Origin of the sequence: Isoalcanivorax pacificus W11-5, assembly GCF_000299335.2 — a bacterium.
Classification (GTDB): Bacteria; Pseudomonadota; Gammaproteobacteria; order Pseudomonadales; family Alcanivoracaceae; genus Isoalcanivorax; species Isoalcanivorax pacificus.
Genome location: NZ_CP004387.1, coordinates 1,891,757 through 1,949,427, shown reverse-complemented (window position 1 = coordinate 1,949,427; position 57,671 = coordinate 1,891,757). Strand labels below are relative to the sequence as shown.

At 61.9% G+C, this 57,671-nt stretch carries 50 protein-coding genes (2 of these 50 running past the window's edge); 18 read left to right on the top strand and 32 right to left on the bottom strand.

Annotated features, from left to right (window positions below):
• Positions 1 to 1,600, top strand: partial view of a bifunctional protein-serine/threonine kinase/phosphatase gene (locus S7S_RS08770; protein WP_035204849.1) — the 3' portion only. The gene continues 140 nt to the left of window position 1, outside the view; the window shows 1,600 of its 1,740 coding nt (coding positions 141-1,740); the start codon falls outside the window, past its left edge; its stop codon occupies positions 1,598 to 1,600.
• Between the two features lie 66 nt (positions 1,601 to 1,666).
• Here S7S_RS08770 and S7S_RS08765 read toward each other — a convergent pair whose 3' ends face one another.
• From S7S_RS08765 to S7S_RS08750, 4 genes are all read right to left on the bottom strand, one after another.
• A complete protein-coding gene (locus tag S7S_RS08765) occupies positions 1,667 to 2,971 on the bottom strand; it encodes a nitrate regulatory protein (protein ID WP_008737564.1) in 1,305 nt (434 codons plus the stop codon).
• A 102-nt stretch (positions 2,972 to 3,073) separates the two neighbouring features.
• Positions 3,074 to 4,012 carry an oxygen-dependent tRNA uridine(34) hydroxylase TrhO gene (gene trhO / locus S7S_RS08760; RefSeq protein ID WP_008737562.1) on the bottom strand — a complete coding sequence of 313 codons (939 nt, stop codon included), beginning with the start codon at positions 4,010 to 4,012 and terminating at the stop codon, positions 3,074 to 3,076.
• A 41-nt stretch (positions 4,013 to 4,053) separates the two neighbouring features.
• The gene (locus S7S_RS08755) at positions 4,054 to 4,371 is read right to left on the bottom strand and encodes a BolA family protein (RefSeq protein WP_008737560.1); all 318 of its coding nucleotides are present in this window, start codon (positions 4,369 to 4,371) and stop codon (positions 4,054 to 4,056) included.
• A 27-nt stretch (positions 4,372 to 4,398) separates the two neighbouring features.
• Entirely contained in the window at positions 4,399 to 5,946 is a 1,548-nt protein-coding gene (locus S7S_RS08750) for a carboxylesterase/lipase family protein (RefSeq protein WP_008737557.1), read from the bottom strand.
• A 185-nt stretch (positions 5,947 to 6,131) separates the two neighbouring features.
• Here S7S_RS08750 and S7S_RS08745 point away from each other — a divergent pair, with 185 nt between their 5' ends.
• A complete protein-coding gene (locus tag S7S_RS08745) occupies positions 6,132 to 6,506 on the top strand; it encodes a hypothetical protein (RefSeq protein WP_008737556.1) in 375 nt (124 codons plus the stop codon).
• Between the two features lie 149 nt (positions 6,507 to 6,655).
• Positions 6,656 to 7,720, top strand: a complete 1,065-nt coding sequence (locus S7S_RS08740) for an AraC family transcriptional regulator (RefSeq protein WP_008737555.1) — start codon at positions 6,656 to 6,658, stop codon at positions 7,718 to 7,720.
• Here S7S_RS08740 and S7S_RS08735 read toward each other — a convergent pair.
• The gene (locus tag S7S_RS08735; RefSeq protein ID WP_052269231.1) at positions 7,653 to 8,798 is read right to left on the bottom strand and encodes an NAD(P)/FAD-dependent oxidoreductase; all 1,146 of its coding nucleotides are present in this window, start codon (positions 8,796 to 8,798) and stop codon (positions 7,653 to 7,655) included. The two genes, S7S_RS08740 and S7S_RS08735, sit on opposite strands and share 68 nt — an antisense overlap.
• 172 nt (positions 8,799 to 8,970) lie before the next feature.
• Between S7S_RS08735 and S7S_RS08730 the strand changes: the two genes are divergently transcribed.
• Positions 8,971 to 9,951, top strand: coding sequence for a malate dehydrogenase (locus S7S_RS08730; RefSeq protein ID WP_008737549.1), 981 nt, complete (start codon positions 8,971 to 8,973; stop codon positions 9,949 to 9,951).
• A gap of 85 nt (positions 9,952 to 10,036) precedes the next feature.
• On the opposite strand, the gene S7S_RS08725 is transcribed toward S7S_RS08730, so the two are convergent.
• The 4 genes from S7S_RS08725 to S7S_RS08710 form a co-directional block, all read right to left on the bottom strand.
• Entirely contained in the window at positions 10,037 to 13,165 is a 3,129-nt protein-coding gene (locus S7S_RS08725) for an efflux RND transporter permease subunit (RefSeq protein ID WP_041025972.1), read from the bottom strand.
• A complete protein-coding gene (locus S7S_RS08720) occupies positions 13,162 to 14,643 on the bottom strand; it encodes an efflux RND transporter periplasmic adaptor subunit (RefSeq protein ID WP_008737545.1) in 1,482 nt (493 codons plus the stop codon). Before S7S_RS08720 ends, S7S_RS08725 begins: the two co-directional genes overlap by 4 nt.
• On the bottom strand, positions 14,633 to 15,928 hold the full coding sequence (locus tag S7S_RS08715; protein ID WP_008737542.1) for a TolC family protein: 1,296 nt from the start codon (positions 15,926 to 15,928) through the stop codon (positions 14,633 to 14,635). The genes S7S_RS08720 and S7S_RS08715 overlap by 11 nt, the downstream gene beginning before the upstream one ends.
• A gap of 69 nt (positions 15,929 to 15,997) precedes the next feature.
• Complete coding sequence (locus S7S_RS08710; protein ID WP_144401626.1) at positions 15,998 to 16,267, bottom strand: hypothetical protein; 270 nt, start codon at positions 16,265 to 16,267, stop codon at positions 15,998 to 16,000.
• Positions 16,268 to 16,602: 335 nt separating this feature from the next.
• Between S7S_RS08710 and S7S_RS08705 the strand changes: the two genes are divergently transcribed.
• Positions 16,603 to 17,148 carry a DUF805 domain-containing protein gene (locus S7S_RS08705; RefSeq protein ID WP_008737538.1) on the top strand — a complete coding sequence of 182 codons (546 nt, stop codon included), beginning with the start codon at positions 16,603 to 16,605 and terminating at the stop codon, positions 17,146 to 17,148.
• 66 nt (positions 17,149 to 17,214) lie between these two features.
• Here S7S_RS08705 and rraA read toward each other — a convergent pair whose 3' ends face one another.
• The 3 genes from rraA to S7S_RS08690 are packed head-to-tail and all read right to left on the bottom strand — an operon-like array spanning position 17,215 to position 20,714.
• Positions 17,215 to 17,697 (bottom strand): ribonuclease E activity regulator RraA, encoded by a 483-nt coding sequence (rraA, locus tag S7S_RS08700; protein ID WP_008737536.1) that lies wholly within the window; start codon positions 17,695 to 17,697, stop codon positions 17,215 to 17,217.
• Between the two features lie 54 nt (positions 17,698 to 17,751).
• Positions 17,752 to 18,420, bottom strand: coding sequence for an NAD(P)H-binding protein (locus S7S_RS08695; protein ID WP_008737533.1), 669 nt, complete (start codon positions 18,418 to 18,420; stop codon positions 17,752 to 17,754).
• A complete protein-coding gene (locus S7S_RS08690) occupies positions 18,417 to 20,714 on the bottom strand; it encodes a response regulator (RefSeq protein ID WP_008737531.1) in 2,298 nt (765 codons plus the stop codon). The genes S7S_RS08695 and S7S_RS08690 overlap by 4 nt, the downstream gene beginning before the upstream one ends.
• Before the next feature lie 242 nt (positions 20,715 to 20,956).
• On the opposite strand from S7S_RS08690, the gene S7S_RS08685 reads away from it, so the two are divergent.
• The 7 genes from S7S_RS08685 to S7S_RS08655 all read left to right on the top strand — a co-directional run bounded on the left by S7S_RS08685 (position 20,957) and on the right by S7S_RS08655 (position 30,351).
• On the top strand, positions 20,957 to 21,382 hold the full coding sequence (locus S7S_RS08685; protein ID WP_008737530.1) for a MerR family transcriptional regulator: 426 nt from the start codon (positions 20,957 to 20,959) through the stop codon (positions 21,380 to 21,382).
• Between the two features lie 24 nt (positions 21,383 to 21,406).
• The gene (locus S7S_RS08680) at positions 21,407 to 22,573 is read left to right on the top strand and encodes an isovaleryl-CoA dehydrogenase (protein ID WP_008737528.1); all 1,167 of its coding nucleotides are present in this window, start codon (positions 21,407 to 21,409) and stop codon (positions 22,571 to 22,573) included.
• Positions 22,574 to 22,590: 17 nt separating this feature from the next.
• Positions 22,591 to 24,198 (top strand): carboxyl transferase domain-containing protein, encoded by a 1,608-nt coding sequence (locus tag S7S_RS08675; protein ID WP_041025971.1) that lies wholly within the window; start codon positions 22,591 to 22,593, stop codon positions 24,196 to 24,198.
• Between the two features lie 12 nt (positions 24,199 to 24,210).
• Positions 24,211 to 24,987 (top strand): enoyl-CoA hydratase-related protein, encoded by a 777-nt coding sequence (locus tag S7S_RS08670; RefSeq protein WP_008737525.1) that lies wholly within the window; start codon positions 24,211 to 24,213, stop codon positions 24,985 to 24,987.
• An 18-nt stretch (positions 24,988 to 25,005) separates the two neighbouring features.
• A complete protein-coding gene (locus S7S_RS08665) occupies positions 25,006 to 26,982 on the top strand; it encodes an acetyl/propionyl/methylcrotonyl-CoA carboxylase subunit alpha (RefSeq protein WP_008737523.1) in 1,977 nt (658 codons plus the stop codon).
• Positions 26,979 to 28,925 (top strand): acetoacetate--CoA ligase, encoded by a 1,947-nt coding sequence (locus tag S7S_RS08660; RefSeq protein ID WP_008737521.1) that lies wholly within the window; start codon positions 26,979 to 26,981, stop codon positions 28,923 to 28,925. Before S7S_RS08665 ends, S7S_RS08660 begins: the two co-directional genes overlap by 4 nt.
• Before the next feature lie 139 nt (positions 28,926 to 29,064).
• The gene (locus tag S7S_RS08655) at positions 29,065 to 30,351 is read left to right on the top strand and encodes a hypothetical protein (protein WP_008737517.1); all 1,287 of its coding nucleotides are present in this window, start codon (positions 29,065 to 29,067) and stop codon (positions 30,349 to 30,351) included.
• Positions 30,352 to 30,387: 36 nt separating this feature from the next.
• On the opposite strand, the gene S7S_RS08650 is transcribed toward S7S_RS08655, so the two are convergent.
• The 8 genes from S7S_RS08650 to S7S_RS19250 form a co-directional block, all read right to left on the bottom strand.
• The gene (locus tag S7S_RS08650; protein WP_008737516.1) at positions 30,388 to 31,995 is read right to left on the bottom strand and encodes a GMC family oxidoreductase; all 1,608 of its coding nucleotides are present in this window, start codon (positions 31,993 to 31,995) and stop codon (positions 30,388 to 30,390) included.
• Between the two features lie 14 nt (positions 31,996 to 32,009).
• Positions 32,010 to 32,609, bottom strand: a complete 600-nt coding sequence (locus S7S_RS08645; RefSeq protein WP_144401625.1) for a transcriptional initiation protein Tat — start codon at positions 32,607 to 32,609, stop codon at positions 32,010 to 32,012.
• Positions 32,610 to 32,725: 116 nt separating this feature from the next.
• A complete protein-coding gene (locus S7S_RS08640) occupies positions 32,726 to 34,264 on the bottom strand; it encodes a GMC family oxidoreductase (RefSeq protein WP_008737514.1) in 1,539 nt (512 codons plus the stop codon).
• Positions 34,261 to 34,911, bottom strand: a complete 651-nt coding sequence (locus S7S_RS08635) for a hypothetical protein (protein WP_238582954.1) — start codon at positions 34,909 to 34,911, stop codon at positions 34,261 to 34,263. Before S7S_RS08635 ends, S7S_RS08640 begins: the two co-directional genes overlap by 4 nt.
• Positions 34,912 to 35,123: 212 nt before the next feature.
• The gene (locus S7S_RS08630; RefSeq protein ID WP_008737512.1) at positions 35,124 to 36,044 is read right to left on the bottom strand and encodes an SPFH domain-containing protein; all 921 of its coding nucleotides are present in this window, start codon (positions 36,042 to 36,044) and stop codon (positions 35,124 to 35,126) included.
• A 75-nt stretch (positions 36,045 to 36,119) separates the two neighbouring features.
• Positions 36,120 to 36,578, bottom strand: coding sequence for an NfeD family protein (locus S7S_RS08625; RefSeq protein WP_008737510.1), 459 nt, complete (start codon positions 36,576 to 36,578; stop codon positions 36,120 to 36,122).
• A gap of 254 nt (positions 36,579 to 36,832) precedes the next feature.
• Positions 36,833 to 37,204, bottom strand: a complete 372-nt coding sequence (locus tag S7S_RS19580) for a hypothetical protein (protein WP_144401624.1) — start codon at positions 37,202 to 37,204, stop codon at positions 36,833 to 36,835.
• Positions 37,205 to 37,393: 189 nt separating this feature from the next.
• On the bottom strand, positions 37,394 to 39,772 hold the full coding sequence (locus S7S_RS19250; RefSeq protein ID WP_035204841.1) for a 3'-5' exonuclease: 2,379 nt from the start codon (positions 39,770 to 39,772) through the stop codon (positions 37,394 to 37,396).
• Positions 39,773 to 39,909: 137 nt separating this feature from the next.
• Here S7S_RS19250 and tnpA point away from each other — a divergent pair, with 137 nt between their 5' ends.
• From tnpA to tnpC, 3 genes are all read left to right on the top strand, one after another.
• Positions 39,910 to 40,248: an IS66-like element accessory protein TnpA gene (gene tnpA, locus S7S_RS08615; RefSeq protein ID WP_082027590.1), complete on the top strand. Its 339-nt coding sequence runs from the start codon at positions 39,910 to 39,912 to the stop codon at positions 40,246 to 40,248.
• Positions 40,245 to 40,580: an IS66 family insertion sequence element accessory protein TnpB gene (gene tnpB / locus S7S_RS08610; protein ID WP_041025834.1), complete on the top strand. Its 336-nt coding sequence runs from the start codon at positions 40,245 to 40,247 to the stop codon at positions 40,578 to 40,580. Before tnpA ends, tnpB begins: the two co-directional genes overlap by 4 nt.
• Before the next feature lie 83 nt (positions 40,581 to 40,663).
• Positions 40,664 to 42,244, top strand: a complete 1,581-nt coding sequence (tnpC, locus tag S7S_RS08605; protein WP_041025833.1) for an IS66 family transposase — start codon at positions 40,664 to 40,666, stop codon at positions 42,242 to 42,244.
• Positions 42,245 to 42,850: 606 nt separating this feature from the next.
• On the opposite strand, the gene S7S_RS08600 is transcribed toward tnpC, so the two are convergent.
• From S7S_RS08600 to S7S_RS08585, 4 genes are all read right to left on the bottom strand, one after another.
• On the bottom strand, positions 42,851 to 43,426 hold the full coding sequence (locus S7S_RS08600) for a poly-gamma-glutamate hydrolase family protein (RefSeq protein WP_008736062.1): 576 nt from the start codon (positions 43,424 to 43,426) through the stop codon (positions 42,851 to 42,853).
• A gap of 78 nt (positions 43,427 to 43,504) precedes the next feature.
• Positions 43,505 to 45,088, bottom strand: a complete 1,584-nt coding sequence (locus S7S_RS08595) for an RNA-directed DNA polymerase (protein WP_144401623.1) — start codon at positions 45,086 to 45,088, stop codon at positions 43,505 to 43,507.
• 661 nt (positions 45,089 to 45,749) lie between these two features.
• Positions 45,750 to 46,679: an electron transfer flavoprotein subunit alpha/FixB family protein gene (locus S7S_RS08590; RefSeq protein WP_008736058.1), complete on the bottom strand. Its 930-nt coding sequence runs from the start codon at positions 46,677 to 46,679 to the stop codon at positions 45,750 to 45,752.
• A complete protein-coding gene (locus tag S7S_RS08585) occupies positions 46,679 to 47,428 on the bottom strand; it encodes an electron transfer flavoprotein subunit beta/FixA family protein (protein WP_008736056.1) in 750 nt (249 codons plus the stop codon). The genes S7S_RS08590 and S7S_RS08585 overlap by 1 nt, the downstream gene beginning before the upstream one ends.
• Positions 47,429 to 47,857: 429 nt before the next feature.
• Here S7S_RS08585 and S7S_RS08580 point away from each other — a divergent pair, with 429 nt between their 5' ends.
• A complete protein-coding gene (locus tag S7S_RS08580; RefSeq protein ID WP_008736054.1) occupies positions 47,858 to 49,510 on the top strand; it encodes an electron transfer flavoprotein-ubiquinone oxidoreductase in 1,653 nt (550 codons plus the stop codon).
• Between the two features lie 185 nt (positions 49,511 to 49,695).
• Here the strand turns inward: S7S_RS08580 and S7S_RS08575 are convergent, their stop codons facing one another.
• From S7S_RS08575 to S7S_RS08560, 4 genes are all read right to left on the bottom strand, one after another.
• On the bottom strand, positions 49,696 to 49,992 hold the full coding sequence (locus tag S7S_RS08575) for a HigA family addiction module antitoxin (protein ID WP_008736053.1): 297 nt from the start codon (positions 49,990 to 49,992) through the stop codon (positions 49,696 to 49,698).
• 14 nt (positions 49,993 to 50,006) lie between these two features.
• Positions 50,007 to 50,285 (bottom strand): type II toxin-antitoxin system RelE/ParE family toxin, encoded by a 279-nt coding sequence (locus S7S_RS08570; RefSeq protein ID WP_035204193.1) that lies wholly within the window; start codon positions 50,283 to 50,285, stop codon positions 50,007 to 50,009.
• A 299-nt stretch (positions 50,286 to 50,584) separates the two neighbouring features.
• On the bottom strand, positions 50,585 to 52,129 hold the full coding sequence (locus S7S_RS08565; protein WP_008736049.1) for a bifunctional GNAT family N-acetyltransferase/carbon-nitrogen hydrolase family protein: 1,545 nt from the start codon (positions 52,127 to 52,129) through the stop codon (positions 50,585 to 50,587).
• A 15-nt stretch (positions 52,130 to 52,144) separates the two neighbouring features.
• Positions 52,145 to 52,519, bottom strand: a complete 375-nt coding sequence (locus tag S7S_RS08560; protein WP_008736048.1) for a hypothetical protein — start codon at positions 52,517 to 52,519, stop codon at positions 52,145 to 52,147.
• 29 nt (positions 52,520 to 52,548) lie between these two features.
• Here S7S_RS08560 and cobB point away from each other — a divergent pair, with 29 nt between their 5' ends.
• Both cobB and S7S_RS08550 read left to right on the top strand, forming a co-directional pair.
• The gene (gene cobB, locus S7S_RS08555) at positions 52,549 to 53,271 is read left to right on the top strand and encodes a Sir2 family NAD+-dependent deacetylase (RefSeq protein WP_008736045.1); all 723 of its coding nucleotides are present in this window, start codon (positions 52,549 to 52,551) and stop codon (positions 53,269 to 53,271) included.
• An 84-nt stretch (positions 53,272 to 53,355) separates the two neighbouring features.
• On the top strand, positions 53,356 to 54,429 hold the full coding sequence (locus S7S_RS08550; RefSeq protein ID WP_008736043.1) for a 3-deoxy-7-phosphoheptulonate synthase: 1,074 nt from the start codon (positions 53,356 to 53,358) through the stop codon (positions 54,427 to 54,429).
• A 36-nt stretch (positions 54,430 to 54,465) separates the two neighbouring features.
• Here S7S_RS08550 and S7S_RS08545 read toward each other — a convergent pair whose 3' ends face one another.
• From S7S_RS08545 to S7S_RS08530, 4 genes are all read right to left on the bottom strand, one after another.
• A complete protein-coding gene (locus tag S7S_RS08545) occupies positions 54,466 to 55,338 on the bottom strand; it encodes a thioredoxin domain-containing protein (protein ID WP_008736041.1) in 873 nt (290 codons plus the stop codon).
• Between the two features lie 104 nt (positions 55,339 to 55,442).
• Positions 55,443 to 56,447: an alpha/beta hydrolase gene (locus tag S7S_RS08540; protein WP_008736039.1), complete on the bottom strand. Its 1,005-nt coding sequence runs from the start codon at positions 56,445 to 56,447 to the stop codon at positions 55,443 to 55,445.
• 36 nt (positions 56,448 to 56,483) lie between these two features.
• Positions 56,484 to 57,050 (bottom strand): DUF1285 domain-containing protein, encoded by a 567-nt coding sequence (locus S7S_RS08535; protein ID WP_008736036.1) that lies wholly within the window; start codon positions 57,048 to 57,050, stop codon positions 56,484 to 56,486.
• Positions 57,047 to 57,671 carry the 3' portion of a TetR/AcrR family transcriptional regulator gene (locus S7S_RS08530; RefSeq protein WP_008736034.1) on the bottom strand. The gene runs 8 nt beyond the window's last position, so only the last 625 of its 633 coding nucleotides appear in the window; the start codon falls outside the window, past its right edge — the gene reads right to left on this strand; it ends in the stop codon at positions 57,047 to 57,049. The genes S7S_RS08535 and S7S_RS08530 overlap by 4 nt, the downstream gene beginning before the upstream one ends.

Genomic DNA, 57,671 nt, shown 5'->3' with positions numbered 1-57,671 from the left:
GCTCGCAGATGGCATTGGCAGCAGCAGCGTCAGCCACATTGCCAGCGACTGTGCCGTGCGGGGTTTCCTGTCGGATTATTTCAGTACGCCGGACACCTGGTCAGTCAAGCAGTCCGCGTCGCGCGTACTGATGGCGATTAACGCGTGGCTGTATGCGCAGACACGCCAGAGCCAGTTCCGCTACGACATGGACCGGGGCTACGTCTGCACGCTCAGCGCGCTCGTGCTGCGCGGCAGCCAGGCCAGTGTGTTTCATGCCGGCGATTCACGCATTTACCGCTGGCGCGATGGCGAGCTGGAGCAACTCACCACCGATCACCGGCTCTGGGTGTCGCGCGAGCAGCATTACCTGAGCCGGGCGCTGGGCATCCAGCCCCATCTGGAACTGGATTACCTGCATTGCACACTGGCGGCAGGCGATCTGTTTCTGTTGGTGACCGACGGTGTGTACGAATACCTCGGACATGCCGAAATAACTGAACTGCTGCGTACAGCCACAGCGCTGGATGACACCGCGAAGCACATCGCCGATCAGGCACTGGCACACGGCAGCGACGACAACGTGACCGTACAACTGCTGCGCGTCGAAACGCTGCCGCCCCACGATGCGGAGACACAACTTGGCCAGGCCAGGGCATTGCCCTGCCCGCCCGCGCTGGCACCGCGCACGGCATTCGAAGGCTATTCGATACTGCGCGAACTGCACCAGGGGCACCGCAGCCAGGTGTACCTGGCGCGGGATGACGCTCACCAGCAGACGGTGGTCATCAAGGTGCCGTCCACCGAGGCACGCGATGATCCGGCCTGGCTGCAACGCTTTGTCATGGAGGAATGGATCGCCCGCCGTCTGGATCATCCCCATGTACTGCGTGCCGTGCCGCCGACACGGCCGCGCCGCTACTGCTACACGGTAACCGAATATATCGACGGGCAGACATTGCGCCAGTGGCTGCATGATCACCCCGCAGCGGCGCTGAGCAGCGTGCGCGATATCGTCCGGCAGATCGCCAGCGGCCTGCGTGCGTTTCACCGGCTGGAAATGTTTCACCAGGACCTGCGCCCGGACAATATTCTGATCGACCGCAGCGGCACCGTGACACTGATCGATTTCGGTGCCACCCGTATCGCCGGCCTGCAGGACCAGCTACCGCACGCCCTGCGCGACAGCCTGCTCGGTACGGCCCCCTACACTGCCCCGGAATGTTTTCGTGGCCACGACAGCCACGAGGGTTCCGACCTGTTTTCGCTCGGCGTCATGGCCTACCAGCTACTCACCGGCCAGCTCCCTTATGGCACGGCGGTCGCCGCTGCCAGTCTCAGTGGTCGGCAGCATCGGCTGCGCTACCGCCCGCTGACGCAGTATCGCCAGGACCTGCCACCCTGGCTCGATGGCCCGCTGCGCAAGGCGGTGCACCCCGATCCCAACCAGCGTTATGCGGCGCTGTCGGAATTCCTGTTTGATCTGGAGCATCCCAATCCCGCCCTGCACGCCGGCACCGCCGCCCCGCTGCTGGAACGCAACCCGCTGCGGTTCTGGCAATTACTGTCGTTGGTGTTGGCGCTGGTGCTGGCAACGGTGCTGGTGTGGCATCCGGGTTAGGTGGGCAACTGGATCACAACCCAAAGCCACCCGAGCTCATTACGGCCAGTGTGATCCCCAAAGACCTTATTCCCACACGTCCTGCATGCTGACCACTGCGCGCGCCACATCCACCAGCCGCCGGCTCTGGTTCATCGCCATCTGCCGCAGCAGGCGGTACGCCTGTTCCTCGGTCAGCTTGCGGTGTTTCATCAGCAGGACTTTCGCCCGCTCCATCAGCTTGCGTTCCTCCAGTGCCGTGCGCGCCGCGTTCAGTTCATCATACATGGCCTGCAAACGCTGCGATTGCAACTGCACCAGCTCGATAATCGAGCGGCCCAGCCGCGGGCTGACGCCTTCGCTGTGGTAACTGTCCGGCTCACCGGTCGCGCCCTGTGTGCCGCAAAAGACGATGTAGGAATCCCTCGGCTCCGCTTCCTCCGCCAGCACGGATTCAATCAGTGACTGATGGCGGGCCAGCCCGTCACGGGCTTCCGCCAGCTTGCCAGCGCACTGGCTGTGCAGGCGTGATTCAAGATAATCCTCAACGCTTTTCATTGCGTCGATGCGCTCGGTCGTCAATTCGAACCAGCGATCACTGAGTGATTCATCCACCCGGGACTGATCACGCTGCGCCGCCGTGCACGCCAGCCGGCGCAGCCGTTCCAGTTCCGCTACGGCGGGGGCGCCCTGCACGCCACGCCACAACGCCAGCGCCTGTTCATCGGCAAAACTTTCGAATATCTGGAAGCAGCGCTCCTGCGCTTCGAGCAGATGCAGCAGCCGTTCGCTGAGCACATTGTCCAGTTCGCCCCGCGCAAACCCGGCACACCCGGCAGCACGCTCCTGCCCGGCCAGTTCCTTGCCCTGCATGAAATTGAACATCGCCACCAGGGTGCGCGAAATGGCCGGGTCTGCGGCGTTCTCTGCGGCTTCGAAGACCACCGCCAGCAACCCGCGCACCAGTTCGCTGTAGCAGCGCACGGCTTCTTCCGGCGTCAGTTTCTGCGCGCGCACCTGCTCTCGCACCTGGGGCAGTTCCGACAGGGTATGTACGCAATACGCCAACCGGCTGAACAGGCGGCTGGCGCCGATCATGCCGCCGGCGTGATCCAGTGTTGCCAGGGCCGCATCGAAGCGGGCCTGCTGTGCATCCACGTCGGCGCTGAGCGCCAGCAGCCGGTCAGCGTGGCGACGTCCGTGGGCGCCAAGATACAGGTTCGAGGCACCCCGTTCGCGTTGCAGGGCGTGGACCAGATTGCTGATCGCCACGACCAGGCGCCCCATGCCCAGAAACGCTTCCAGGCTGAGCATTTCGCTTTGTCGCGATGCGATCAGAAAATCCGTGGCACTGGGCGGCCGATGGCGGTCCCCCGGGGGAATCCTGTGCATGTCCTGGCATCCTCTGAGCGGTGTATGCCCGGAATCATGCAAGGAACAAGCCAGCGCCGGCACCATGATGGTGCCGGCAAAACACAGCGATGACGTGCGGGATCAGTCACTCAGTGGGCGGGGCTGGCGCGGGTCCGCACCACGATGGCGCAGGCCGCGACGGCGGGCCAGCTCGATCTGCTTCTGCCGTTCCGCGAAGCGTGCTTTCTGCTCGTCGGTCAGGCTGTCAAAGCATTTCGGGCAGGATACGCCCGGCTGGTACTGCGGTGATGCCTTCTCCTCGTCGGAGATCGGACGGCGGCAGGCGTGGCACTGGTCGTAATGGCCCGGTTGCAGGTCGTGGTCGACGGTGACGCGCTCGTCGAACACAAAACACTCGCCTTGCCACAGCGACGCGTCCTTCGGCACTTCTTCGAGGTATTTGAGAATACCGCCCTTGAGGTGATACACCTCCTCAAAACCCTGCTCTTTCAGAAACGCGGTGGATTTTTCACAACGGATGCCGCCGGTGCAGAACATGGCCACCTTGCGGTGCCGGGACGGGTCCAGGTTTTCGCGCACATAATCCGGAAACTCACGAAAACTGGTGGTGTGCGGATTCACTGCGCCCTTGAAGGTGCCGACTTCGTATTCGTAATCATTGCGGGTGTCGATCAGCAGCACGTCCGGATCGCTGATCAGCGCGTTCCAGTCTTCCGGCTGCACATAGGTGCCGACCACATGACGCGGGTCGATCCCTTCCACGCCCATGGTGACGATTTCCCGTTTCAGCTTCACCTTGGTACGCAGAAACGGATGCGCGGCGTGCAGGGATTCCTTGTGCTCCAGATCGGCAAACCGTGCGTCCGCGCGCAGCCAGTCCAGCAACGCATCCACCGCCTGCCGGGTGCCGGAGACAGTGCCGTTGATGCCTTCATCGGCCAGCAACAGGGTGCCGCGCACGTCCAGCCGCTGCATCGTTTCCAGTAATGGCGCCTGCAGGGATTCCACCTCCGTCAGGCGGACAAACTTGTACAGCGCGGCAACGACAATCTGGTTCATGGTGCAATGATCTCTGCTTCACTTACGGACAATGCAATCACTCAGCCGGCCTGGCTGCCGCCGCGACAATTCGGCGACGCCTCGGCCTGCTCCCCCCGCTCGGCCCACTCCGCCGGGGTAAAGGTATGCAGCGCCAGCGCATGCACCGGCCCGGCCAGCTCCTCGGCGACCAGGGCATAGATGCGCTGGTGACGCTGCACCAGCCGCAGGCCCTCGAAGGCGCCGGACACGACCACCATGCGGAAGTGTGACTCGGTAGCCGGTCCACTGTGCATGTGGCTTTCGTTTTCCAGCGACAAGTGTGCCACGGGCAACCCGTCGCGCACCTTGCGCTCGATCAATGTGGCAATACTGCTCATAGTGGCCTCCGTCAGCGGGCGCCTATTCTACGCGCCATCGCCGCCGGTTGCAGGTGTCGGGATGATATCCGCCCACAACGCGGCGCGGGCCGGGTCCAGCAACGGGCCGCTGCCCGCCTCACGGCCAAAGTGATGGGCTTCACCAGCCTCGCCCCAGGCATCCCAGCCCGGCGAGCCGCCCCGGGCAAAGTTGCCCCAGCACTGCTGTACGCGCTGCGACAGCGCGGCGGCTTCCTCGCCGCCGCCGGTGAACAATTCCCCCACCGGGGTATCGGTGATCCCGAACACGAACGGCACATCCACCACATGGCAGGCGCCGAGCGGCACGCCGAAAATGCTGACCTCCCAGGTGAATTCGTAGCCCCAGGCTTCGCCGCCTGCGGCGTGGTGCGCATCCAGCAGGCGCTGGGTCGGCACGCGGAACAGGCGGTCGGATTCCATGCTGCTGAACCAGTCCAGGTGACTGCGAGCGGGGTCTGGCGTCACCGCCTCGCGGTAGATTTCAAACGCACGCTCGCCATGCTGTGGCAGCGCGCGGCGGAAACGGCTGAGGATGGCGTCGTCGTCCAGTGCGCGCAGCGCGTCGATGGTCTGCCCGCCGTTGAACGGCGCGGCGTACTGGAACAGGTGGTATTCGTCCCGGCAGGTGCCGGCCAGCAACGCCCGGTCGCGCGCGCAGCCTGCGGCAATCGCCTCGATCGGGCTGCGGGGCAACAGGTCGCCGTCCACCACCGGCATGAACACCATGCCGTACTGTGGCGTGGTGTCGCGCAGGCCACGCTGCACGGCGGTTTTCAGCGCCGCGCGCTGGGCCCGCACAATGGCGCGGGGTTCAGCGGCCAGCAGGCGTTCGGCCATGTCTCCGTCGCCCGGCAGCGCCTCGCACATCAGCGCTGTTACGCGGGCCGCTTCGGCGGGCATCAGCACCATGTCTGCGGCACCGGACTGCACAATCGCGCGCTGAAACAGACCGTCTGCGGCCGGCGTGGCCAGCAGCGTCGCCACGGAGAAGCCACCGGCGGATTCACCGAATACCGTCACCTGCGACGGGTCGCCGCCGAAGGCCCCGGCGTTGCGCTGCACCCACTCCAGTGCCGCTACCTGATCGCGCAGGCCAAGGTTGCTGTCACTCTCCAGCGACGGCGCGATATCGCGGAACCAGCCATAGCCCCAGACACCCAGACGATAGGCCGCATTGACCACGATCACCCGCTGGCTCGCCGCCAGCCGCGCGCCGTGATACAGCAATTGCGAGGGCGAGCCGGCCACATAACCGCCGCCGTGCAGCCACACCATCACCGGGAACGGGCCATCGCCCTCCGGCACCCAGACATTCAGTGCCAGGCAATCATCACCGATGGCCTCCACGCCCATGACCGGGTTCTTTTCCTGCCAGGCCGGCAGCGCCGTGCGGTCGCAGGCACGCTCTCCGCCCCAGCCGGGCACCGGTTGTGGCGCGCGGAAGCGCAGCGCCCCCACCGGCGGGGCGGCAAACGGAATGCCACGGTATTCGGTCACGCCGTCGTCACGGCGCAAGCCGGTGATTCGGCCGCTGTCGAGTTGCACTGCTGTCATGCTCTGCCCTCTCGGGACCATCGGTCCCCGAAATCTGATAGGTGTTTAATTGTCGGACAACGGTGCCCGGACGCCGGTCCAGGGCCCGTTAGACTGCCCCCGTTTGCGGGCCCGATCACCCGGCGCCTGCCAGATGGCACCGGCGACGGACGCCTGACACAAGCACATGCCAAAGGAGCGCAATAATGCCTGAGACCAACAAGGAAAGCCTTGACCAGATCAACGCCCGTGTAGAGCGTGCCCGCGAAGAACTGAAGGACGCACTGGCGCAGGCGCGCAAGGCCGTCCGTGGCGTCGTCACCCGGGTCACCGACCGTGGCACCGAACTGTTCAACGAGCTGGTAAAAACCGGCGAATCACTGCAACAGGAACGCGCCAAGGCGCAGAAAGCCGCGCAGAAGAAAGCCACCGAGGCACAGGACCTGCTGACCAGCCTGCGCCAGCGTACCGCCAGCCTGTTCGGCCTGCCGACCCAGGATGACATCGCCGCGCTGGACAAGAAACTGAACAGCCTGACCCGCAAGGTCCGCAAGATCGAGAAAGCCACTGGCGCTGCCTGAACCGCGCTGTCCGTGCCGGGCCCCACGGGGCCCGGTGGCGGTCTGACCAGATCGCTCACCCCTGCCCTGTACACGCCATTGACTCCCCCGCACCACTGCCGTTGACTTGAGCCTCCCGCAACCCGCTGCAATGTCAGGTGGTGTGCACGATGTATTCCGACGCTGTCCATTCCGGTTCCCACAGCAAGGCCCCGGCGATCCGCCCCGAGCGCCTGACCGTGGCCGGCCACTGGCTGGAGTTTCTGCTCGATGCCGCCCACCAGGCCGGCGTGGATCTGGACGACGAGCTGGCCCGCCAGGGGATCACCCGCGAACAACTCGCCGCGCCGCACAGCCGCGCGCCGCTGCATGTCGAGCAGGCGCTCTTGCAGGCCGCACTGACGCGCAGCAACGATCCCTGTTTCGGCCTGCACATGGGCGCCCAGGTGCGGCCACGCTTCCTCGGCGCGCTGGGCTACGCCGCCATGTCCAGCGCCACGCTGCGGCATGCCATGGCCCTGGCATTGCCTTTCCAGCGGGTCACCCACGAATTGCTGGTGCCCGAGGTGGAACGCCAACCGGGCCGGCTGACCCTGATCTGGCAATTGCAGGGGCCGCCGTCCGCCCTGGACCCGCAGCGCATGGAAATCTTCTCTGCCGCCTCGATCACCTTTGGCCGCTGGATCACCGGCGCCGTGGTGGACCCGCTGTCGGTCACGTTTCGGCATCACCCCGCCGGCGATCCGGCGGAATACGAGCGGGTGTTCCGCTGCCCGGTCACCTTCGGCGCCGCCACCGACAGCATCGTGCTGGATGACCGCGTGCTGGACCTGCCGATCCGCGACGCCGACCCGGAAGTCCACCGCATCTCGCGCACCCGCGTACAACAGGTGTTGACCCGCTTCATGGCCCGCGACAACCTGATTGGCCAGGTGCGCGCCGCGATCCAGCGCCAGCTGCTCGACGGCGCCGCGCAACTGGACAGCGTGGCCACCGCGCTGGGCATGAAACCCTGGACCCTGCGCCGGCGCCTGCGCGCCGAAGGCGCGGACTTCACCACCCTGCTGGATGACGAGCGCCGCGCACTGGCCACCGACTGGCTGCTGCACAGCAACCGGCCCGTAAGCCAGATCGCCACCGACCTGGGGTATTCCGAGCAGAGCGCGTTCAACCGCGCGTTTCGTCGCTGGTTTGACTGTACGCCGGTGAGCTGGCGCGAACAGCAGCGGCTGTAAGCCAGCGCCGCTTGCTCTGCACCAGCGTCAGGCCCGCCGCCGCACCTTCCATCAGCGGCGCTTTCAACAGGTGCGTGAGCACCCCGAAAGACAGCGGCAAGGTGCCGTAGAACAGACGCGTCAACTGACGGGTATGCCGCAGTTCCAGGCACCAGCGCGCCATCAACCGCTCATAGACCCTTGCTGCGTCTTCACCCAACGCCGCCACGGCCGCCTGCTGGCCACTGAGCAGCGCGCCGTAGATGCCCTCGCCCAGCAAGGGCTCGGCCAGCCCGGCGGCATCCCCGGCAAACAGCACCCGGCCGGCGCTCAGCGGCACCTGGTCACCGTGGGTGGCAATGGGATAGCCCTGGATGTGGGTCAGTGCGTCGCTGCCCAGCGTGCGGCGCGCGTAGGCCAGCAACGACGGCTGGCTCAGCGTGACGCCCGGATGCCAGCCGTACAGGCCGACGTTCATGTGATCGCCCTTGGGAAACAGCCAGCCATAACCGCCCGCCACTTCGCCAAAATCGAACTGCATGCCCGGCCAGCGGCGGCACTCCTCACGGGCGAGCAGCCCTTCCAGGGCCACGGCCACCGGCACCGCGCTCTGCCCCAGCACCAGCCGGCGCACCGGGCTGTGGGCGCCGTCGGCGGCGATCAGCCAGCGTGCCCGCCAGGTGTGTTCGCCGTCCTGGTCATCCAGTGCCGTCAGCGACACGCCCTGCCCGTCCTGCCGCACCCGCAGCAACCGGCGGACCGGCGTGATCACCGCCCCCGCCGCCAGGGCCAGCCCGCGATGCCAGGCATCCAGTTCCGGACGGTGTGTCAGCAGGCACACGTCACCGCTGCCACAAAAATCCGAGGCCCGGTGCCCGCGCCAGCTCATGCGGATCACCGGCGTGCGCTCGCGCACCACCGGGCTCACATCCGCCCGCAGGCGCGCGGCGGCTTTCGGCGTCAGGCCGCCGGCACAGGGCTTGGCGCGGGCGCCCGGTGGCCGGTCCAGCCACAGTACCTCGCGCCCGGCGCGGACCAGATCCAGCGCGGCGGCCGTGCCGGCCGGCCCGCTGCCGACAATCATCACTTCTGCATCCATACCCACCTGCTCCTGCCTGCCGCCGACGAAGGTCTGCACCGGCCCAGGTGCGGACCCAGGCCCAGTCCTTTATAATGCGCGCCGCCCGGGGTCTCCGCCCACTCGTGCCCACAAAGCGTCGGATAGGAGCTGCCCCTTTAATCCGCCCACAGGCGACTGATGGAGATTGTTCATGAAAGCACCCGTACGCGTTGCAGTCACTGGTGCCGCAGGCCAGATCAGCTATTCCCTGCTGTTCCGCATTGCCTCCGGCGACATGCTCGGCAAAGACCAGCCGGTGATCCTGCAACTGCTGGAAATCACCCCGGCCCTGGAAGCCCTCAAGGGCGTGGCCATGGAACTGGACGACTGCGCCTTCCCGCTGCTGGCCGGTATCGTGCAGACCGATGACCCGAAAGTTGCTTTCAAGGATGCCCAGTATGCCCTGCTGGTCGGCGCCCGTCCGCGCGGCCCGGGCATGGAGCGTAAAGACCTGCTCGAAGCCAACGCCGCGATTTTCTCGGTCCAGGGCAAGGCCATCAACGAAGTGGCCAGCCGCGACATCAAGGTACTGGTGGTCGGCAACCCGGCCAACACCAACGCCCTGATCGCCCAGCGCAACGCGCCGGACATCAACCCGCGTCAATTCACCGCCATGACCCGCCTGGACCACAACCGTGCCATGGCGCAACTGGCGGCCAAAGTCGGCAAGACCGTGAACGACGTGAAGAAAATGACCATCTGGGGCAACCACTCCTCCACCCAGTACCCGGACCTGCACCACGCCACCGTGGACGGCAAGACTGCCGTGGATCTGGTTGAACAGGACTGGTACGAAGGCACCTACATTCCGGAAGTACAACAACGCGGCGCGGCCATCATCAAGGCCCGTGGTGCCTCGTCTGCTGCCTCCGCTGCGTCTGCCGCCATCGACCACATGCGCACCTGGGCACTGGGCACTGCCGACGGCGACTGGGTCTCCATGGGCATCTACAGCGACGGTTCCTACGGTATTCAGGAAGGCCTGATCTACTCCTTCCCGTGCACCTGCAAGAACGGCGACTGGGCAATCGTCCAGGGCCTGGAAGTGAATGATTTCTCCCGTGGCCGCATGGAAGCCACCGAGAAAGAGCTGGCTGAAGAGCGTGATGCGGTGAAGCATCTGCTGCCGTAAGCAGACGCTCTGTCACACAGAAAAACGGGGCCGTGATGGCCCCGTTTTTTTTGCCTGATCATAAGCTTCGGCACCTGCTTCCTGGTCAGTGCTCGATGCCGTCGCGGCGGCGCATGAGCCGATAGGCTGCCGGCAACACAAATAACGATAACAATGGCGCCGTGATCATCCCCCCGACCATGGGTGCCGCAATGCGGCGCATGATTTCGCCACCGGTGCCGTCGCCCCAGAAAATCGGCAACAGGCCCGCAATGATCACGGCCACCGTCATCGCCTTGGGCCTGACACGCAACACGGCGCCGTCGCGAATAGCGCCGACCAGCGCAGCCTCGTCCCGGTGCCCCTGCGCCACGCGTGCCTGCCAGGCCTGTTTCAGATACAACAGCATGATCACACCGAACTCGGCCGCGACACCCGCCAGGGCGATAAAACCGACCCCGGTCGCCACCGACAGGTTGTAGTCCAGCAGATACAGAAGCCAGATGCCGCCCGTCACGGAAAACGGCAAGGTTGTCATGATCAGCAGGGCTTCATCCACCCGACGGAATGTCAGAAACAGCAGCACGAAGATGATCAGCAGCGTCGCCGGCACAACCACTTTCAGCCTGGCATTGGCCCGTTCGAGAAACTCGAACTGGCCGGCAAAGGACAGGCTCACGCCCGCAGGCAGTACAACCTGTTCATTCACTGCCGTGCGCAGCGCCTCCACCACCGAGGCCAGGTCGCGATTACGAACGTCGATATAGATCCAGCCAGACAGGCGTCCGTTGTCGCTTTTCAGCATCGGTGGCCCGTCCGCCACCGCGATGTCCGTCACGGTCCCGAGGGTGATCTGCGCACCGCCCGGTGTCACAACCGGCAGATCGCGCAGACGCTGCACGGTGTCGCGCCATTCACGGGGATAGCGCAGGCTGATCGGATAGCGCGCCAGCCCCTCCACCGTCTCACCGATATTTTCGCCACCGATCAGACCACTGACCACCGACTGCACGTCGGCGACACTGAGGCCATACTGAGCAGCCAGGTCACGGCGCACCGTGATGTCCACATAGCGCCCGCCGGTCAGCCGTTCGGACAGCGCAGACGACACGCCAGGCACCTGCTTTGCGATCTGTTCGATCTGACGGCCCACCTCATCCAGGGTAGCCAGATCATCGCCGGCCACCTTGATGCCAATCGGGCTCTTGATCCCTGTGGCCAGCATGTCGATGCGGTTGCGGATCGGGGGAATCCAGATATTCGCCAGCCCCGGCACCTGTACAACACGGTCCAGTTCCTCGACCAGCTTCCCGGGCGTCATGCCGTCCCGCCACTGGTCCCGGGGTTTGAAACGGATGGTGGTTTCAAACATGGTCAAGGGCGCCGGGTCGGTTGCGGTCCGGGCCCGGCCCGCCTTGCCGAACACCTGCTCCACCTCGGGCACGGTCTTGATCAGCCGGTCAGTCTGTTGCAACAGTTCCGAGGCTTTCTGTGCCGACAGGCCGGGCAAGGCACTGGGCATGTACAGCAAGTCGCCCTCGTCCAGCGGTGGCAGGAATTCACCGCCAAGGTGACTCAAAGGCCATAACGTGGTCAGGAAAACCAGACCAGCGACCAGCAAGGTGATTTTTGGCCACGCCAGCACCCGCTCCAGCACTGGCCGGTAGCCGCGCGTCAGCCACCGGTTGAGCGGGTTGCCTTCTTCGGAAGGAATGCGTCCCCGAATCCAGTAGCCCATCAGGAGCGGCACCAGCGTCACCGACAGACCGGCTGCCGCTGCCATCGCCCAGGTCTTGGTAAAGGCCAGCGGGCCGAATAGCCGCCCCTCCTGCGCCTCCAGTGTGAACACCGGAATGAATGACAGGGTGATGATCAACAACGAGAAAAACAGTGCCGGCCCGACCTCGACAGCGGCCTGCTCGATAACCTGCCAGTGCGCGTCACCGCGCAGGGATTTTCCTGGATTGTCCCGATGCCAGGCTTCGATCTTCCTGTGCGCATTCTCGATCATCACCACCGCCGCATCGACCATGGCCCCGATGGCAATGGCGATACCGCCGAGCGACATGATGTTGGCATTCACGCCCTGATAACGCATCACGATAAAGGCAACAAGAATACCCAGCGGCAGCGAAATAATGGCCACCAGTGACGAACGCAAATGGCCAAGAAACAACAGGCACACCAGCGCTACCACAATGAATTCCTCGACCAGCTTGTGCCCGAGGTTGCTTACCGCCCGGTCAATCAGCTCACTGCGGTCATAGGTAACCACCACCTCCACCCCCTCCGGCAAGCTGTTGCGCAGCACACCAAGGCGTTCATGCACGGCAGCCAGCACAGCGCGGGCATTCTTGCCCGACCGCAGGATCACGACCCCGCCGACCACCTCGCCCTCACCGTTCAGTTCGGCAATGCCGCGCCGCATTTCCGGCCCCGTACGGATATGGGCGACATCGCCAAGCAAGACCGGCACCCCGTCAATCAGTTTCAGGGGAATGGTGCGAAAATCGGCCAGTGATTGAAGGTAGCCACTGGCGCGCACCATGAACTCCGCTTCGCCCAGTGTCAGCACCGCGCCGCCGGTTTCCTGGTTGGCTTCTTCAATCGCCTGGCGCACCTGTTGATGGCTGATGCCAAGGCTGGCCAGTTTCACCGGGTCCGGCACCACCTGATACTCACGCACCATTCCCCCGACAGTGGCCACTTCGGCAACGCCCGGCAGGGTTTGCAACTCGTATTTCAGAAACCAGTCCTGCAAGGATGTCAGCTGCGCCAGATCATGCTGCCCGGTGCGGTCTATCAACACATACTGGTAGATCCAGCCTACCCCGGTGGCATCCGGCCCCAGTGACGGCCGCGCGGCACGCGGCAACTGGGACTGCGCCTGGTTGAGATACTCCAGCACGCGGGAGCGCGCCCAGTAGAGGTCCGTCCCGTCTTCAAACAGCACATAGACATAACTGTCACCGAAGAACGAATAACCTCGCACGGCACGCGCGCCGGGCACGGCCAACATGGTGGTGGCAATCGGATAAGTGACCTGTTGCTCCACCAGTTGCGGCGCCTGGCCCGGATAGCTGGTGCGGATGATCACCTGCACATCGGACAAATCCGGGAGCGCATCAACGGGGGTGTTATTGATCGACCAGACACCCCACACACTGATGAACAGTGTCGCAAGCAGCACCAGAAACCGGTTTGCCAGCGACCAGCGAATCAGCGCGGCGATCATGGCGTCACCGCCTGTTTGTCGAGCGACACCACGATCAAACCGTCGTCGGTGTCGCGCACACCGATGCGGACACGATCCCCGACGGCAATGCCCCCGGCGACCTGTTCATTCGCGAGACGAAAGCGCATGGTCATGGCCGGCATGCCAAGCGTTTCGAAAGGGCCATGCCTGAGCCGCACCTTGCCATCGACGAGTTGCTCAACAACGCCCTCGGCGTGATGCAGCGCACCAGGCCCGTCTGTCACCTTCGGTGGCGCCATGTCCTGTATCGCAATGCCTTGCAGACTCGCTTCGGAATCGAGCAGGAACTGCCCGCTGACCACCACCTTCTGGCCTTCTTCCAGGCCAGCCAGAATCAGCGTCTGCTCGCCCAGTTCGGCGCCCGGCTGCACCGCCTGCGGACGATATCGCCCTTCGCCCTCATCCAGCATCACCAGGGTACGCTGCCCCGTGTGCAACAGTGCCTCGGTCGGTACGGCCAGCGCCTTTTGCTCGCTCTCTCCCTGAAGGCGTACCTGCGCGCTCATGCCCGGACGCAACTCGCCGTTGCCGTTCGGCAGGATCACCCGTACCGGCACAGTCCGGGTAGCCTGGTTCACCTGTGGCAGAATCTCGGCCACCCTCCCCTCACGCAGCGCGCCCTGCACGGTGACCTCAACGACGTCGCCGTTGCGGACCTGCCCCACCTGGCGCTCGGGCATCGCAATCTCGATCCAGACAGGATCCAGTGACTGTATCCCGGCCATTGAGGCCCCGGCCGCGAGAGTCATGCCTGCGCGGGCATCAAGGGTGCGGATGACGCCGTCGTGGGGCGCGGTCACGGTCCAGGTGTCCTGCAACTGGCGCTGGCGTTCAACACTCGAAATCAGTGCCGCAGGCATGCCCAGCGACCGCAGGCGCTCCCGACCCGACGCAATCAGTGCGCTGTCCCCGCTGTCGAGCAGCGCCAGCCACTCATGCTGGGCACCGGTCCAGGCCGGCACCCGCAGGCGCAGCAACGGTTGCCCCCGTCTGACGGTGTCTCCCTCGGCCAACGGCCAGGCCTTGTCCACGAACGCCATGGACGGGCTTTGCAGGCGTGTCAGCGCGCGGTCGTTGAAGGCCACCAGCCCGGTCGCCTCCAGCCGTGACTGCGCCCGGGTTGATGTCACCGACGCACTCCGGATCCCCAGGCTCTGCACCATGGCCGCCTCCACCTGCACGGCCGGCTGCTCGCTGCCACCGCCGCCGGCATAGCGCGGCACCAGGTCCATATCCATGAAGGGCGAGGGGCCCGGTTCCTCAAAACGATGCTGGGGGTACATGGGGTCGTACCAGTACAGCACCTGCCTGTCGCCCTCTTCCCCGTTCATTGCACCGCTCTCCTTTGCGGCCGGGGCATTGTCCGGTGCTGGCACCCCGTAACGGCCGAGATACAGACCGGCCAGTAACAACAGCAGGCCCATCGCGCCGATCAGGGCGTTGCGTTTAATGTTCATGATCGTGCTCCTCGCCCGCCATGCCGGGATGGCCGTAGGTGAAATGCAGGGCCGCCGCCGCCATGTCACGCTGCCCCATCAGATCGATGGCGGTCAGCCGGGCGTCAAGCCATTCACTGCGCGCCCGCACTAGCTCGGCGAGACTGCCGTCGCCGCCGCGCCAGGCGGCTTCTGTCAGCTCCGTTTTCTCCCGGGCCAGGGGAATCAACAGCTCCCGCTGCCGGGCCAGTGCGCGCACCAGGCGCTCGTACTCGGCCAGGTCAGCCCGCAGCATGGCCTGCTGTTCGCGTTTTACGGCCTCGGCGCCGACCTCCAGCGCCCGCCGTTCGGCTTCCGCCGCAGCAATGCGCGGCCCCTGGCGCGAGCCGCTGAACAGTGGCAGGTCCACGTTGACCTGCAGCATCGCCATGTCGCTGACGTCCTCCCGGTTCATGTAGGCCAGCGTCAATGCCCAGTCCGGTTTTTTCGCCGCCCGCGCCTCGTCTGCAGCAGCCCGCGCCATGGCAGCCTGGCGCTGCGCCATCTCCAGTGCCGGGTGTTGATCCAGGCCCTGCAACAATTGCCCGGCATCGATGGCAAAGGTCGGCGCGTCCCCGATCAGAGGCAGCCCTCCCGCTTCACCCAGCCAGCGCATCAGGCGCGCTTCGGCCTGGCGTTGCCTGGCCAGCAGCGCATCCCGCCGGCCCAGCAACGCCGCCGCTTCCTGTCGGGGGGCCACGCTCTCGGCCACCTTGCCCTGGCCAGCGGACAGCCGGGCACGCACCGCATCATCGAACAGGCGGTTTTCTTCAAACAGCTCATCCAGCAGGGTCAGTTGTTGATCCAGAACGTGGCGCTCGATCCAGGCCACGGCAGTCTGTCGAAGCACAGCCAGCCGGGTGGCTGCCTCGGCGGCTTCGGTCAGACTGGTGCGCAATTCGGCACCCTCGGCACGCGCCTTGCGCTTGCTGCGATTGGGGAATCGCTGCATCACGCCAATACGCTGCATGGTCATGACATCACCCGACAGGCTATAGCGATCCGGCCCTTCCACCGGGACATTATCAAGCCCCAGGATCAGCGTGGGGTCAGGCAAGGTGTCCGCAGGCCCTTCTGCCTGGCGGGCCGCCTCGACCCAGGCGGATTCCGCCTGCAACTCCAGCGACTGACGCAAGGCAAGCGACACCGCGTGATCAAAGCTCAATCCTTCACTGGCAGGCACCGATGCGCTGGCCAATAGCACACCGGTCACTAACCAGCGGAAAATCTGTCGGGGTCGGCCGACATACAGAAATACCCGGTACATGTGTCACTCCAACACGGTTCCCGGCGCAGAGCGCCGCTTGATGGTCCGGCATGGCCGGGCCTGAACAGGTCAGTGCAGAAGTGTGAGCGGTGGTCGCCAGATGGTAGTCAGCGTCAGGGGGGAGTAGACAGGATCAACCGGATGCGGGGGAGAAAAATGCGCGGGCGGAGAAGCAATCAGCAACATCGCACCCATCATGGACAGTTGCCCGACATGGCATTGCTGGCCCGTCTTGCACGACTGGCCGCTGAGCAGAGCGGCGTCATCATCCAGGCAACAATCCGCTTTCGGCATGTCTGGCATTGTGCCACTGTGACGATCCATATCGGCCTGCGCCATGCCCTGTTCCATGGGACAGGGTGGCTTCCATTGCCCAGCCGTCGCCATCCCCTGCAGGGGGAGGCTAACCAGAAGCAGGCAACTGATGACCAGCCGGATGATTATCATGGCAACACTATAATCCAGAAGCGTCCAAGCAGAACAAGATAAACTGCCAGGCATGCCCGGTGTCAATGCGCAAACTGCCGTGCGAGACGCCGATGCCGGATATTACTGGCCACTCCCGCTCCGTGCTGGCCATGTCATCGCCTGCCAAATCCCGCTATAGTCACCGCTGCTCGCCAGACCGGCGAACGTATCCCATTCACTAACTGTTTCCTGGGGGAAAATCAGGGATGGACAACCATTATCAGGCACCCGCCTCGGCACCTGCCGATCCAGCATTCAGCACCTACCAGCCACGTTTTCTGAGCCTGTCCGGCCGCATCGGGCGGCTGCGTTATCTGGCCTATTGCATGGGACTGATGCTGATCACTTATCCGGTGATCTTCATCATTTTCTCACTCTCCGGGCTGTTCACAGGCCAGCCCCCCGGCCCGATGGTGTTCATTTCACTGGCGGTGGTGTATCTCGCCCTGCTGGTGTTTACCTTCGGCTATGCGGTGCGCCGCCTGAATGACATGGATCAGAGCGGCTGGCTGTCACTGCTGATGCTGATTCCGCTGGTCAACGTCATCATGGTGCTGGTGCTGTTGTTCGCACGCGGCACGGCCGGCAGCAATCGCTACGGCCCGGCGCCGGTGCCCAACACCAAGGGTGTGGTGGTGTTGGCATTGATCCCGCTGTTGTTCGCCGTGCTGGGGATTGTCGCCGCCATCAGCCTGCCGGCGTATCAGCAGTACATTCTCCAGGCGGAGCAGATGCAGCAGGCGTTTGAATAACCCTGTCGTGCACAAAAAAACGGGGCCGCGCTGGCCCCGTTTCTGTTTCTGCTTTCAGGGTGGCGCTTATAGCAGCGCCTTGTCCGCCACAATAATGCCGTTATTGTCGGCATACACCCACTGCCCCGGCTGAAACGTCACGCCACCGAAGCTCACCGGAATATTCAGCTGGCCTTCGCCACGGCGCACGCTCTTGATCGGCACGCAGCCCAGGGTGATGACACCGATATCCAGCTGCGCCAGCGCGTCCACGTCGCGGCAGGCGCCGTAGATGATCACGCCTTCCCAGCCGTTTTCCACGGCGTTTTCTGCAATCATGTCGCCGATCAGCGCATTGCGCAGGGAGCCGCCGCCGTCCACCAGCAGCACCTTGCCCTTGCCCGGCGTGGCCAGTTGTTCCTTGACGCGGGAGTTGTCCTCGAAGCATTTCACGGTGTCGATCTGGCCGCCAAAGGCACTGCGGCCGCCGAAGCTGCGCCAGGACAGGCCGGTCACCACCGACACGTCTTCGGCATGGTCGTCACAGAGATCGCAGGTCACAAAATCCACGGTGTTTCACCTCTCGTGTGTTGATGCGGCACCTGGCACCGCACTGTTCAAAATTCAGTGGATACCGGCCAGCCGCTGTATGTCGCGGTAGCGCAGCCGGCGCACGCCGCTGGCCGGCTCGCGGGCGGCCGCGAGCATGGCCTGGGCCACGGCGGCAGCATCCACCGGCAGCCAGTCGGCGTCGGTCCAGTTCAGCAACGGCCGCAGCCACTGCATGCCAGCCGCCGCCAGCCGTTCGCCGGTGCGGAATTCGCTGCGGTCGCCCAGCAGCAACGATGGCTGCATGATCGTCAGCGCCCGAAAATCCAGCGCCTCCACCGCTTCTTCCATCTGCCCTTTGGTGCGCGAATAAAATACCCGGGAACGGGCGCTGGCGTTGACGGCGGACACCACCAGAAAATGATCGGCGCCCTGGGCACGGGCCAGCTCTGCAGCCTGCACACAATAATCGAAATCCACCTGCCGGAACGCGGACCGCGAGCCGGCGGCGCGCAAGGTGGTGCCCAGGCAGCAGAACACATCGTCCACGGCGAACAGGTCCGGCCGGCTGGCCATCTGGTCCAGCGGCAGGACTGTTTCGCGCAGTTTTTCGTGGCTGAAACCCAGCGGGCGACGTGTCAGCACCTGCACGCTCTGCCAGTGCGGCGAGTCCAGCAATGCATACAACAGATGGCGGCCGATCAGGCCCGTGGCGCCGAGCACCAGTGCGCGATGAACGGTCATGGCCGGGGCGCTCCGTCAACGGGGACATCGTCCTCGTCATCCTGGGGTTGCGGCGCCTCGGGGGGCAGCCAGTGGCGCAGCACGGTTTCCAGTTGCTCGATCTGCACCGGCTTGGCAAGAAAATCATCCATGCCGGCAGCCAGGCAGCGGGCCTGGACGCCTTCCATGGTGTTGGCGGTGATGGCGATGATCGGTACGCGGGGAATGCCTTCGAGGCTGTCCAGTTTCGAGGCCGGTGCGTGGGCGCGTTCGAATTCGCGCACATGCCGCGCCACATCGAAGCCGTCCATGTCCGGCATCATGCAGTCCAGCAGGATCACATCGAAATGTTCCTGCTCCAGCAGCGCCAGGGCGGTTTCACCATTGCTGACAGTTTTGACCTGATAACCGAGCTTGCCGAGCATGCCGCGAATCACCAGCTGATTGACTTCGTTGTCTTCCACCAGCAGCAGCCGGTAATCGCGCCGGCGCGCCCGGTCCTCGTCGGTCTCCTGATAACCCGTGTCACTGGCCTGCGGATCTTCCAGGCCGTACAAGGTCGACAGCAGCGTACGCAGGCCCGTGCGATGCAGCGGCTTGCTCAGCACCGGCAGATCATATTGCTGCACCAGTTTCTGCACAGCGCTGTGACTGCGTTCGTCCACGCCCACGCTGAGCAGCACCTGCACGCCCTGGAGCGCCGGGTCACCGTACACGGTGCGGCACAGGTTCAGGGCGCTGTCGCGACGCAGCCAGGTATCAACAAACAGCAGGGCGTATTCCTGTTTATCGCGGTGGCCGGCGCGCAGTGCCTGTAGTGCGTCGTCGTAGTCTTCGGCCAGCGTGCACTGGCCCTCCAGCGCGTCCAGTTCTTCGCGCAGCATTTCGCCGGTGCCGCTGGCGGCACCGGCCACCAGCATCCGTTTGTCACGCAGTGCACGGCGCAGGTCAGCGCGCTCGCTGAGGTCCGGCTGGGCCTGCATCGGCAGGCTCAGCCAGAAGCAACTGCCCTGCCCGGCTTCACTGTCGACGCCGATGCGTCCGGACATGGCTTCCACCAGGCCCTTGCAGACCAGCAGCCCGAAGCCGCCCTGACGGTTACTGAACGGGTCCGGGTCGGGGCCGAGGAACTGGTCCTCGAACAATTGCCGCGCGGCGTCCGGCTCCATGCCGATGCCCTGGTCGCGCACGCGCAGTTGCAGCATGCCCTCGCGGTCGGTATCGCCCTGGAAATCCACCTCGACGCGAATCTCGCCGCGTTCGGAAAACTTGATGGCGTTGCTGAGCAGGTTGTTCATCACCTGCAGGATACGCTCCCGGTCGCCGCGCACCCGGCGCGGCAGATGGTGGCTCATGACACAGGTCAGTTCGATGCCCTTGCCCTGGGCGATATGGCCGTAGGCATCCAGCGACTGTTCCAGCGCCGAGCGCAGGTCAAAGAAATCCGGGTTCAGGACAATGCGGCCGGTCAGAATGCGGCTGTAATCCAGCACGTCGTCGATCAGCGACAACAACAGCTTGCCCGACTGCGACGCCACCAGATGGTATTCCTTCTGCTCCTTGGAGAGCTCGGTTTCATCCAGCAGCGCCAGCATGCCCAGCATGCTGTTCATCGGGGTGCGCAGCTCATGCGCCAGCCGGTACACCAGGCTGAGCTGGATATCCTGCCCCGAGCGCGGCACCACGCCACCCTGCGCCGCCTGCGTCAGCGCCGGGCGCCGCTCGCGCGCCAGCGCATGCCAGAAGGTGTCGTAGAGGTTGGCAAACATGCGGTAAAGGTAGAGGGCGTACACGGCCAGCAGCAGCGCCAGGATAATGCCCTGCGGCGCGCCGCTGACCGCCAGCGCCACGATGCCGGGCGCAAACATCAGGCCGATATACGCCTGCCGGGTGGGCAATGCCGCCATCCAGGCGCTGGACAGCGCGGTGGTGACGCCGATGTTGTACAGCGCCACGGCGAAGAAATTGAAGCCGATCCCGTACAGCACCGTGACGGTGCCGAACAGCGCGCCCCAGACGCAGGCATGCGCCAGCAGGCCGAGGCCGAACAGGCGGCGCCAGCGCGCCGGGCCGGCGGCGTACAGGGTATCGAAGCGGGCCACGATCAGCAGCCGGTAGGCGGTGACCAGCAGGACCATCAGCCCGAAGCCGAGCACCAGCCCCTCGAAGTCGTAATACAGCCGCCCCCAGAAACCGATCAGGGCAAAAACGGCAAGGGCCGCCAACACACCCGCAACGGATGTTCTGGCGGCCCCGAAGTCAATCCTGCGCAGGACCTTGCGGTCCTTGCTGGCCGATACGGCAGAGCGATTCATGCGGCGCCATCTCCCAGGCCCGGGCCTGTAACTCAATCCCTCGCCACACCGCCCTCAGGCAGGGCGGGCGTCGCTGGCGGGGCCCTGAAACAGAACACAGGGAAACCGGCCCCGCGATGACGCGCTACGTTACCACCGGCTCACGGGGCCGGCTACCCCTTGTCGGACAAGCGCTGACGCGGGTTTGCAGGCCTGCTGCCGGCACTTTACGTTAACGTAAACTTCCGCTACCGTTGCGCAGCATGAGCCAGCGCAAAACCACCCCACAGCCACGCCCGGACGCCCGCACCTACAGCATTGGCGAACTGGCCCGTGAGCTGGATGTCACCACCCGCACGATCCGTTTCTACGAGGACATGGGGCTGCTGACGCCCCGCCGCCGGGGCCAGACCCGCGTCTACAGCCCCGCCGACCGGGTGCGGCTGAAACTGATCCTGCGCGGCAAGCGGCTGGGCTTTTCACTGGCGGAAAGCCGCGAGCTGATTGAGCTGTACAGCCCTGGCAGCGACAACAACCGTGGCCAGTTGCAGGCGCTGATGGACAAGATCCACGAGAAACGCGCGCAACTGACCCAGCAACTGCACGACATCGAAGTCATGCAGCTGGAACTGGACGAAGCCGAACAGCGCTGCCTGGACACCCTGCAGCGCATTACCGATAACAACTGAGCCATCCCTGTGAGGAAGCACGTCATGAGCCTCTACCCCACCCTGCAATTCAATTTCGACGAGACACTGACCGCGCTGCGCGACAGCGTGCGTGCCTTCGCCGAAAAGGAAATCATGCCGATCGCCGCCGACGTGGACCGCGACAACGCCTTCCCGATGCCGATGTGGCGCAAGCTGGGCGACCTGGGCGTGCTCGGCGTCACCGCCAGCGAGGAATACGGCGGCGCGGGCATGGGCTACCTGGCCCACACGCTGGTGATGGAAGAAATCTCCCGTGCCTCGGCTTCCATTGGCCTTTCCTACGGCGCGCACTCCAACCTGTGCGTGAACCAGATTTCCCTGAACGGCAACGACGCACAAAAAGCCCGCTACCTGCCGAAGCTGATTTCCGGCGAGCACGTCGGCGCACTGGCCATGAGCGAGCCGGGTGCCGGTTCCGACGTGGTAAGCATGAAGCTGCGCGCCGACAAGCGCGGCGACCGCTACGTCCTCAACGGCAACAAGATGTGGATCACCAACGGCCCGGACGCCGACACCTACGTGATCTACGCCAAGACCGACACCAGTGCCGGCCCGCGCGGCATCACTGCCTTTATCGTCGAACGTGATTTCCCCGGCTTTTCCCGCGCCCAGAAACTGGACAAGCTCGGCATGCGCGGCTCCAACACCTGCGAGCTGGTGTTCGAGGATTGCGAAGTGCCGGAAGAAAACGTGCTCGGCAAGCTCAACGATGGCGTGCGCGTGCTGATGAGCGGCCTCGACTACGAACGCACTGTGCTCGCCGGCGGCGCCGTCGGCATCATGCAGGCCGCGCTGGACGTGGTGGTGCCCTATCTGCACGAGCGCAAGCAGTTCGGCCAGAGCATCGGTGAATTCCAGCTCATGCAGGGCAAGCTGGCCGATATGTACGTGACCCTGAACGCCAGCCGCGCCTACCTGTATGCCGTGGCGCAGGCCTGCGACCGGGGCGAAAGCAGCCGCAAGGATGCCGCCGGTGTGATTCTCTACTGTGCCGAAAACGCCACCAAAATGGCGCTGGAAGCGATCCAGTGCCTGGGCGGCAACGGCTATATCAACGACTACCCCACCGGCCGCCTCCTGCGCGACGCCAAACTGTACGAGATCGGTGCCGGCACCAGCGAGATCCGTCGCATGCTGATCGGCCGTGAGCTGTTCAAGGAAACCGCCTGAGCGCGGCCGGAGCCACCATGCCCAGAATCATTTCCCGTATCAACACCGGCAGCGACGACTTCGCCGCCAACCGTGCGCACAACCTGACGCTGAAAGCAGAATTGCAGAACAGGCTGGCGCAGATTGCCCACGGCGGCGGCGAAGCCGCCGAGGCCCGGCTGCGCAGCCAGGGCAAACTGCCGGTGCGTGAGCGGATCGCGCGCCTGCTGGACCCCGGCTCGCCGTTTCTCGAATTGTCGCCGCTGGCCGCGCTGGATGTGTACGGTGAAGACGTGCCCGCCGCCGGCTGCGTCGGCGGCATCGGTCGCGTGCACGGCGTGGAATGCATGATCGTCGCCAACGACCCCACCGTCAAAGGCGGCAGCTATTATCCGCTGACGGTGAAAAAACACCTGCGCGCCCAGGCCATCGCGGCGGAAAACCGCCTGCCCTGCATTTACCTGGTGGATTCCGGCGGCGCCAACTTGCCGCGCCAGGACGAAGTTTTTCCCGACCGCGAACATTTCGGTCGCATTTTCTTTAACCAGGCGAATATGTCTGCGCGCGGCATTCCACAGATTGCTGTCGTGCTCGGCTCCTGCACTGCCGGTGGCGCCTATGTGCCGGCCATGGCCGACGAGACCATCATGGTGAAAAACCAGGGCACCATTTTCCTGGCCGGCCCGCCGCTGGTGAAAGCCGCCACCGGTGAAGAAGTCAGCGCCGAGGAACTGGGCGGCGCGGCCCTGCACTGCGAGCAGTCCGGCGTGGCCGATCACCTGGCCGAAGACGAAGCCCATGCCCTGGCCCTGGCACGACAGGCCGTCTCGCGCCTGAACTGGCGCAAGCCGCAGCAGATGGACATGGCGGCGCCGGTCGCCCCTGCCTACGCGCCGGAAGAACTGTACGGCATCATTCCGCCGAGCACGCGGCAGCCGATGCCGGCGCGGGAAATTATCGCCCGCATCGTCGACGGCTCCGAGCTGGACGAATTCAAGGCCCGCTACGGCACCACCCTGGTGACCGGCTTTGCCCGCATTCACGGTTTCCCGGTCGGCATCCTGGCCAACGACGGCATTCTGTTTTCCGAGTCCGCCCTCAAGGGCGCGCACTTTATCGAGCTGTGCAATCAGCGCGGTATTCCGCTGCTCTTTCTGCAGAACATCAACGGCTTTATGGTCGGCAAAAAATACGAGGCCGAAGGCATTGCCAAACACGGCGCCAAGATGGTCAACGCCGTGGCCTGTGCCAGCGTGCCGAAATTCACCGTGGTCACCGGCGGCAGCTACGGCGCCGGCAACTACGGCATGTGCGGCCGCGCCTACGACCCGCGTTTCATGTTCATGTGGCCCAACGCCCGCATTTCCGTCATGGGCGGTGAACAGGCCGCCAGTGTGCTGACGCAGGTGCGCCAGGCATCGCTGAAGAAAAAAGGCGAACAGTGGAGCGAGGACGAGGCGAAAGCCTTCCAGCAGTCCATGGTCGAGCAGTACGACCAGATGGCCCGCCCCTACTACGCCAGCGCACGGCTGTGGGACGACGGCATCATCGACCCGGCCAGCACCCGCGATGTGCTCGGCCTGTGCCTGTCGGCCAGCCTGAACGCCCCCATCACCGAAACACGCTACGGCGTGTTCCGCATGTAACAGGATTCCGCCATGAGCATTCTGCTGCAGTACGACGGCCCGGTGGCCCGCATCACGCTGAACCGGCCGGACAAACTCAATGCCTTCGACGATGCCCTGATCGAGGACATCATCCGCTGCGTCACCGAAGCCGGGGACAGCGATGCGCGGGTGATCGTGCTGGCCGGTGCCGGCAAGCATTTCAGCGCCGGCGGCGACCTGGGCTGGATGCGCCGCATGGCCGACAAGAACTGGGACGAAAACCGCGCCGACGCCGCCCGCCTGGCCGCGCTGATGAGCACGCTTGACCGTGCCGCCAAACCTGTCATTACCCGTGTGCAGGGCGCAGCCTACGGCGGTGCCACCGGCCTCGCCTGCGCCAGCGACATCACCATCGCCGCCGACACCGCCCGCTTCTGCCTGAGCGAAGTGCGCATCGGCCTGCTGCCCGCCGTGATTTCGCCTTACGTCGTGCGCGCCATCGGCGCGCGCCAGGCGCGGCGTTATTTCATGACCGCCGAAGTGATCGACGCGGCCCGCGCCGTGCAGATCGGCATGGCCCACGAAGCTGTGCCGGAAGCCGAACTGGACGCAGCGGTAGACCGCTGTATCGAGGCATTACTGGCTGGCGCACCGAACGCGCAATTGAAAGCCCGCGAGATCGTCGACAAGGTGGCCGGGCAACCGGCCAGCGATGAGCTGATCGCCTGGACGGCGGAACTGATCGCCGGCCTGCGCAGCACCGACGAAGGCCGCGAGGGCCTGAGTGCCTTTCTGGAAAAACGCGCGCCAAGTTGGCGGCCACACTAACGTCACGGGAGCTCGCGCATGATCCACCGTCTGCTGATCGCCAACCGGGGCGAAATCGCCTGCCGCATTATCCGCACCTGCCGCGCACTGGGCATTGAAACCGTCGCCGTCTATTCCGACGCCGACGCCACCCTGCCGCATGTGATACAAGCCGACCAGGCCATACGCCTGGGTCCGGCACCGGCCCGGGAAAGCTACCTCGATATTGAAAAAGTGATCGCGGCCGCGCAGCAAAGCGGCGCCGATGCGGTTCACCCCGGCTATGGTTTTCTGTCTGAAAACGCCGCCTTCGCCAACGCCTGCGACGCCGCCGGCCTGATCTTTGTCGGCCCCGGCACCGACGCCATCCGGCTGATGGGTGACAAGGCCGCCGCCCGGCAGCACATGGCGCAACATCAGGTGCCGGTGCTGCCCGGCTTTGACCGCGAAGGCGCCAGCGATGACGAACTGCTCGCCGCCACCGGCGAGATCGGCTTTCCGCTGCTGATCAAGGCCGTGGCCGGCGGTGGCGGCAAAGGCATGCGCGTGGTTGAGCGTGCAGAAGACTTTGCCGATGCCCTGGCCGCCGCGCGCCGCGAAGCCCGTGGCGCCTTCGGTGATGATCGCGTGCTGCTGGAGCGGTATCTGGAACAGGCCCGCCACGTGGAAGTGCAGGTGTTCGCCGACAGTCACGGCAACGCCGTGCATCTGTTCGAGCGCGACTGTTCTGTGCAGCGCCGTCACCAGAAAATTATCGAAGAAGCCCCGGCACCCGGTGTCAGCGACGCCCTGCGCCAGCAACTGGGCGATGCTGCCGTGCGGGCCGCCCTGGCGATCGATTATCGCGGCGCCGGCACGGTGGAATTCCTGCTCGCCCCGGACGGCCAGTTTTATTTCATGGAAATGAACACCCGCCTGCAGGTGGAGCACCCGGTCACTGAACTGATCACCGGCGAAGACCTGGTGGCCTGGCAGTTGAGCGTGGCCGCCGGCGGCGCACTGCCAAAGCAACAATCCGAATTGCGCATCCAGGGCCACGCCATGGAAGTGCGGCTGTATGCCGAAGACCCGGCGCGCCAGTTCATGCCCTCCTCCGGCCTGCTGGCCGTGTGCGAATGGCCACAGCAACCCGGCCTGCGCGTGGACACCGGCTTTGGCGAAGGCGATCGCGTCAGCGACCATTACGACCCGATGCTGGCGAAAATCATCTGCTTTGGCGACGACCGTGATCAGGCCCGGCGGCGCCTGGCCCGGGCACTCGCGCACACGCGCATTGCCGGCATCCGGCACAACATTCCGTTCCTGATCAGCGTGCTCCAGCATCCCGCGTTTGCGCAGGCCGAGCTGTCCACCCGTTTCCTGGCACAGCACCAGCCCGCCACCGGCGTGGAGGACGAGAGCCTGCCGCTGCGTCTGTGTGCCGCCGCGTTGTGCTGGCGTGATCAGTTGCGTGCCCGCGCCGATGACGATCCCTGGTCGCAACTAGGCGGCTGGCAGCATCTCGCACCCGCTCGCTTTGTCGCCACCTTCCAGCTGGATGACCGCCTGCATACCGTGATACTGGAAGGCCAGGACGACGCCCTGCATGCACGGTGCGACGATCAACGCCTGTCATTGCACTGGCAGAGCGGCACCGGCCGCCTTGCCGACACCGATTCACACCACAGCCTGACGGCCAGCGCCCGCCTCGACGGCGAGCACCTGCACCTCTTCAGCAACGGCCACACCGACAGCCTGCTGCTGAACCCGAACCTCGGCAACGCCGACGACGCCGCCCGTGGCGCCGCCTTTGCCGCCCCGATGAACGGCACAGTAGTGGCCTGCCACGTCAGCGCCGGCAGCCGGGTTGACGCGGGCGCAGCGGTGATCACCATGGAAGCCATGAAAATGGAACACACGCTGCGGGCGCCGGTGGCCGGCGTGGTGCGCGAGCTGCCCTTCGCCGCAGGCGATACCGTCAGCGAAGGCGCCCTGCTGGCTGTGTTCGACGCTGACGACACGGAGAACGCAGGATGAACACACCGCTGTGGCAACCGGATGCGCGCCGCGCCGCCGAAACACGGCTGGCGCAGTTTATGCGGGAGGCGGAAGCCGCCACCGGCCAGACCTTTGCCGATTACACGGCACTGCATCAATGGTCCGTGCGCGACAGCGATCTGTTCTGGCAACAGGTTTACCACTTCTGCGGCCTGACCGCCGAGGGCGATACCGCACCGGCCATGCAGCCCGGCGTACACCTGCGCGAGACACGCTGGTTTCCGAACCTGCACCTGAACTATGCGCAAAACCTGCTACGCCACGCCGACACGCACCCGCACGACATCGCCCTGATCTGCGAAACCGAAAACGGCCGGCAGCGCCGCCTGAGCTTCGATGAATTGCGCCACGCCGCCGGCCAGTTCGCAGCCCGTCTGACACAGGCCGGCGTGATGCCCGGTGATCGCATCGCCGGCTGGCTGCCGAACGGCCCGGAGGCGGTGATTGCCGCACTGGGCAGCGCCTGGATCGGCGCCGTCTGGTCGTCCTGCTCGCCGGACTTTGGCGTCAGCGGCGTGCTGGATCGTTTTGGCCAGATCGAACCCACTGTTCTGCTGCTGACCGACGGCTATCACTACAACGGCAAGTGGATCGACCTGACCGAGCGCGCCACGCAGATTCGCGCCGGCCTGCCGTCCGCCACCGTGGTGCAGATCGCCACCGGCGAGCAACACCTGCCGGACACGCAGGACTGGCAAGCCTGGCTCGACGGCGCGCTGGACGTGCCGGACTATGCCCTGCTGCCGTTCGAACATCCGCTGTATATCCTGTATTCCTCCGGCACCACCGGGCAGCCCAAATGCATCGTCCACGGGGCCGGCGGCACGCTGCTGCAACACGCGAAAGAACATGCCCTGCACGGCGACCTGCGCCAGGGCGACCGGCTGTTCTATTTCACCACCTGCGGCTGGATGATGTGGAACTGGCTGGTGGGCGGCCTGCAGGCCGGCGCCACCCTGGTGCTGTACGACGGCAACCCGGCCTGGCCGGATACCGGCCGCCTGTTCGATCTCGCGGCGCGGGAGCGCGTGACCCATTTCGGCACCAGCGCCAAATTTATCCAGGCGGTGGAAAAATCCGGCCTGGTGCCGCGCGAAAAATGCGATCTGTCCGCCTTGCGTGTGCTATTTTCCACCGGCTCACCGCTGCTGCACGAGAGCTTTGATTTTGTCTATCAGGCCATCAGCGAACAGGTGCAGCTCAGTTCCATTTCCGGCGGCACCGACATCATTTCCTGTTTTGCCCTGGGCAATCCGCTGCTGCCCGTGTATCGCGGCGAGTTGCAATGCCTCGGCCTGGGCATGGACGTGGCCGTGTTCAACGATGCCGGCGAGCCGGTCACGGGCGAAAAAGGCGAGCTGGTCTGCCGTGCGCCTTTCCCGTCCATGCCGGTGGGTTTCTGGCGCGATGCCGACGGCAGCCGCTACCACAAGGCGTACTTCAGCCGTTTCGAGAACGTCTGGGCGCACGGCGATTATGCCGAGTTGCGCCCTCATGACGGCTGGCAGGGGATGGTGATCCACGGCCGCTCCGATGCCGTGCTCAACCCCGGCGGCGTGCGTATCGGCACGGCGGAAATCTATCGCCAGGTGGAATCGCTGGCGGAAATTCGGGAGAGCATTGTCGTCGGCCAGGAATGGGACGGTGATGTGCGCGTGGTGCTGTTTGTCGTGCCGCAACCCGGCGTGACGCTGGACGACACCCTGCGCGCCCGCCTGCGCAAGGCGATTCGTGAAGGCGCCAGCCCACGGCATGTGCCGGCGGTGATCCTGGCGGTGCCGGAAATCCCGCGCACGGTGTCCGGCAAGATCGTCGAGCTGGCCGTGCGCGAAATTATTCACGGCCGCCCGGTGACCAACCTGAACGCGCTGGCCAACCCTGCGGCACTGGCGCATTTCCGCGACCGCGAGGAGCTGCGTTGAACCGCCTGTCGGCACGCACGTCCTCTGTGATGGAGGTCATTGACAGCAAGGCGCACTTTTCGGGCTGACTGGCATTGACCTGCAGCCCGGAAATACCAATGATGGCGCTTCAGCCCCAGCCATTATTCTTATAAGAAAAATGACCATCACCCTTTTGCTTCGCCTGTTCTGTTCAGCCTTCCTCCTGAGCAGCCTGCTACCGCTCGCCGCCCAGGCGCACCTGCTGCAACTCAGCGGCCGCGACCTCGGCCCGCTGGTCGGCCAGCCCACCGCGCAGTTTTCCGTGTTCAGCGCCAGCGAGGGCCAGCTTCGTCCGGTGCCACACCAGTGGCTGCCCTGGTCGGAAGATGGCCTGCCGGCGTTTCGCAGTGACCGCAGCACACGCTGGGCCGGCCAGCCCGGCCGCATCAACGCCGGTGACCGCCTGTTTCTGGATGCCCAGGACGCCGGCGAGGCGCTGGACGCCGCCGCGCTGTCACACTCCACAGAAAACGTGGTCGGCGAATTGCGCGTCCGGTACGACGATGGCGAAGGCTATTTCTATGTGGTCCGCAATGCCTATCAGCAGGCCACGCAACGCTACGTGCGGTTTGACCGCGAGCGCATGCAGATCAAGAGCACCCACTATCAGCTCAATATGGCGCCGGACAATCTGCTGGTGTGGAACGATTTCTTTTTCCGGGGCTATGAGAGCCCCGGGGGCCGCCCGCAAAGCATTCTCGACACGCTGAAGATCCGCCTGAGCGCCGGCGTGCTCGGCGACCGTTCCCGCATCACCCTGGACAACAGCAACCTCAGCCCGCGTATCGAGGAAGTCATCGAAGGCCCCCTGGTCACCGCCGTCTACGCCACCACCTCGGTGCGTTTCGCCCGCGTGCCGGTGCTCAACATCGACAATTATTTCCTGATCATGCCGCAGCAGACGGATATTCATTCCCGCTTCACCCTGCCCGGCATTGCCAATACCGTGCTCAACAGCCCGTCGGTGTCGATGTCGCTGGACGGCAACCAGTTGCTCGGCGCCCGCCTGCGCACCAGCTGGACCGGCGAACTGGAAGCGCGGGTGGACGGCGCCATCTCGGACACGGAGCAGCGCATGCTGGACACGCCCATGAGTGGCCGCAACTGGCTGTGGTTCAGCACCGGCCGGCAGTTTGACCTGCTCGCCGAGCTGGATTTCCGTGACGGCTTTGATACGCCGGTGAAGCTGGTCTATGAAGATGACCGCACCCTGGCCAACCCGCCCGAGCGCTTCCCCGGCCAGGGACCGAATGTGGGCTTTGCGTTGCAGGATATTCCGTTCGGGCAGGAGTTCTACTTTGTCGCGCGGTTGCTGTTCAGCGGTGACAGCCAGGGCTTGTCGGCGGAAGACTATGCGCGTCGTGCGCTGTCGGAAAACAGCGCCACTTATCGCCCGCTTCCCTGAACCCAGAGCGGCGAATGCCGCTCTGAGCCGTTCGCGTCATGCCTTGCCGTTCAGAAACAGTCCGCTGGCGCTGTCGAGAATATTGCGCGCCACCTGCTTGGCCAGCGCCTGCACCGTCCAATGTGGCGCGGACGGCATCGGCTCCGGAATCAGGCTGGCATCCGCCAGGAACAGCCCCTTCACATCGTGCACTTCACCGCGCGCATTGGCCACGCTCTGGAAGCGGTCGTTGCCCATGCGGCAGGTGCCGTGCGGGCTGAAGGAGTTGATCCGCAGGGAGTACATGCCCTTGAGGCCATAGCTCACCTGATCCATGGTCGCGTCCAGCTCAAACACCGAGTCCGCCTGCAATTGCTGGAAGCTCGGGATATACACCCGCCTGGCACCCGCCGCGAAGAAAATCCGTGCCGCCAGTGACGCGCCACGCTTGAGTTTTTCAAACTCGGCGCGGCTCGGGTTCCAGCTGATCACCTTGCGCCCGGTGGCCACGTCGCCTTCCCAGCTCACCTGTCCGCGCCCTTCATCAATGGCAAACGCGTTCAGGCCGGCCAGGTGCTTGTACTGTTTCATAAAGCGGATATGGTCCGGCCCGGCGCCCTGCTCGCCCTGAATCATCAATTGCTCGGGTTCCGCCAGCGCCGAGAAAAACATATGGCCGTCGCTTTCGAGGAATTCATCAATCTCGACGCCGACCAGCGCACCACGAAAACCGAACAGCTCTTCGTCGTACTGCGCCAGCACCTGCACAAACGGCTGCACCGCCATGTTGCGGCCAATCTGGCCGCTGATGTCCGGCACCTGGCTGCGTTGCAGCAGCACCGGCGTCTGGATGGCGCCGCCAGCGACGACCACCACTTCGGCATCGACGCGCATCTCGGCAATCTGCGCACCGGTCAGCGGATCACGCACAATCGCTTCCACTCCGGTCGCACGGCCTGCGCGCATCAACACACGCTGGACTTGCGTATCGGCAAACAGCCGCGCGCCATAGGCCGTGGCCCAGGGCAGATGCGTCACCAGCGAGGACATTTTCCGGTCCGACGGGCAGCCGGCCAGGCAGTGGCCGGTCAGCGCGCACTGGCGTACGTTGCGCGCTACCGGCTTCCAGCTGAAGCCCATCTTTTCACAGCCCTGGATCACCTTGTGGGCGGTGGCGTTGATTTCGTGCGCCTCGTTGAGATGCACGTACTGCTCCGTGCCCACCTCATCAAACAGCGGGCCGATGGTGTCCGGCGCCAGGTTGCCCAGGCCCAGTTCCGTCGACCAGCGCCGGAGCAATGAATCCGGCGGGCGCTGCATCACGCAGGCGCCGATCACGGTCGAGCCGCCGACGCATTCGCCTTCCACAAACAGCACATCTGCCGTGGAATTGAACTGGCTGCCCTGCTCGCGATACACCTCGGTCATGGTGTCGCCCAGGTGTTCGGTAAAGTTTGCGCTGGGGAAGTAGCGGCCGGATTCCAGCACGACGACCTTGCGACCCGCCTTGGCCAGTTCATAGGCCACGGTCGCGCCACCGGCCCCGGAGCCGACCACCACCACTTCGGTTTTCACGCTGAAGCGACGGCCCATGGACGGATCGCGGGCGATATCCGCCGCAGTCGTCACCGGCACGCCGTCACGGGGTACAGTTATCATGCGCATGGGTGCGGCTCTCCTCAGACCTGCGGCAGCGGTGCGTTGCCCAGACGGCGCACGCCCCATATTTCGGTGACCGGGCCGTGGTAATCCAGCCCCGGCCAGGTACGGGCATCGCGCCAGTAGTTCACGCAGACGAGGGTTTTCAGGGTTGTCATCAGACCACGTTCAAAAAAAGTGCCTGCCTGCATCGCGTTGACGTAACGCAACGCCTCATCGTCATCCAGCCGGCTGAAACGGCTGAAGCGGAAGCTGGCCATCGAGCGGTGCTCGAACACCCACAGCCCCAGCCCCAGCAGTTCACGGGTCTGGCCGGACATCTGCCCGACCATGCCGTCGATGTTCTGCACGGTGGGCACTTCCGACAGGCTGGACGGCAGTCCGAACTGCTCGGCCGGCAGCAACACCTGCGTGAGCCGCTTGAGCACGATGGATTCGTCTTCGGTGAGGTGCTGGTAACGACGGTCACTGTGGTCACCGCCACGGCCCAGCAGGGTGGCACAGCCACTGCTCAAGGCAGCGGCGCTGATCACTGCGGTACGCAGAAATCCCCGGCGAGATAAAGGCGCAAGGCCCGACATCCAGCCCGGCTCATCTGGACGGGCGTTATTATTATGCATTGACCTGTCTCCGCAGGACGGCCCTCGGGGGACCTTGTTGTTTTTTTGTTACTGCGGAAGTCTAGTACAAATATTCACTGACTGAAAACGCCCCGTGCGCCGCCCGGCGGCGGCGCTCAGGCCGACGCCAGCAGCCGGTCGGCCACATAGTTCGCCAGGGCGTACACCGTGACCTGCGGATTCACGATCAGCGAGGTGGGCAACAGGCTGGCATCCGCCACGTACAGACCCACTACCCCGTGCAGGCGACCGTGCGGGTCCACCGCGCTGTTGGCCGGGTCGGCGCCCATGCGGCAACTGCCCTGCGGGTGGTAGGACACCATGCGCAGCGCCTGCGGGCGGTTGCGCAACTGCCCGACAATGGCCTCAATCTCGCTTTCCTGCCGCACCGCCAACCGCTCGGTGGCCGGCAGGAACACCTCTTCCGCCCCCGCCGCCAGGTGCAGACGGATGGCGGCGGTCAGCGCCGCCATCATGGACGGAAAGTCCTGGTCGCTGAGGCGGTAGTCGATGGTCTTGTACTCACCGTTCCAGCTGATCTCGCCCACATTGTGGTCATGAATCAGCGTCACGATGCCGGCATTGAAACGGGCGTGCTGCATATAGTCGATATACGGCTTGCCGGTGCCCGGCTCGGTGATCAGGCACATTTCGGCCACGCCGAGGCCGCCGACTTCGAGCACGAAGCCGCCGTCTTTCGGGTGCATGAATTCATCCACATAAGTGCCCAACAGCGCTCCGCGCCAGGGATAGACCGGCTCGGGGTAACGCGCCCCCACATACATGGACGGGTGGCAGGCGAAATGGCGGCCAACATGCTTATTGCCCAGCTCACTGCGTTGCAGGATCACCGGCGTCTGCACCGCACCGGCCGCCAGGATTACCCGGGGCGCCTCGACACGCACGTCCGCCACCTTGTGGCCGGTGCGGTCGATCACCTCCCCTTCCACCCCGGTCACGCGGCCGTTGTCGCTGAGCACGCGATTGACGCGCGTATCGCTGTGGATGCGCGCGCCATGCGCCGCCGCCCACGGCAGATAAGTCACCAGCATCGACTGCTTGCGGTCGGTCTTGCAGCCGGACAGGCAATGCCCGGTCAGGGCGCATTCGCGCACGTTGCGCTGGAAGGGTTTCATCGACCAGCCGAGTTTCTGCGCGCCGGCCATCATCAACTGGCTGTGGCGGGCGATTTCATGCGGGCCGTTGGTGCTGATGGAAAGGTGCTTTTCCACCCGCTCGAAATAGGGGTTGAGCGTTTCCGGCGTCATCTCGGCCAGCCCGAAATCCCGCCGCCACTCCTCCAGAATAAAATCCGGTGTCCGGAACGCCACGCAGCCGTTCACCACCGTGGACCCGCCCACACAGCGCCCTTGCAGGATCAGCAGGTCGCCGTCCTTGTTGGACTGGCTGCCGTGGTCTTCGTACAGGGTTTCCAGGCTGTCGGCAAAATCCTCGGTGAAGGCCGTGGACGGCACATACGGCCCTGCCTCCAGCACCAGCACCTCCAGCCCCTGCCGGGCCAGTTCATAGGCCGTCACGGCCCCGCCGGCCCCCGAGCCGACAATCACCACATCCGCCTTCAGCGTAAGCTGCGCGCTGGTCACATCACTGGCCTGCACCACCGGCAGGCCCCGGGCTATGGCTTGCACGCTCATTGCACTGCCTCCCGCGAAACCGGTTGCTGGTCCGGCAACGGCGCATTGCCCAGATAGGCCAGGCCCCACTTCTCCGAGACCGGGCCATCGAATTCCACCGGTCCCCAGGTGGCCGGATCCCGCCAGTAGGCGACATAGACGAAACGCTTCACCAGCGTCGCGAGTGCTTTCTGGATCGTATTGCCGTGCGACCAGTCATCGAAATACTGCACCGCGACCGCCGTTTTCAGATCGACAAACCGGCGACCGTGCCAACCGGAAACCACAGCGGCGTTATCAAACAGCGTCAGCCCCATGCCGACCTGCTTGCGCAGGTGGCCCGGCAACAGGCCGATCATATGATCAATGTGCTGCACCACCGGCACCTGCGACAGCGGCGTCAACGGCGTGCCCTGCACCGGCAGCAGAACTGCCGTGGCGCGCTGAAACAGATGGTATTCCGCAGCAGTGAGATGCCGGATACCCTCGCCCACCGGCAGCCCGTCCACCGACGAACGGCGCAACCAGGCAAAACCGGCGCCCGCCAGGGCGGCCACGCCAGCACCGGCAATCAGGGTGGTTCGCAGAAAACGCCGCCGGCTCAGCGACGCGACGGGCGCCGCCGCATGGCGGGCAGCCCCTGGAGTGGGTGTTGTTGTTCTGGTCATGGCGGCCTCGCCGGGTCAGGGCAGTACATCCACGGGCAGTGCGCGGGGATGAATAGCCAGGCTTCAATGCGCTGAAACGCGTTTCTGCACAGTAACCAAGGCCGCAGGGTGAAACAAGCTGTCTACCTGACAGGATGGCTTGACCGTATATGACACTCCATACCACAACGCCCGGCATGGCCGGGCGTTGAAAGGACGTAAAACCGGGGCGATCAGCTGCGCGCGGTTTCCAGCGTCTTGGTGATCGCCGCCACCGCACTGCCGATATTGCTCAGCTCAGCGGGCAGGATCATGGTGTTATTGGTCTTCGCCAGCTTGCCGAACTCGTGCACATACTGCTCGGCCACACGCAAGGCCACCGCGTCCTTGCCACCGGCAGTGCTGATGGCCGCCGCCACACGCTCCAGACCCCGTGCGGTCGCCTCGGCAATCAGCTCGATCTCGCGGGCCTTACCTTCCGCCTCGTTGATCTGGCGCATCTTCTCGGCTTCCGAGACGTTGATCATCTCCTGCTTGAGACCTTCAGAGACGTTGATCTTCGACTGCCGCTCACCTTCAGACTGCGCCACCACCGCGCGACGTTCCCGCTCGGCACGCATCTGCTTTTCCAGCGCATCGAGAATGGTCGCCGGCAGCTCGATGTCGGCAATCTCGTAACGCAGCACCTTCACGCCCCAGGGCTTGGCCGCATCATCCAGGGTAATCACCACCTGATTGTTGATGCTCTCACGTTCTTCGAAGGTCTTGTCCAGGTCGATCTTGCCCACCACCGACCGCAGCGTGGTCTGCGCTAACTGCATGGCCGCGTAACGGTAGTCATTAATGCCATAGCTGGCCTGCTTCGGATCAATCACCTGCAGATAGATGACGCCGTTCACCACCACCTGGATGTTGTCCTTGGTCACACAGGATTGCTGCGGCACATCAATGGCTTCTTCTTTCAGGGTGTGGCGGTAGGCCACCTTGTCCACAAACGGGATCAGCAGGTGAAAACCCGCTTCCAGCGTCTTCGCGTACTTACCCAGCCGTTCCACTACAAAGGCGGACCGTTGCGGCACAATCCGCGCCGTCTTGATCACCGCCACTACTACAAACACCGCCGCCAGACCGGCGAGAATCGTCGCTATCGACATTGCACTACTCCATGATGTGAAAATCGAGTCCAAGGTATAGAAATCGTGGCCCACGCCGCGCCGCCCCAGGGGAGCTCAGCGCTGGCTGGCCGATACTTTCAGCACGATACCGCGGTTGCCTGATACCCAGGCCACATCACCGGCTTTCAGGTCATCACTGGACTCCGCATCCCACTTGGCACCGTGCATCTGCACATGGCCGCTGCCGTGGACAAAGTCCGTCAGCACTGTCACCCGGCTGCCCACGGCATCACCCAGCCCCGCATCAGAGGACGGCGCATCCCCCACATTGCCGGTCAGCCAGCCCTTGAAGTGACGGCGGGCGCCAAACAGCGCCACCAGGCTGATCACCGCAAACAGCCACAGCTGGCTGGTCAGGCTTTCGGTGATGCCGAACAGCGTCAGCAGGCCGACGATGATTGCGCCAATGCCGAAAAACACGGCGATCACGCCGGTGACGAACAGCTCGGAGATAATCAGGAGGAAACCGAGGATCAGCCACAGGGCGTAATCGGTGAATAGTTCAGCAAGCATGGCGGGGTTCCGTGTTGGGGATATGACGGGGAGTGAATATAGCAGGATGAGGGGGTTAATGCGCGGGGGGGAGTCGAGGCCACAACGCTATGGGGCAAGCAGCCCAGCCTGCGGTGGATAGGCGATATGCTTCCCTAGGCCTCAGACCAGAGGCGATGTTTCAGTGAACGATATTCGGCCTCTCCCCCAACCTGCGGTACGGCGGGCCGGTAGCAGGAATAAAGAGCCCCCGATGCCAGCGCTTGCCAAATCTCTCACTCGCTCGCATACCAATGATGATAAAAATCATCTTCGGCCACTTCGCCTAGCGAAGGCGGCACTATTAGCTGATAGTCGTTTGAGAAACCCAGCACCAAACACCCCTTGCTATACTCAACCGACGTCAGGCGCACTCGATCAAGCGGATTCAGGCAGGCGCACCATACTTCAAACTCTGGAGTAACTCCCGGATATTCACTTGAATCAGCCACACAGCCTGACAGACCGTGAAGCGTCCAGGGTGGGTCAATCCAGATGTACTCTTTCTTGCCAGCGAAGCGAAGTTTTATTGAGTTACATGCCAGTGTTCTTTCGCAGAGTCTACCGACAAAACCGTTAATAATTTTTACATCTTTGTCGTGATCCATTTTTCCCTGAAGTTAGCCCCCAGAAATCAGTCAACGAATTCAATTAGGGACACGCATGGATTCATGATATCAACCATCGTCGGGATGGCATCAGATCGGACATCCACCGAAACCGCCACAATCCGTGCGTGTCCTTTATTGTTGGCGGCCTAGCCTACCGTCCGGCAAATGCAATCGTTATGCACGCCATTACTCCATAACCTTTATCTGCCCAGAACTCCACTCATACTCATCGCAGCAATCCTGAATATCAATTAGAAATCTACTCGGTTGATTTTGTCTATCGACATTATAAGAAATAATAAGCCTCTCTCTTGCCCGCGTCATCGCCACGTATAGTCGAGACGCCTCTCTCGCCATTTCGTCAGCGCCCGCATACTTACTAGGCATAGCCCCATCAACCACACCAACTATGAATACGTGTCTAAATTCGTGACCTTTTGCAGACTCAATTGTGCTTATTGCAACACTATTGAATGACTCCACTCCAGCAGCTTGCTTTAACTCGGCTGCCTTGATTGATAGTTCATTTAAGCGGCCCGAAATCTTCCTTCTAATTGCCGGGTTCAGCCCGATAACACATAGTTCAGGATAATCTTCTGTTTCTTCACGACTTTGATGCTCATCTATCAGCCCCCTAATCATCGCAGAGACGAGTGCCACCTCATCCTCCTCACTTCTGCACTTCACAACATATGGGCGCTCCCCCACCTTTGTCGCAAAGTCTGGCTTAGTGGGAGTATCTATATTGTCCTCATCCACATCAGCAAACTTGTATTTTTTTATTAACGAATATGCCGCAGACATTATTTCCTTCGAGTTCCTGTAATTCTTTTTCAGTACGTAGCTTCGATTATTTACACTTATTCCACAATTCTTTAGTGCAAAACCCTTATTATATATCGTCTGCGCCCCGTCTCCGACAAGGAACAAACCATTCTCTGAATTTGCAATCCTGTTTCCCGAAGCAACAGGAAGAGCACCGATCATCGCAACTTCCAATTGCGACAAATCTTGCACCTCATCCACCAAAACACAGCGGTATGGGAAAAAACTCGAAAGAGCACCTTCAAGAGCATCTGCATCGACAGCAGCCCATCCAAATGACTCCAGAGAATCCATATCTTTGACTAACAACGAAATTGCTGCTGACACCACACCTTCGTAGTCCAACACAAACAATTTCTTCAGAGCATCGACCTTGTACCGAGCAGCATCAAGAAACACCTTACGCCCCTCAGCGGGAAGCCCCACCACCCGACCATGGCGCTTAAAAGACTGAGTATCCAGGTATGAATCAAATTCCGAAAACTTTAACCTACTTCTAATATGAAAAACCTCTTCATCACAGAACCTTCGCAGGTCTGCATAATCTAATATCGAAAGCTTTGTTTGCATGAAATTATCGTGATTCTTCACAAACTTCACAAGATCACGAGAGATGCCATCTGCCAGCGCGCCATCTGCCACACGGTAAGCAGCCTCTCCCTTTGGATGCAACTCTTTAAGTATGTATTTGGCAAGACCGTTAATAGTTGACGTCTGTATAAATGAAGACTCTACTCCACACAACTCCTTAATCAGAGAATCCAGAAGTTTACGCATGCTTTCGGTCAGAGTAACCAGCAGTATAGGCGCTCTATATTTCTTAGCCAAATGCCGCGCCCTATGAAGCATGACGCATGTTTTTCCACTACCTGATACACCTCTCAGCCTAGATGCGCCACGGAATTCTTTGAGCGATAACGCTTTTTGTTCAGGATGTAAGAACAGCAGCCAGTCCGCCCATGACGAATCATCGGGTAAAGTAGCAACCTCCTCCCATGTGACAAATATCTCGCTATTCTGTGGCTCAACGATACTTTTGGCAAGATCAGCGCCATCACTTATGACTGCCTCACCCAACTCAAGTGTGACTCGCTTTTTCAACTCACTTAGTTCGCCTTTGTGAGAGTGTGAGAATAAATCATCAAAAAAAATAGCCCGCTCTATGCCACCAATGCTCTCAATGTGACTTAGTATCCCGCTGGAATCACACTCCCAATCTTCCGGAGTAACACCCATAACATAATCCACAAGATTGTCGTGTAGCTGTAGAGATTCCATATCCACTGATTCCAAATGCCGAAGCAACGGAAGTGCCCTCAGTTCTTCAGCAGAATCGATATCAGGATTCACAACACGAACGCTGCGAGGCTCTTTCTCGGACACCTGAACAAAATCTAAAGTTTGATCTTTGCTGCTCTTTACCCACTCATAATCCTTATGCGACTCCAACCATTGCTCACAATCATCGTGATCGCCAGCAAAGAGGAACGCTCGGACATTTTCCTTCCCATCGACCAACTGAACAACAAGCCTATAGCCACCCCCTAAATCGTATTTTTCTATATTTTTTAGCCTGGATTCTCCATGATTCGTTCTCTTCAGAGAGAAAATAGAGCCCTCTGTTCCGGCTTCAGCGAGAGCGGCTCGCACCTTTGTAATGGCATCTTTACCCTTCTTTCCACTTTTGGAGAGAACCCGAAAGCACTTATTTAGCCCTCTAGTTTGAATCACTTTGTACATATGCATTCGACCCCATAGTTTTTAGAATAATAACAATAAAAAGTACGCATGAAAGTAACCGTCCGGCGAACTCATCTACCCGACGCCATTTCCGCCAGTAACTTAGGTGTCCACCTATTTCTAAGTGGACACCTAATATGAGTGAGATGCTTCCAGCCAAGACACCAGCCAAGCGCCGCCGCTATTCCCCGGAGTTCAAAGCCAATATTCTCCAGGAGTGCCAGGCCCCGGATGCTTCCGTCGCCAATGTGGCGCTGCGCTACGGTCTTAACACGAATCTTATTCATAAATGGCGCCGTGCTGCCGAAGGCAGTTCCAAGCCGTCGGTTCAGCGTGAGTTTGTCCCTGTGCCGATGCCGACGCCCTCTGTGTCCGGCGCGGCGGAGGTAGTGTTCGAGCTGCCTGGCGTAACGGTACGCTGGCCTCTGGCACAGATCGAGCGCGCCCTTCCCTGGCTGCGGACGTTTACGTCGTGATCCGGATCGACGCCATCTGGATGGCCACGGAGCCGCTGGATATGCGCGCCGGCCCGGATACGGCCCTGGCCCGTGTGGTCCAGGTATTCGGCGAAGCACGTCCCCACTGCGCCTACCTGTTTGCCAACAAGCGAGGCAACCGCATGAAGGTGCTGGTGCACGATGGCTTTGGCCTGTGGCTGGCCGCGCGGCGTTTGCATCAGGGCGGCTTTGTCTGGGGCAGACTGAGTCAGGGCGAGCGTATCGCCCTGACATCCGAACAGCTTCAGGCGCTGGTGGTCGGTTTGCCCTGGCACCGGGTTGGCCGTGACAAGGCCATTGCCATACTTTAAGCCGCTTGGCGCTGGCCTGTGCGCCGGTCAGCGCGCCCTCTCTGGTATCACTCCCGGCGGTGTCGTCTGGCAAGATAATGGCCATGACGACACCGCCGCATCTCGACCAGCTCACTGCCGAACAGCTACGCCAACTGGCGGCGCAACTGTTGGCCGATGCGGCGGAAAAAGAGCACACCATCGCTCAGCAAGGTCAGACCATTGCGCAGCAGGGTCATCAGCTCAAGCGTCACCAGCTGCTGAACGACAAGCTCACGCATGAGCTGGCTATCCTGAAGCGCCATCGCTTCGGCAAGAGCAGTGAAGGCCTGGATAGCCACCAGGCCAGCCTGCTGGATGAACTGGTGGACGCGGATATCGCGGCGATTGAGGTGACACTGTCCGAGCCCGTCGCATCAGTGGGGGCCACCTCGGCACCGGAGAAGCGCCAGCCCAAGCGTGTGCCGTTACCGCCGACCCTGCCGCGCACGATCATCGCGCACGAGCCGGACCACACTGAATGCCGTTGTGGTTGCCAGCTCCAGCGCATCGGCGAAGACATCAGTGAAAAGCTCGATTACACCCCCGGCACCTTTACTGTCGAGCGCCATGTGCGCGGCAAGTGGGTCTGCAAACACTGTGAACGCCTCACCCAGGTCCCGGTCCCGGCGCAGATCATCGACAAGGGCCTGCCCACCAGCGGTTTACTGGCCGACCTGCTGATCGCCAAATACGCCGATCACTTGCCGCTGTACCGGCAGGAAAGGATCTTTGCCCGCGCCGGGCTGGGCATCGCCCGCTCGACGCTGGCTGACTGGGTGGGCCGCTGCGGCGTGGCCCTGCAACCGCTGGCAGATGCCTTGCGTGAAACACTGCTTACGCAGCCGGTCCTGCATGCTGACGAGACGCCTGTGCCCATGCTGTCGCCCGGCAAGAAGAAAGCCCACCGGGCCTACATCTGGGCCTACTGCAGCCCGACCACTGCCGCCCTGCATGCCGTGGTGTACGACTTCGCCGAGAACCGGGCCGGCGCCAACGCCCGCACCTTCCTCGAAGGCTGGCAGGGCAAACTCGTCTGCGACGACTACAGCGGCTACAAGGCGGGCTTCCAGACCGGCATCACCGAGATCGGCTGCATGGCCCATGCACGCCGGAAGTTCTACGACCTGCATACGGCGAACAAAAGCCAGATCGCCGAACAGGCGCTGAGACTGATCCAGCAGCTCTACGAGATCGAGCGCGAGGCCAATGCCTTGTGCGCCGATGAGCGACAGCGTCTCCGGCAACACCGATCAAAACCCATCCTGAACAGCTTGCACCAATGGCTGATGACACACCGGCAGAAAGTGCCGAACGGCTCCGCCACGGCCAGGGCAATCGACTACAGCCTCAAGCGGTGGCAGGCGTTGATACGCTACTGTGAGGATGGGGCCGTGCCCATGGATAACAACCAGGTAGAAAACCAGATCCGGCCCTGGGCGCTGGGGCGTTCCAACTGGTTGTTCGCCGGCAGCCTGCGCAGTGGCCAGCGTGCTGCTGCCATCATGAGTCTGATCCAGTCAGCTAAACTGAATGGGCATGACCCGTACGCGTATCTGAGAGATGTGCTGCAGCGACTGCCGACGCAGAAGAACAATGCCATTGATGAGCTATTGCCGCATCACTGGAAGCCGGATGCCGTTTAGCAAGGCGTGATAGCCGGACGCTTACGCATGAAACTAAAAAACGTCGATCAAAATAAAAATTTAGAACATGCATGAGACCACGACTTCAACTCCTACTGGAATGACATTGTATCGACATCCACCAAATCGCCAATTTGTGCGTTTCCCTTATTTTTCTTGGTCATTACACAAATTTGCAGCGCAGTGGAAAACTTGTCAGACAGAAGCGTCTTGTTAACCCTAGCTGTATCTCTGCAATACTTCGTTAAACTACCCTAGAATTTCACCACTCGGATCCCTTTCATTAAGTCTTTGTTTAATAATTTTCTTGGCTACAACTCGATTCAGCCTTCTCTTTGCAGCTCTATCATTGACTCCAAGCGCAGCGCCTACTAGTGGTGGAACATCACAATCATCAGTATATGTAATACTTATACTTAGGGCTTCTAGCCTTTCTCGCGCTAGGATGGAGACAGTGAGCCATGTAGGCTCCGCAATTCAATCGGGGACAGGCATGAACTCATGATGCCGATCTTCACCAACATGACATCATCTTAATATCCACATAAATCGCTAATTCGTGCGTGTCCTATGCTTGCCCGGCGCTCTGCGTGCCCCGTACTTTTTTTAGCACCCATGAAGCACGGACCTAACCGTGGAAGAGAAGCGATCCATCTGCTGCTTTTCAGTGATTAGTAAATCTCTAAGCCCACGGGATATTTCCAATTGCAGTCCTTTTTTCTCTGATCCACGATTGCAAATATTGTTTGGATCTAGCCCTCGCAGCATTGGATTGGACTGCAACCTTGCAACGAAGCCGACCGACTTTAGCTTTGCAATCATTAAGGTCCTAAGACCGCCCGCCAAGCCCCCAACGTTGACGAATAAGTCTTCTCCGGCTTGCCCATGAAATGTGACGACGATTCTGGCCGACTGGGCAGTTTTTAGGCCTCTCGGCTCGTCAAACCGTGAGCTTGTGATGTGGAGGTCTCTGTTGTTGCTCGCCTTGCAACCCTCAAACAAATAGTAGGTTAGATTGCTCCCTGCAATGATCTTGCATATCTGGGATGTTCCAGGTTCAATTTTTCCGGCGTGCGGAGCAATGAGCGCAACCGAGGAGCCCGTCTCCTGCAGCTCAATTCGATACGCGCCATCCACCTCCGCGGCGGATAGTTCTGCGAAGCTTGCGTATTTGTCTGGCATGACCCCTAACACCAACCGTAACCGGCGCAACTGTAGTAGGCGCAGCGAACGAAAAATGCGCCCGAGCAGATGGCATTGTCATATTTCATTTTTAGTCTTCTTCGGATAAAATGACTCGATTGCAAAGTAATCTTCCGATGAATGCACTTTCACATTCCTGAGCCAAGGCCGCTTCTCTTCCTCGGAAAGCGTGGAATCCACAATTCTAATAATTGCCCTTTTCTCCCAAAGATCTGCTCTTGGATAATACTGCCGAATTTCCAGCACATCGGTTCTCGATGTGTTTCCAGACAAGGCATCCAAAACTGCACGGCCAATATATGCCCCGGAATTTCTCTTTAGGCTGCGAAACAGCTCCATTAAAGCCGCAGTATTAGAGAACCCATTTACCCCCAAGAGCCTCACGATCGAAATCAGCACGTACTCGGGATATTTCGCACCCTCAGACAACACGTTAGAAAAATATGCCTTTATCGATTCTTTTAGTGTAACTGGGATAAGAGATTCTTTTTTAATGAGAAGATCGATAAACAAAGGCGTAAATTGAGGAAACTTTTCAATCAACGATTGATATAGTGACAGCTTGCTGTAATCCTCACTAGCAACAACGATACGCAAAAACCTTCGGACATCATCTGGCTGAAGAATTTGATTATTCCTAATACGCTCCTCCAACTCCTCAGTTGCGGCCTCTTTAAGTTCAGCAATTTCTCGTTCTGACAACTCTCGGAACTTGGTTGGTATGGTTCCAGAGTAGCCGACAATGATTCGGCCTTGCCGCAGTTCATTGGCAACCTGCCTAGCTTCCTCAGATATTGTGGTGGAGGATTTCGATTTTTTCGACACATCTTCTATTACAGTTTTCAGCGGATTTACGGTTAAGCCTTCCAGATAGAGCCTTTCCACCAAGATGGTTAACCACGCATGGGCTGTTTTTGCATCCGGTGCAAAAAGCCGATAATCATCCACGAATCTACAGAACTGAACCTTTAGAGACCGCAAATAGTCATCTACAGATATTAAAGATGCCTCCGCCAAGATCCTGCTTGCGTTACCGCCAATTGGAAGGCTATACGAATCTCTATTAGCCCAAAATAGTAATAATTCATTGGTTAGTTTAACTAGCTTGGCTTCAATAGGAAGACTGAGGAGCGTTGATTCAAGGCGATGTAGATTCAAGCGGTCATAGAAGTTCGAAATATCGCACTTAACTAGAACCTTAACTCTTCGGCTTTTCTGCCTCTCTGTGACATGCGCTTGAAAGGATGTGTAATTGAACTTTGGATCAAACAGGTACCCGCCTTTGGGCTTGAACCTATAGGAAAAGACCACCTTGTGACGCTTTTGAATACGATGCTTTTCAATTATATCTGCGTATAGGAGCGCAAGCACTAAATAGACAATGGTATCGACTGGCTGAATAAGTGCGGCTCTACGAAAATCGTATGCATCCTTTTTCGGGAAAAGAACGTGGCTTATCGGATACACCTTTAAGCCAGATAAGGAGTTTGATTTAATCCTTGCCTTAATTTGATCGGCGAGATACGAACGGAAGTGCTCACTCTTCAATAACGACACTTCGAAAGGCACAGGGAAGATGTCAGTCAATCCCTCTTTCCGGACATTTTTGAGCGCTAATTCAATTGCCTTGTCGATGTTCAAAATATGCGCCTATGAAGTATAACAGAAATTAGAACTACGGTTCGTATATTGAATAACGACGCACACGACCCATCTCCATTCAATAATTTATATATTCACAAAATAAGCTTAAAGATTAAAGCAGAAGCATCACGCCCTATTCGCTTAACATCCGCATCCCAATCCACTAAAAACACTCATATCGATATTATCGATACTTCCTGAAAATAACAGCCCTGCCCCATTATCCAGTCATCAACAGGCACACAATCAAAACACGAAATATCGATATTCAATGACATTAAACACAGCGGCCCTTTCTCCCGAGCGCCTACCGCCTACACCAGCAACCTTCACCCGATAGTGCCTTCGCCAAAATGTGATATCAAGCACAAAAAACAGTGAGCCGCGCATCACCACAAAGCTCTGCATTCGGAGTCTGACCACACAATAGGCAGTAAGATCAGCCCCTATGGTTCCTCAGGAGGGAAAGGCAGGCATCTAAACGAGGAATTTCCTTTAACTACCAAACAAAACCCATTACCCCAAAACAAAAAAATCCGGCCTCCCCTCTCAGGAAAGCCGGATCCTCCAAGACCCCAACCCAGACCGCAACACCTACCTAACCAGCATCACGCCCCACCGGGCCTCTTTTCTTTACAACCATCTAAAGCAATACCAATCAGAGCTTGGAATCCAACTCCGGCACCGCCTCAAACAGATCCGCCACCAGGCCATAATCCGCCACCTGGAAGATCGGCGCTTCTTCGTCTTTGTTGATGGCCACAATCACTTTTGAGTCTTTCATACCCGCCAGATGCTGAATGGCGCCGGAGATACCCACGGCCACATACAGATCCGGTGCAACGATCTTGCCGGTCTGGCCGACCTGCATATCGTTCGGGACGAAGCCGGCATCGACGGCCGCGCGGGATGCACCCACGGCAGCGCCGAGTTTGTCGGCCACTTTGTACAGCATTTCGAAGTTGTCGCCGTTCTGCATGCCACGGCCGCCGGAGATGACGATCTTGGCTGCAGTTAGTTCCGGACGGTCGGACTTGGCCAGTTCTTCGCTGACGAACTTGGACACGCCGGCGTCTTTCACGACGTCGATGCTTTCAACGCTGGCGGAGCCGCCTTCGGCGGACACGGCGTCGAAGCCGGTGCCACGCACGGTGATGACCTTGATGCTGTCCCCGCTTTGTACGGTGGCGATGGCGTTGCCGGCGTAGATCGGGCGCTTGAAGGTATCGGAGGATTCAACACCGCTGATTTCGGAGATCATGCCCACGTCCAGCAGTGCGGCTACGCGCGGGGCGAAGTTTTTGCCGGTGGTGGTGGCGGCGGCCAGGATGTGGCTGTAGTCCTTGCCCACTTCTGCGACCAGGTCGGCCACGTTTTCGGCCAGTTGGTGGCCGTAGGCGGCGTTGTCGGCCAGCAGGACCTTGCTCACGCCTTCTACCTTGGCAGCTTCGTCAGCGACAGCGGCACAGCCTTCACCGGCAACCAGCACGGTGATGTCGCCGCCGATGGCCTTGGCGGCAGCAACGACGTTCAGGGTGACCCCTTTCAGAGCGGCATTGTCATGTTCTGCGTAGACTAAAACACTCATCAGATCACCTTCGCTTCGTTCTTCAGTTTATCAACCAGCTCCTCGACGGAAGCCACCTTGATACCTGCCTGGCGCTCGGCCGGCGGCTCAACCTTGAGGGTCTTGACGCGCGGCGTCAGATCCACGCCCAGATCGGCCGGGGAAACGGTGTCCAGCGGCTTTTTCTTGGCTTTCATGATGTTCGGCAGGGAGGCGTAGCGCGGCTCGTTGAGGCGCAGGTCGGTGGTGACCACCGCCGGCAGGCTCAGCTCAACGGTTTGCAGACCACCGTCGATTTCACGGGTGACGCTCACTTTGCCGTCGGCGACGTTCACTTCGGAAGCGAAGGTGCCCTGCGGCATGCCGGTCAGCGCGGCCAGCATCTGGCCGGTCTGGTTGTTGTCGTCGTCGATGGCCTGTTTGCCGAGGATGACCAGATCCGGGCTTTCCTTTTCCACCAGCGCCTTGAGTGCCTTGGCAACGCCCAGCGGCTGGGTGTTCTCTTCGGTTTCGACCAGGATGGCACGGTCAGCACCCAGTGCCATGGCGGTGCGCAGTTGTTCCTGGGCGGTCTTGCTGCCCACGGTGACCACCACGATTTCGGTGACAACACCTTTTTCTTTCAGGCGCACGGCCTCTTCCACTGCGATTTCGCAGAACGGGTTCATGGCCATTTTGACGTTGGCGAGATCGACACCGGACTGGTCCGCCTTGACGCGTACCTTCACGTTGTAATCCACGACCCGCTTGATCGGTACAAGAACCTTCATAGGATCCTCGGAATATTCCGTTAGTGATGACTGGAAAGGAGGCGCGCCAGCGCCGGCCGCGGCCACCCCCGCGCGATGAGTGCGGTATGTTGACGGCAGACACCTTGGACGTCAATAGCCAGGGGCTTGCCCAAGCGCCCCGAACCTTTTGATTTTCCTGCAAATAGCCTTGCAGTTCGTATCAGAAAACCGACGCACCAGTCACATTTAGCCATTGCCTTTTCCTTGTAAATCAAGCAGTTCAAAGCGGATAATTAAAACGGTTGTTTGAATTGACGTCGGTACGCGGCGCGAGGGTCAGGCATGGCGTGACATGCCGGCCCCAACGGTGTGGCAGGGGCTGTCCCTGCTCTATATACTGCGCGCCACCCCGATACTGCCCGCCCGACGGGCACATGCTCTCTAACCTTGTGACAAAGGAGACAGGCTGTGGAACGCGAAGCAATGGAAGTCGACGTCGTCATCGTCGGCGCAGGCCCTTCCGGGCTGGCAACTGCTTGCCGTCTGGGCCAGATCGCACAGGAAACCGGCCAGGAAATCAGCGTCGTCGTGGTCGAGAAAGGCTCCGAGGTCGGCGCCCACATTCTCTCCGGTGCCGTCGTGGAGCCGCGCGCGCTCAACGAACTGTTCCCGAACTGGAAAGACCTGGGCGCGCCATTGAACGTGCCGGTGAAGGAAGACGAGATCTTCTACATGACCGGCGCCGACAAGGCGATCAAAGTCCCCGGCCTGTTCGTCCCGAAAACCATGCACAACGAAGGCAACTATATTGTCTCGCTGGGCAATGTCTGCCGCTGGCTGGCCGAACAGGCCGAGGGCCTCGGCATCGAAGTGTTCCCGGGTTTCGCCGCCACCGAAATTCTGTATGACGAAAACGGCGCCGTGCGCGGTATCGCCACGGGCGATTTCGGCATTGGCCACAATGGCGAGCACAAGGCCAGCTATGCGCCGGGCATGGAACTGCATGCCAAGTACACCATCTTCTCCGAAGGCTGCCGTGGCCACCTGGGCAAGCAGTTGATGGAGAAGTACAACCTGCGCGAAGGCGTGGACCCGCAACACTACGGCATCGGCATCAAGGAGCTGTGGGACATCGACCCGGCCAAGCACCGCGAAGGCCTGGTGATGCACTCCGCCGGCTGGCCGCTGACCGAATCCGGCTCGCTGGGTGGCGGCTTCCTGTATCACCTGGAGAACAACCAGGTGGCGCTCGGCCTGATCACCGACCTGTGCTACAGCAACCCGCATGTCAGCCCGTTTGACGAAATGCAGCGCTGGAAGCTGAACCCGGAAGTGAAGAAATACCTGGAAGGCGGCAAGCGCGTGTCCTACGGCGCCCGCGCCATCGCCAAGGGTGGCCTGCAATCGCTGCCGAAGATGACCATGCCGGGCGCGCTGCTGGTCGGCTGTGATGCCGGCACGCTGAACTTCGCCAAGATCAAGGGCAGCCATACGGCGATGAAGTCGGGCATGATCGCTGCCGAAGTGATTGCCGAGGCGCTGAAGGCGGGCCGTGGCAATGACGAGCTGACCGAGTACAAGGCCGCATTTGATAGCAGCTGGATTCATGAAGAGCTGCACACGCAACGCAACTTCGGCCCGTACCAGCACAAATTTGGCAACTTCATCGGCTCCGGCCTGGCGGTGCTCGACCTGAACTTCCTCGGCGGCAAGATGCCGTTCACCCTGCGTGACGAAACGCCGGACCACGCCACCATGAAACTGGCGTCAGAGTGCAAAAAGATCGATTACCCGAAACCGGACGGCAAGCTGACCTTCAACAAGCTGGATTCGGTGTTCCTGTCGAACACCAACCACGAAGAAGACCAGCCCTGCCACCTGCAGTTGAAGGACCCGTCCGTTCCCATCGACGTGAACCTGCCGAAGTGGGACGAGCCGGCACAGCGTTACTGCCCGGCGGGCGTGTATGAAGTGGTGACCAACGACGACGGTTCCAAGCGCTTCCAGATCAATGCGCAGAACTGCGTGCACTGCAAGACCTGTGACATCAAGGACCCGACCCAGAACATCAATTGGGTGGCGCCGGAGGGCACGGGCGGGCCGAATTACCCGAACATGTAAGGTGATTCAGCTTCACGAAAAAACCCCGCAATGCGGGGTTTTTTCGTTTACCTGTATAGACAGCGGGCTTACTTCCTCTCGCCAGAAGGTCTCTGCGCCACAAGCTTCCTGCAAGCGTCCTCGGCAGCTGAAAAACAGGGCATCCTTCCCTCCTGCTTCCATACGATCCAAAAACAACTATTGCCTTATCCCTTCTGCGCCCAGGGCACGATCCTGCTCAATTCCTCGCTTAGCGCCCGTTCCGCCAATTCGGAATCGTGTTCCATCTGCGCGCGCAGCCAGTAGCCACGGGACAGGCCGAAGAAGCGGCACAGGCGCAGGTCGGTGTCGGCGGTCACGGCTCGTTTGCCGGCGACGATATCGCCAATGCGCTGGGCCGGCACGCCGATTTCCTTGGCGAGGCGGTATTTGGTGATGCCCAGCGGCTTGAGGAATTCTTCGTCCAGCAGTTCGCCCGGGGTGACGGGATCAAGACGGGTCATGGTGCACCTCCCGGTCAGTGGTAATCGACGATCTCCACCTCGGCCGGGCCAAGCGGCGTCCAGCGGAAGCAGAGACGGAACTGATCGTTCACCCGGATGCTGTAGTAACCGGCGCGGTCACCAAAGAGAGACTCAAGCCGGTTGCCGGGCGGGACGCGCAGGTCACTGAGCTCGCTGGCAATCTGTAACTGCCGCAGCTTGCGCAGTACCACCCTGGCCACCGCACTGAAACGCGGGACGCACTGCCCCGCTGCCAGCCGTTGCGTATCCCGGCATCGGAATGACACGATCATGGCGAACAATAACGCGATGCGTTAATAACGTCAAACGTTAATATCGAGAACATGACGACCCCCTGCGTGAATGTCAGCAGGACGGTAGCAAGCCCGGGCGGGAAACGACGTCAGCCATCCACCCGGATGGCTGTCAGCCTTTGCGGTCTGTTGCCGTAGTCTTTTTGCTGCCTGGCAGGCTGTAGGCCGTCAAAACGCGATAAGCGATTGATTTTCCGTGTCCACCTTTGCGGACCTGCGCCGCAAAGGTGGCTTGAAAACGCATCGAAGAGGCTTTTTCAACACCCTGCCAGGGGCGGCTACTCCGCCCCCACCTGGCTGCGCCATTTGAGGCGGTACATGTCGTGACGGCGGTCCTTGAGATTGGTCACCGAGCCTTCCTTGTGCAGCAGTTTCAGTTTTTCCAGGTCCACGTCGGCGAACAGCAGCATCTCGGTGTTCGGCACCGCCTCGCTGATGATGCCGTCGTGCGGGAAGTAGAAATCGCTGGGGGTGAAAACGGCCGATTGCGCGTACTGGATATCGACGTTGTCCACCCGTGGCAGGTTGCCGACCGAGCCGGAAATGGCCACGTAGCATTCGTTTTCGATAGCGCGTGCCTGGGCGCAGTGACGCACGCGCAGGTAACCGTTCTTGGTATCGGTCCAGAACGGCACGATCAGGATTTCCATGCCCTGCTCGGCGAGGATGCGGCCCAGCTCGGGGAATTCCACGTCGTAGCAGATCAGGATGCCGATACGCCCGGCGTCGGTTTCGAATACCTGGATATGGTCGCCGCCCTCGATGCCCCAGTCACGACGTTCGCCCGGTGTGATGTGCACCTTGCGCTGTTCTTCCACGGTGCCGTCACGCCGGCAGAGGTAGGCCACGTTGTAAACGTTGCCGTTGTCCACTAACGGCATGGAGCCGGCCACGATATTGATGTTGTAGCTCACGGCCAGGTCGGACACGGCATCGCGGATTTCTTCGGTGAAACCGGCCAGGAAACGGATCGCATCGATGGACGGCAACTCTGCCTCCAGCCCCATCAACGGCGCGCTGAAAAATTCGGGCAGCACGGCAAAATCCGCGCGGTAATCCGACAGCGCATCGACGAAGAATTCCACCTGGCTGAGCAGGTCTTCCACGGAACGTGCCGCGCGCATGCGGCGCTGTACCACGCCCAGCCGCACAATGGTCTTGCTGACGTAGCCGGACTCATCTTCCGGCTCCGGCATGTAGAGGATGTTGTCCCATTCCAGCAGTGTGGCGTAACCACGTGAGTCTTCGTCTTCCGGCAGGTAGCGCTTGAGCAGGCGCTTGACGTCAAAGCCGTTGGACAACTGGAACGACAGGATCGGGTCGTACAGCTTTTGCCGCTCGACCTGTTCGATATAGTCGGTGACCGACAGCGTGTCGGCATGCGCGGCGTAGCCCGGCAGACGCCCGCCTGCCAGGATGGCGCGCAGGTTTTCTTCGCGGCAGAGTTCCTTGCGCGCCTCGTACAGCCGCCGGCCCAGGCGGTAGCCCCGGAATTCCGGGTGTACGAACACATCCAGGCCGTACAGCGCGTCGCCCTCGTCATCATGCGAATGAACCTGGTTTTCGGTGATCAGGTCTTCGTAGCGGTGCGGGTTGGAGAAACGGTCGTATTTCACCTTGATGGTCAGTGCAGCGGCCACCAGTTCGTCGTTGTCGACGATGCAGAGCTGGCCCTCGGGGAACAGCCGCATCAGGGCGCGCACGGTATCTTCCGGCCAGGCGCCACCGATATCCGCGTAGACCATGTTCATCAGTTCCGCCAGTTGCGGATAGTCGTCCTCGGACAACGCACGCAACCGGAGTTTGGTACTTTCCTCGCCCATAGGAGCCCTCGAAGGTTACTGTCGCGGGGTGAAGGGGATCAGCCACTGCATGGCCTGGTTGCGCAGTGCGGACGGCCCGTCCGGGTACAATGCCACGCCATCGGGACGGATAAACAGTACCGCGCCGGACGTCAGGCCGACAAAACCGGCAATCTGTTCCCGCACGAAGCCCTGTTCCTCGTGCCAGTCCGGGCGCATCGGCGGCGGGATCAGTTCGAAGCCGAGCACGCCGTTGCCAAGCGGGTCGGTCACGGCCTGGCGGTCGCGGTAGAGGCCCACCGCTTCAGCGCTGATCATCAGCACCATATGATGGTGAAAATACAGCAGGTTCACGTCCCCGCGTTCTGCGAGGGCGCACCGTTCATGAGACTGGATGATGGTATCGGTCATGGGCGGCAGTATAACGTCAGGAGGCCACTGTGCGCGAAAGCCGCGATGCATTGAACATTGTGATTCTGACCGGGGCAGGCATTTCTGCCGAGTCCGGCATCCGGACCTTTCGCGGTGATGATGGCCTGTGGGAGAACCACCGGCTGGAGGACGTGGCCACGCCGGAGGCGTTCCTGCGCCAGCCGGGGCTGGTGCAGCGTTTCTATAATGAACGCCGCCGGCAACTGCATGCACCGACACTTGCGCCCAACCCGGCACACCATGCCCTGGCGCGGCTGGAACAGGCCCTGCCCGGCCAGGTACTGGTGGTCACCCAGAACATCGACAACCTGCACGAGCGTGCGGGCAGCCAGGCCCTGATTCACATGCACGGCGAACTGCTCAAGGGACGCTGCCGGCTGTGCCAGGCGGTCGCCGATGTGAGCGGCGACATTGATGGCGACACGCCCTGCCCCGCCTGCCGCAGCACCGGTTGCCTGCGTCCGCATGTGGTCTGGTTTGGTGAGATGCCATTGCAGATGGATGACATCCATGAGGCGCTGTCGCGCTGCACGCTGTTTGTCAGTATCGGCACTTCCGGCAACGTCTATCCGGCGGCGGGATTTGTCGACGTGGCGAACGACGCGGGAGCCCATACGCTGGAGCTGAATCTGGAGGCGTCGCGGGTGCGTACCGCCTTCCGGGAGCATCGTGAAGGCCTTGCGTCGGTACTGGTGCCCGCCTGGGTGGACAGCCTGCTGGACGGCCGGTGATGGCATTTGCACCGTGTTTCTTCACTGCCGGGATTCCGCTAGACTGCCTGTCCCTGAACGACATGCAACAGGACCACCGGCATCATGGCGCAAACACAGGTTGACGATCTCAATATCGAATCACAGACGCTGCTGACCACGCCGCGCGAACTGAAAGCGAAACTGCCGCTTTCCGACAGCGCACGCGAGACGGTCGCCGCCGGCCGCCAGGCCGTGCGTGACATTCTGGACCGCAAGGACCCGCGTCTGTTTATCGTGATCGGCCCCTGCTCTATCCATGATGTGGACGCCGCCCATGACTACGCCGCGCGTCTGAAGAAACTGGCGGACGAAGTCCAGGACACCCTGCTGCTGGTACAGCGCGTGTACTTCGAAAAGCCACGCACCACCGTCGGCTGGAAGGGGTTGATCAACGACCCGTACATGAACGACACCTTCAAGATCGAAGACGGCCTGCACATTGCCCGCAAGCTGCTGCTGGATATGGCCGAAATGGGCCTGCCCACCGCCACGGAAGCCCTGGACCCGATCACTCCGCAGTACATGCAGGACCTGATCACCTGGTCGGCCATCGGCGCGCGCACCACCGAATCGCAGACCCACCGGGAAATGTCCTCCGGCCTGTCCAGCCCGGTGGGCTTCAAGAACGGCACCGACGGCGGCCTGGACGTGGCCATCAATGCCATGCTCAGCGTGCGTCACCCGCACCGTTTTCTGGGGATCGACTCGGACGGCAAGGTTGCGGTCACCGTGACCCGAGGCAACCCGTACGCACACGTTGTGCTGCGTGGCGGCGGCGGCAAGCCGAACTATGATTCCGTGTCCGTGGCGCTGGCTGAGAAAGCGCTGGGCAAGGCCAATGTCTCCACCAACATCATGGTCGACTGCAGCCACGCCAACTCCAACAAGGACCCGGCCTTGCAGACACTGGTGATGGAAAACATCACCAACCAGATCCTGGAAGGCAACCAGTCGATTGTCGGGCTGATGGTGGAATCCAACCTCAAGCACGGCAACCAGTCGATTCCGGCGGACCTGAGCCAGCTCGAATACGGCGTCTCCGTGACTGACGGCTGCATCGGCTGGGACGATACCGAAAACGCCATCCGTCACATGGCGGCAAAACTGCGCGACGTACTGCCCGGCCGCAAGGCCTGATCACACCGGGGCAGGGTGTGCACCCTGCCCCGTCGTTCATTCCCCTTCGGCATCCCGCAACGCCCCGCGCTCCAGCGCCTTCAGTGCCGGCCCGGTATCCGGGCGGCTGCGCTCGTTGTCACACTGCGCCAGCAGGATCAGATCGCCGTCTGCATCGGTCACCATCAGCGTCGGGTGCAGCACATCACGGCCCCACAACCCGCGCAGTAACCACGGCATACCGCCCTCCCGTACCAGGCCAAGACTGCGTGCAAAGGCCAGGCCGGGGTCCTGACACAGCCGCACACTCTGCAACGCGGCACCACGACACAATGCCTCGGTACGTGGCAGCGGTTGCGGGCTGACCAGCACCAGTTGCATGCCCCGCCCGGCCAGCTGCGGCGCCAACGCCAGCAGTTCGCGCACCTGGCCGCAGCACAACGGCGACCAGTTGCCCCGGAAAAAGAGCCAGAGCGTCGGGGCCGCTATCGCCTGGGCATCAAGGCCGTCGACACAGTCTGCGACACGCAGCGTACCCGCCGGCAACCGCATGCCACGCTGGATATTCGCCTCCGGGGGTGGGCGGTGGCTGTACCAGAGCAGGTAGAACAGGAACCCGGCCAGCCCGGCGGCCGCGCTGGCCAGCGGGCGCCAGTCCGGGTTGTCGTCCACCAGGGTGCCGAATACCGCCAGTCCGGTGCCCAGCCACACCACCAGTGTCACGCCGGGCAGATGCGCGGCCACCCTCGGCGGGCGCCGCCAGTACAGGCCCAGCAGCCACAACGGCAATGCGGCGCAGGCCAGCGCGGCACCGAGCCAGCTCCAGCGCAGCATCGGCCAGTGCGCCAGGCACTGCCACAGCACCCAGATCGCCAGTACGCTGGTCAGCAGCAGATATAACGAGACAAAAACAGCTTTGAGACGCTCCATCGTCTGTTCGGTACTCCCCTTTAACAATCAGCCATTCAACAATCAGCCACCAAACAGCCAGCCATCAGGCCGCCGGCCATCTGTTCCCCGTTTACGTGGTCGCCTCAGCGCTGGCGACCGCGGATCACTTGTGCACTGGCGCGCCAATGCACTTCCCCACCCGCCGCGGCTACACGCTCGCGGACGAAAGCACCGATCTCCCGCACCGCCAGCGACGCTTCCGGTACCCAGCCGGCCAGCGCCTGGAACACATGCGGCATGTTTTCCCAGACCTGATATTCGCACACCACACGGCATTCGCGTGCCTGTTGCACGATACGCTCTGCGTCACTGCGCAGCACTTCGGTACTGCCCGCCTGGACCAGCAGCGGCGGCAGGCCGGTCAGGTCTGCCCAGGCCGGCGAGATCAGCGGTGAGGCCGGGTCGCTGCCACGGCTATAGGCCGCCGCCGCAAAGCGCAGCGTGCGCTCGGGAATCAGGGGATCGGCGCTGGCGTTGTCCCGCACGCTCTGCCCGCTCACGGTGAGGTCCGTCCACGGGCTGATCAGCACGGCTGCCGCCGGCAACGGCACGCCCATTTCACGCAACCGGATCATTGCCACCAGTGCCAGATTGCCACCGGCAGAATCCCCCGCGATGACCAGATTCTCCGGCCGGTACCCCTGTGCAAGCAAACCCTGGTATGCGCGCACGGTATCTTCCAGCGGGGCCGGATAGGGCCACTTGGGCGGCTGCCGGTAGTCCAGTGCCAGCACCCGCGCCCGGCAGGCCCGGCTCAGGCGCCAGGTCAGCGCCCGGTGCGAACGTGGTGAGCCGAAGAAATACGCCCCGCCATGCAGGTACAGCAGCACCCTGCCGGACACCAGTTCACGCCCGGTCATCAGCCATTCGCCGGGCACGCCGCCGGGTTGCGCCGGTGCAATATGCACATCCGGGTGCACCGGCAACGCGAGCGTGACGGTATCGAAACCAAGCTGGGAAAAGCGCATTACACGCGGTGTCAGCGGCACGCGGGCAATCACCGGTTTCACCAGGTGCCGCATGAGACGGTTGGCCAGGCGCCCCTGCCAGCTGATCGCGGGGCGCAGTGAATCATTATTGTTATGCATCCTGCCCATTCCTGGCGAAGATGAAGCGTGACGTGATTACAGCCGGCCGATCAGAAAACGCTCGCCGTCGCTTTCGGTGGCCAGCCAGGATTCTCCCTCATGGTGCACCGGCGCCGCCTGTTCCACCAGTTGATAAAACACGTTGCGGCTGAGCAAGGCTTCCAGGTTGTCACGCACCCGCAGGTAGGGCGCCGGCTCCCCGGTCTGCGGGTCGGTTTCAACGCGCAGGGGATGGCGCGGCCCGGCGACCACGGTGCTGCCGACCTGCGTGGTGAACACCAGTTTCTGCCGGCCCTCGTCCTGCACCACTTCCAGGCTGACGGCCACAAAGGGGGCGTCATCCACCTGGATACGCAGTTTTTCCACTGGTGTGACAAGGAAATAGTCATCCCCCTCGCGGCGGATGATGGTAGAGAAGAGGCGCACCATGGCGGCACGGTTGATAGGTGTACCCAGGTAGTACCAGCGCCCGTCGCGGGCGATGCGCATGTCGATGTCGGCCTGATAATCCGGCTGCCAGCGGTGCACCGGCGGCAGCCCCTGCTCGTCCTTTTCGGCTTTCTGCAGGAGCGCCAGGATGTCGTCCGGCTTGCGCGTCGTCACTTGCCGCGCTGGCCCTTGTTGCCCATGCGGATACCGATGCTGACGAGGAAATCCAGGAAGTCGCTCTTGTCGTCGATGAACTTCTGGTAGAACGGCGATTCCATCAGCGCCACTCCGCCGTGCACCAGCGCCCAGGCCGCGGCAATGTGGTAGGAAGCCGGCACATTCTCCAGTGTGCCGTCGTCCATGCGCGCTTCGATGGTGCGCACGAGATTGTCCAGGTTGGCAGAGCGGATGGCGTGCAGCTTTTCGACCAGCTCGGGCACGGCATGATCCTTGATGACCTTGTTCTCCAGCCGGTCGAACAATTGATAACGGCGCGGGTCGCTGATGCGGAAGCGGAAATACTCGCGCGGCAGGCTCTCCTTGTCGCCGGAGCTGGTGATCTGCCGGAACATCTCGGCGAGATCTTCCTCGTAACGGATCATCAGCAGCAGGTAGATTTCGTTCTTGGTTTCGAAGTGTTTGTAGATAGTGCCTTTGCCGATGCCCACGCGGTCGGCGATCATTTCCACCGTCACGCGGTCTTCCCCCTGTTCGAGGAACAACGCCAGCGCGGCATCCAGGATTTCCCGTTCACGTTGACGGAATTCCTGCGCCTTGCGTGCTGCTTTCTCCAGG

What these genes read in the sequence shown, in the direction of transcription:
- S7S_RS08745 (WP_008737556.1), top strand. Translation starts at nt 6,132, where the DNA reads ATGCCTGAGACCAACAAGGAAAGCCTTGACCAGATCAACGCCCGTGTA.
- S7S_RS08695 (WP_008737533.1), bottom strand. Translation starts at nt 18,420, where the DNA reads ATGACCGTTCATCGCGCACTGGTGCTCGGCGCCACGGGCCTGATCGGC.
- S7S_RS08750 (WP_008737557.1), bottom strand. Translation starts at nt 5,946, where the DNA reads ATGACAGCAGTGCAACTCGACAGCGGCCGAATCACCGGCTTGCGCCGT.
- S7S_RS08565 (WP_008736049.1), bottom strand. Translation starts at nt 52,129, where the DNA reads ATGGGCGAGGAAAGTACCAAACTCCGGTTGCGTGCGTTGTCCGAGGAC.
- trhO (WP_008737562.1), bottom strand. Translation starts at nt 4,012, where the DNA reads ATGAACCAGATTGTCGTTGCCGCGCTGTACAAGTTTGTCCGCCTGACG.
- S7S_RS08730 (WP_008737549.1), top strand. Translation starts at nt 8,971, where the DNA reads ATGAAAGCACCCGTACGCGTTGCAGTCACTGGTGCCGCAGGCCAGATC.
- S7S_RS08660 (WP_008737521.1), top strand. Translation starts at nt 26,979, where the DNA reads ATGAACACACCGCTGTGGCAACCGGATGCGCGCCGCGCCGCCGAAACA.
- S7S_RS08635 (WP_238582954.1), bottom strand. Translation starts at nt 34,911, where the DNA reads ATGACCAGAACAACAACACCCACTCCAGGGGCTGCCCGCCATGCGGCG.
- S7S_RS08590 (WP_008736058.1), bottom strand. Translation starts at nt 46,679, where the DNA reads ATGAGTGTTTTAGTCTACGCAGAACATGACAATGCCGCTCTGAAAGGG.
- S7S_RS08725 (WP_041025972.1), bottom strand. Translation starts at nt 13,165, where the DNA reads ATGATCGCCGCGCTGATTCGCTGGTCGCTGGCAAACCGGTTTCTGGTG.
- S7S_RS08550 (WP_008736043.1), top strand. Translation starts at nt 53,356, where the DNA reads ATGGCGCAAACACAGGTTGACGATCTCAATATCGAATCACAGACGCTG.
- S7S_RS08625 (WP_008737510.1), bottom strand. Translation starts at nt 36,578, where the DNA reads ATGCTTGCTGAACTATTCACCGATTACGCCCTGTGGCTGATCCTCGGT.
- S7S_RS08545 (WP_008736041.1), bottom strand. Translation starts at nt 55,338, where the DNA reads ATGGAGCGTCTCAAAGCTGTTTTTGTCTCGTTATATCTGCTGCTGACC.
- tnpA (WP_082027590.1), top strand. Translation starts at nt 39,910, where the DNA reads ATGAGTGAGATGCTTCCAGCCAAGACACCAGCCAAGCGCCGCCGCTAT.
- S7S_RS08715 (WP_008737542.1), bottom strand. Translation starts at nt 15,928, where the DNA reads ATGTACCGGGTATTTCTGTATGTCGGCCGACCCCGACAGATTTTCCGC.
- S7S_RS08670 (WP_008737525.1), top strand. Translation starts at nt 24,211, where the DNA reads ATGAGCATTCTGCTGCAGTACGACGGCCCGGTGGCCCGCATCACGCTG.
- S7S_RS08735 (WP_052269231.1), bottom strand. Translation starts at nt 8,798, where the DNA reads ATGGATGCAGAAGTGATGATTGTCGGCAGCGGGCCGGCCGGCACGGCC.
- S7S_RS08675 (WP_041025971.1), top strand. Translation starts at nt 22,591, where the DNA reads ATGCCCAGAATCATTTCCCGTATCAACACCGGCAGCGACGACTTCGCC.
- S7S_RS08645 (WP_144401625.1), bottom strand. Translation starts at nt 32,609, where the DNA reads ATGCATAATAATAACGCCCGTCCAGATGAGCCGGGCTGGATGTCGGGC.
- S7S_RS08690 (WP_008737531.1), bottom strand. Translation starts at nt 20,714, where the DNA reads ATGAATCGCTCTGCCGTATCGGCCAGCAAGGACCGCAAGGTCCTGCGC.
- S7S_RS08655 (WP_008737517.1), top strand. Translation starts at nt 29,065, where the DNA reads ATGACCATCACCCTTTTGCTTCGCCTGTTCTGTTCAGCCTTCCTCCTG.
- S7S_RS19580 (WP_144401624.1), bottom strand. Translation starts at nt 37,204, where the DNA reads ATGGATCACGACAAAGATGTAAAAATTATTAACGGTTTTGTCGGTAGA.
- S7S_RS08575 (WP_008736053.1), bottom strand. Translation starts at nt 49,992, where the DNA reads ATGACCCGTCTTGATCCCGTCACCCCGGGCGAACTGCTGGACGAAGAA.
- S7S_RS08665 (WP_008737523.1), top strand. Translation starts at nt 25,006, where the DNA reads ATGATCCACCGTCTGCTGATCGCCAACCGGGGCGAAATCGCCTGCCGC.
- S7S_RS08710 (WP_144401626.1), bottom strand. Translation starts at nt 16,267, where the DNA reads ATGGCGCAGGCCGATATGGATCGTCACAGTGGCACAATGCCAGACATG.
- S7S_RS08720 (WP_008737545.1), bottom strand. Translation starts at nt 14,643, where the DNA reads ATGAACATTAAACGCAACGCCCTGATCGGCGCGATGGGCCTGCTGTTG.
- S7S_RS08630 (WP_008737512.1), bottom strand. Translation starts at nt 36,044, where the DNA reads ATGTCGATAGCGACGATTCTCGCCGGTCTGGCGGCGGTGTTTGTAGTA.
- S7S_RS19250 (WP_035204841.1), bottom strand. Translation starts at nt 39,772, where the DNA reads ATGTACAAAGTGATTCAAACTAGAGGGCTAAATAAGTGCTTTCGGGTT.
- S7S_RS08560 (WP_008736048.1), bottom strand. Translation starts at nt 52,519, where the DNA reads ATGACCGATACCATCATCCAGTCTCATGAACGGTGCGCCCTCGCAGAA.
- S7S_RS08740 (WP_008737555.1), top strand. Translation starts at nt 6,656, where the DNA reads ATGTATTCCGACGCTGTCCATTCCGGTTCCCACAGCAAGGCCCCGGCG.
- S7S_RS08540 (WP_008736039.1), bottom strand. Translation starts at nt 56,447, where the DNA reads ATGCATAACAATAATGATTCACTGCGCCCCGCGATCAGCTGGCAGGGG.
- S7S_RS08585 (WP_008736056.1), bottom strand. Translation starts at nt 47,428, where the DNA reads ATGAAGGTTCTTGTACCGATCAAGCGGGTCGTGGATTACAACGTGAAG.
- S7S_RS08765 (WP_008737564.1), bottom strand. Translation starts at nt 2,971, where the DNA reads ATGCACAGGATTCCCCCGGGGGACCGCCATCGGCCGCCCAGTGCCACG.
- S7S_RS08640 (WP_008737514.1), bottom strand. Translation starts at nt 34,264, where the DNA reads ATGAGCGTGCAAGCCATAGCCCGGGGCCTGCCGGTGGTGCAGGCCAGT.
- tnpC (WP_041025833.1), top strand. Translation starts at nt 40,664, where the DNA reads ATGACGACACCGCCGCATCTCGACCAGCTCACTGCCGAACAGCTACGC.
- S7S_RS08680 (WP_008737528.1), top strand. Translation starts at nt 21,407, where the DNA reads ATGAGCCTCTACCCCACCCTGCAATTCAATTTCGACGAGACACTGACC.
- S7S_RS08570 (WP_035204193.1), bottom strand. Translation starts at nt 50,285, where the DNA reads ATGATCGTGTCATTCCGATGCCGGGATACGCAACGGCTGGCAGCGGGG.
- S7S_RS08650 (WP_008737516.1), bottom strand. Translation starts at nt 31,995, where the DNA reads ATGCGCATGATAACTGTACCCCGTGACGGCGTGCCGGTGACGACTGCG.
- S7S_RS08705 (WP_008737538.1), top strand. Translation starts at nt 16,603, where the DNA reads ATGGACAACCATTATCAGGCACCCGCCTCGGCACCTGCCGATCCAGCA.
- S7S_RS08755 (WP_008737560.1), bottom strand. Translation starts at nt 4,371, where the DNA reads ATGAGCAGTATTGCCACATTGATCGAGCGCAAGGTGCGCGACGGGTTG.
- S7S_RS08685 (WP_008737530.1), top strand. Translation starts at nt 20,957, where the DNA reads ATGAGCCAGCGCAAAACCACCCCACAGCCACGCCCGGACGCCCGCACC.
- S7S_RS08600 (WP_008736062.1), bottom strand. Translation starts at nt 43,426, where the DNA reads ATGCCAGACAAATACGCAAGCTTCGCAGAACTATCCGCCGCGGAGGTG.